The sequence below is a fragment of the Fibrobacter sp. UWEL genome (assembly GCF_900142535.1).
In the GTDB taxonomy this organism is placed as follows: domain Bacteria; phylum Fibrobacterota; class Fibrobacteria; order Fibrobacterales; family Fibrobacteraceae; genus Fibrobacter.
Window position 1 is genome coordinate 1 of record NZ_FRBE01000007.1, and the last position, 57,671, is coordinate 57,671.

The following is a 57,671-nucleotide window of genomic DNA, read 5'->3' on the forward strand; positions in this document are numbered from 1 at the left end:
GATGAATGGATGGAAGATAAAGCTTACTTAACCGAGAAGGAGATGGGAAAATCCGCTTTTTGCGCATGAATTTACAGAAAAGGACTTGCCTAATCTCTTGTATTGCTGAGCTCTGTGCAATTTCTTCAGTCCTACTCCATGAACCAAAGCAATAGACAAAAAGAAAAGGTGTTAGCACAAAGAAAAATTTTATAGCAAAGGCAAGAACCATACTAAGCACATTAAATAAATTTCTATGGCATTTTCGACGCTTCATTTTATTAAAAAGGACATCTGCAATCCGATAGCACCAATAATGAATCTTACGGCAATACAAGTACTTTCTCCACCACTTAGAGATCTTATTCATTTTGGAGATGTACAATACCGCTTCTGCAACCAGGAGGGATGAGGTTACTGTAATAAGCAAATCAACCATATCATCATAGATTGATTTCTTGAAATTAACATAAACGAAAACAACAAGGACGACCTTGACAAAAATTAATGCTGCAGCAAATACCTCATAATAGTCGGGCATGGATGAAATTCCTCTACCCAAACCATACTTATTATTTTTAAAAATAGTGTTATATGCATTTTTGTCACATACTGAACGACGAATTGAATCATTCACAACCTGTTCTCTCCTAAAACCCCAGCCATTTAAAATCAAAATTATCGTCAAGAAGAATAAAACACATTCAACAGCAGACACGGTGTAAATAAGAAACGAAATTGAAAACTTATCAGGCAAAGAAGAATTTTCAGTCATCGCGTAAATAGCAAAAATAAAATCGCCCGAATCACACGTTGTATGAATCAATACATATCCAAAAACAGTAAAGATTGCTAAAAGTGCAACAAATAATTTCAAAAAAAGCTGTTGCCCATTATTTGCATTTTCTGCAAATTGACGATGCAAGTCCGTCAGCAAAACATCTTCCTTTTCCAACATATCATAACCTCCATTTTTGAAGGCCAATAATAGAAAAAGACGACTGCATCAAAGCAATCGTCCCTAGCAATCACGTATTTTCCATTAGAAGCGTTCTTAAAAAACTATAACAAACCTATCTTTCGTTCCAGCTGATGATTTCCTGTTCCAGTTTGACGTTATTATCCTGCATGTACTGTGCAATTTCAACATATTTTCCAGATTTAATCAACCCATTAGCCTTTATCCGGTCGTTTTCGACAAGAGGCTTGCAGTATTTTTCGTATTGTTTTAGCTGGTCAACGCTCATGCAATACGGTTTGAAGTCTATTCCGGTTTTCAGCTTTAGGTTTTCAAGAATCAAAAAGCCATCGGGATCAATGTCACCGAAGTGATAAAATTCCAATGATGCATTTTGTTGTTGTACCAACCGGATAAAATTGCGCTTGGCAGTATTATGATAGCCGCTTAGATAAACAAAGAACGTATCATCGTGCTGAACACGATTGAACGACGTTAAGTTTTCAACCGTCATCAAGACGTTTTCAGAGATTTCAATCTTCGTTATTGTTTTGAGGGCCGTAGAAGGTAAAGCCAACGGTCTTTCTCGTAAAACGTTTACAACGTCACCGTTATCAAAGACAATCTTTGCATTGCCTTTGAAATGCACATACGAGGGATTGGGATAGACGTTCAATTCTTCCAGGATTTTCTTTTCAAATTCTTTGGGATCCAATTCCTGAGAAGCCAATTCATCAAACGTACCACTCTCGCACAAAATCTTGCACACCTGGGATCTATAGGACCTTTCCCAAAGTTTTGAATCGTGAGCGACTTCGATGGACAATTCACGTTCAAGAATTTCCTGTTGATTGTTCAGGATGTAATCAAGGAACTTTACAATGACTTTTGCAGTATCCAGAGGATAGGATTCTTTTTTACCTTGATTGATGCGTTCAATTTGCGCTTTACAAAAGCAGCTTATAACAGCATGCTTCTCCAGGCAAGATGCATAGAAATCCAAGGCTTCCTGCTGAAGGACTTTTTTTTCTTTTACGCCAAGAATGTCGCGGATTTGATTCCAAGCATTTTCTGTATCGACTGCGAGGATTTTTGCAATGCGATTTCCAGAGCAAACGATTTCAACGAAGCCTTCCTGCTGAAGCAATGCGGCTTCTTGCTCAAAATTTTTGACCTCATCTACATCTGCAAAATCATCTTCGTACTGGGCGAAGATCTTTGACGGCTCTACTGCAAAGGATTGGCGAACAGAGTTTTCGCCTTTATAGCTTTTGCTCTTTTCATACTTCTGCAAAAGCTTCGTCAGAATCAGTTTTTGTCGAGCACTTAGATTCATACAACAGACTTCCTGATACCTTCTTCTGCATAGGTGTATTTGCCATCGGAATACAACGCCACCGTATTGTCAATATGGCTACCAATGCTGTCAATTTTCTCAGGCGGAGCTGCATAAAACACCTGAAAATGATTTTCTTCTAGGAATCGGACCATCTGCTCAATTCGTTCCTTAGACAAGGCCGAGAACGCTTCGTCGATGAAAGCGACGCGAGCGCAATTCTTTTCCTTAGGGTAGAACTGCATCAAGCTGGCGGCAAGAATGATGAAGTAAGGCGTTTGTTTTTCGCCACCGCTCGCGGAGCCTTGCTTTTGAGAAAGATCCATTTCTTCGCCATTCTTACGGCGAATACTCATATCGTAAACGAAATAGTTTCTGTAGTCCGAATATTCCATTTCATCGGAGCCCTGCTGCAGAATATCATCCAAGAATTTCTGGACATCCGCATTAAACTTGTCTTGAGAAACCTTCTGAGGATTAAAAAGATCTTGATTGAGAACACTTTCAAGATTATTGCAAATGTCAAAGAAAATCTTTCGGTCAGTCCGTTCTTCCATTTTGAACTGATAGAAATCAATGCCAAACGGAATTTTATTCAGTTCCTTATTGATGACATTAATTTCATCCCTAGCTTTTTCGATATTTTCCTTCAGTTCCGCGATAAAATCATGGAGGAACGCATTGCGCAGTTTTGTAGAAGCATCTTCCAGTTTGTTCTTTGCTTCATCAAGTTTTGCATTGGCAATATCGCGATACTCTTCTCGGTAGAAAGGAATGAATTCAACACCGGTATAAGTCAAGTCACGTTCAGCAATCTTGTTATACTCAACTTGAATTTTGCAAAGAGCATCTTTACTTCGTTCCAGCTCCGAATCGGCCTTGGCAACTGTATTCTTGTCAAGAATGATGCAGTTCTGTTTTTGTTCAACAGCCTTTGCATACGTTTCAAGCATTTCCTGCTCAAGTTCAAGGTTCTCACGCACCAAGCCCTGATAATCTACCATTTTACTTTCAATGTCCCGATTTAATTCCTTAATCTTTTTTTCATTTTCAATTAGGGACGTTTTATTACTACCCACTTGTTCGCTCAAACCGTCGCTTATCTTTTTAAACTCCGCAACCTTCTCTTCAGCCATTTGAATTTCTTGCATGGCACGAAGCATTTCCGGACTCTTCTTAAGAACTTCAATTTCATTTGCAATCTGTCCAAGTTTCCCCTTCAACTGCGGGATTTTCTCTACAGATTCAAAATCATATTCTTCCGGATCCCATTCAATATTACTACACAGGCGCAACAAATCTCTCAATGCGTTAATTTGATCAGCAAGGCTCTGCAGATTTGCAGCGGTCTGTTCCTTTTCACGCTCCTTCATCTTCAGCTGCATCTCAACAACATTCTTGCCCAGGCAAGGAACAACTTCATTGATTTTCATCATAGAAGCTGCATAGCTCTTAGCCAGCAAACCATCCTTCATCAAGCCGCCCTTCGGGTAATCATGAAGTTCTTCGATGGTATGGCAAAGATGAATTCCATTCAGCAAATAATTGGCATACTTACGGGCAGCCTTATTCTTAATTTCAAGAATCTCGGCGGCAGAATCCTTTTCAATGTCGCTATCGGGGATTTTATCAGACAATATCACATTTGCGTTAGTGAGCTTTTTATCCTTAAGGATTCTCAAAGCCACATCGCAATATTCGTCATCGACAATCAGGTAATAACGTTTACGTCCAAGGAAAGTTTCAATAGCCTTACGCCAGCTTTCATCCTTGATTTCTTCCACCAGTTCCGCAAAGAAACGGACTTCTGACTTAATTGAGCGATTTTCAAATTCTTCCTGAATCGCAAGCTTAGCACTTTCCGCGTCACGAGGGTAAATGACTTTTTGAGCCTGCAATGCCTTGATATCTTTATCAATATCAGCAAGTTTTTCCCTACATTCCTTCGCACGGTCCGCCAAACGAACCTTATTTGCCGTATATTCTTCGGTAATAGCCTGAATTTGATTCCCAAATTCAATGAATCTAGTCTGCTTTTCAGACGCGTCAACACCTTCTTCAGCCAGATTCTTAAGAACTTCCTGAGATTCCCTAGAAATCTGGATATCGTTTTCAATTTGCGGGAGCAATTGCGTTATGGCAACCTGGAGATTTTTCAAATCAGCAATAGCCGATTCGCAAGCACTAATATCGTCCTTACATTTCTTCAGATCATTATTCTTATCATCTAGCGAATCACTGAGCGTTCTATTGGAATCCTTAACCTTAACAAGGTTCTCACGAGCAGCCTCTAAATCAAAATCTACAGTTTTCTTCCGTGACTCCAATTTGCACTGTTCAAGCACCAGCGTTTTAGAACGGACCTCGCAAGCACTCAGGTCCTGCTTATCCTTCTGAAGATACTGGTAGCTAAACATCATCTTACGAATTTTCATGTACTTCAGCTGTTTTTCGTAAGCGGTTGTTGCAGTTTCAATTTTCTCCAAAAGCTCCTTGCGCTTTTGGTTATTCTCCAGCATTTGCAGGGCTTCGGTATAATGATTTTTCTGTTCCCTCAAAGACTGCAGGGAATTCACATCATTCTGAACAAGAACGGAGTCCTTCACGAACTTTTCCACATTCTTTTCAGGCTTAAATGCCATCATCTTCAGGATCTTTTCGACATACTTTTTAAAGTCACCATCACTAACGCGAAGGCCCAACGCTCTTGCAATCGCAGACTTTGCCTTTTCGCGGCCAAGCATTTCCGAAGCCTTTACAGGAATTCCCTTTCTAGTAAGGTTCTTCCCGCTGGCAATACTTAGCTTTCCATTTTCTGCAGTTCTGAAATTAAAATCCTCAATCTTTGCATTTGGGAAAATAAACCATTTAGATTCAGCAGAATCTTGAGCAGATCGGGATTCAATGTTCACTCCAACGACAAAATCACCTTCTGTGGGGGAATTGAATTCCATTACAATATAACTGACTACGGCATCCTTTCGAAGGTATCGATCTGCGCCATTTGTCTTTCGGTCGCCATGAATATAAGCGTTTACCGTTCTTTCCTTGTCATCGGCAGCACGGTTAAACTGCGTATTGGCGAACAGCAAATAAGACATGGCGTCAAGAATCGTAGTCTTTCCGGTGCCATTAACGCCAGTAAACAAAGTAGAACTACCCAATTCAATGCAAACGTTCTGGAAGCAGGACCAGTTTATCAGAAGAAGTTTCTTAGCGGTTTTACGGAATTCCATGATTATTCTTCCTCCCCTTCTGCATCAAAGCTATCATCCACAATATCTTCGTTTTGAGGACCTGCATTTAGCATTTTTTCTCGGACACCTGCTACAAATGTGGCAAATTCAGATTCATCCAATGCGAATTGAATAGACGGGTAAAGAACAATCACGCGTTCGTTATCAGGAGCATTCCAATTGACAAAAATCAAATTGTACCTAGCGAAAAGTTGAAGCGCAGTTTTCAAATTACTCTTGATATCAAAAGCGCCCTTGAATTCAAACTTTTCAAGTTCCGCATTCAATTCCGGGAACGAGGTTGTGATTTGTTTGGATAAAGAACCCGATTGAACCTTATCCATATACAACGTCCACAAACAGCAAAGAATGATACTCTGGAACTTGTTGAATTTCTGCTTTGAAACAACGACATCGGTGCTGTTATTCTGGAGCATCACCACCCCATTATCCTTCACCACAATATCAAAGCCCATCAAATCCAAATAATCCGAGAACAAACCTTCGTTGGATTTAACAAAGAAAAACATCTTGCGATTATCATCATCCATATCGCGAACAATGAAGGTTTCTTTCAAAAGACGGCGGCAACATTTCTTGAATACCAACTTTTCGGAAGCTGTAAGATCATCCCACATTTCATTAATTGTTGACATCTTTCTTTGCCCTCCAATGTCGAATCTTGAATTCATCCGATTCAACAAAATCGTCATCAATTTCTACCAAGTAGCCGTTATCGCGAGCGTATGTCACGGCAGCCATAGATGCAAGAACATCCTTTTTGTCGTTCAAGCTTAAATCAGAGCTATCGACCTTACCATTGGCCGATTGACTATCCAGGAATTGCTTCATCAGCTCCTTGGAATACGGATTATAAGATTCATTCTGCAACTGAAGCTTTTGACGTTCCCGTTCTTCGGCACTCATCTCCACCACGTCGGCCTCGATATTCGTTTGAATACTCTGGTTTTTATGAGGATAATGGATCGATGTTCTATCCACAAATTCGTAATCATGGATATGGAAAAGGTACTGGATTTCTTCGTCAATCTTATTCAGTTTGTCATCATCAAGATTCTGCACCAGATAGCGAACCGTTTCTTCCACATTGCCGCGATTATCCCGGCCCTTATTTCGGAGAATACGCTCACGGGCTACCGCAATCTTGATATACGCATTAATCTGATCCTTAATGCGCTTCATAATTTTGTTGTAGTCATCATGGAGAAAGCGTCTAGTACTATCCAGCATCCTGACGACCTTATCTTCTGCAATTGTCCTGGAGCAGCCTTCTTCGTCCATAACACTTTGCGTAAGGGATCCAAAATATCCGATTCCCTTGAATTCCTCTAATCGTCTAGAAATCTTTTCGCGATACAGATGGATATTTTGTTGCTGGACAAGGCGCGAATATTCCTTAATAAAGTCCCCATCGCAATACTTGATGATATTCTCTGTCAAGCTAACCAAGGAACCTTCCCTGAGCATGCCCTCAATGATCTTTTTGATGGACGTGGCCAGTTTCTTTAACGCCGATGAAAGTTTACGAGCCTCATCGTACACAGGCGTCAAAATCAACTTGTACGGGTTCTGTTCACCCTGGGACCAATGCTCCAAGGTGTTATAAATCGTATAGATAGAAACGGAGAATTCCGACCGTTTCGGATTCTTTAGTCCCTCAATAAACTGGGACAAAGCAAGACCGTTATCCGTCATTACGATGGTCTTTTCCAATGTGGAATCATCGGTTTCTTCTTCTAGCCAGCCGGCATCAACAAAACGACGAATGATAAAATTCGCCTTGACATTCCATTCTGATTCTCCAGCAGATACTGCTGAATTATTTTCTTGGATATCAATGTGATTTTCTAATAGGAATGCTGCGATCGAGTCACGGACAACATCACGAGCGATCCTATACGAAATTTCATCTTCGTACAGGCCATAAATCTTCAACAAAAGCTCTGAATACGCAGCCCTATTTGGGTTGCCACTTCCAAGAATTGTGAAGAAATCCGCTGGGATTATGTCAAAAACACTATGCACAAGCTAAAACTCATTTTTCCAAATGTTTCGCCTTGCTTTCGATTTCTCGCAATTCAGCCATATCAGCATCATCGGCCTCAACAGCCTCCTGAGTTCTACGACGTTCGGCAAAGGCATCATATATTTCGGACACATGATCTTCCATCTGTTTATTGGAAATATGCCCCTTATCCCGCAAAACACTCTTATTCTGGAAGTTCAGCAAGGCATCAACGTTATCACGCCAAAAATCAAGAGTCAGGTCCTTACGCTCCTTCACCCGCAATTCAGCAGAATCCAAAAACAGGACTGTCAACCGATTCAACGAATCAATTTCATCACTGGACAAATAATTTTTTGCAATAAAAATATCCTGTTTGCGCACCACGTTTCCTTGCCATGACGTCAACCCCATATTCGGTTTTTCAGCAGCGGCTCGATCGTATATAATCTCTGCAGCAGTTCTATTGGCAACCGCGAAAAGCAGCTTGTTCTGGGTTTCGGCAAAGAACATCTGCGTAGCCTTATCGGATGCATCGTAATCACTGCTTAAAGCAAGTAAATCTCGTACCTTCTGATAAAAACGTTTTTCGGAGGCTCTGATATCACGAATGCGCTCAAGAAGTTCATCAAAGTAGTCAGGACGGCCATCAGGATTCTTGAGTCGATCGTCATCAATATCAAAACCCTTAATCATGAACTGTTTAAGGTGCTGATTCGCCCAAATACGGAACTGAACTCCTCTTTTGCTTCGGACCCTAAAACCGATAGCCAGAATCATATCCAAAGAGTAAAACCGTACGTTGTAATTCTTACCATCATCGGCAGTTATTAAATAATCCTTAATAACTGAATTTTCGTCTAACTCTTTATCCTGCAAGACATTGGCGATGTGTATGTTGATATTCGGCACAGAGGTGGCAAAAAGTTCGGCCATCTGTTTTTGGTTCATCCATACATTACCATCCTTGGCCATTAAGGCGACTTTTGCCTTGCCATCAAGGGTATTGTAGATGATGATACTCCGTTCCGCATTCTCCACGGCATTGCCTTTTTCGTTTTTTTTCGTCATATTACGCCTAATTTTTCCGGAATTTGCCTGAATTCACATTCCCCATAAATATACCTTCATTCAATTGTCAAATTTTGTCAAACCGCGCTATATTTCACTGCTGCGACGAAATTTTCTTCACTGGCAATGGCACCGCAATCTTGTAGAAACCTTCAAAAGCCTTAATTTCGTCGCTTTGGCTGATGATGGAGGCATTTTTGTCGAAGAAATTTGTGCAGGAACATTTATCCTCAGCGATTGCATCGGGCGTTTCGCCATCATCATTTTCTTCTACCTGGATAACTGGGTAAACAATCACGCAATCAGGGAATAGCTTACCCATTTCGCCTTCGACAGAACATTTTCCCCAACCTAAGGCGTCCAGAATTTTTCTATCTCTCGCATATCCGCTAATTTCACGAACATCATCAACAATTCCCCGATTTCCCTTTTCATATCGAGGCTTATACTTAGCATCAAGAATGATTTTTTCGTCAGTCTTAACATAGTCCACTTGCGTTTTGTGGCGACCTTCTACTTGGAACTTGATTTTCCCAGGATAAGCCTCATTCAGTTTATGGAAAACATACATCTCGTAAAGACGGGACATGTCAATGCAATATGGTTGGATGCTATGATCATTTCGGTTGGTCGAGCCGGTTTCGATGTCGTAATCAAAGTAGCGCAGGATCCTCTTCGCAACCTTTATCGCCTCAACATAATGTTTGAAAAGTTTGCTGTCGGATATCGACTTCACCTGCGATACGTTTACTTCGGCGGAAACGTTCTCAAAAGTAGATTCCAAGGTACTGATATTTTGAAAAATCTCGTCAGAGACATTTTTTTTAAGGCTAGGGATGCCAAGCAGAGAATCTTTTGCCAATCCTAACGCTTTTTTCAGGAGACGATTTTCAGGGATATCTACAGTAAATTCTTGATATCGGCAAAAGACACGATCTTCTCGTTTGTTCAAGATATTCTTTTTTAGATGACTCTGAAAAAGAATGCGCCCGCGGACTTTGGATTGAAGATTTTCTTCGCGCATCAAGTACCCCTTGCGCAAACCACTTTTGGTCAGCTGGACGAGCAAAGACAAATAATGCAACAGCAACAATGGCGTAATCAAGTTTTCTTGATTTTGCGGCAACGCAATAGAAGGCGCATCAACATCTATGGAATAGTAATTCGAAAAATACTTCGCTTCGTGTAACGACGATACATTCAACGCAGTAACAAACATGCTAATGAAATCCGTTGAACATGAAGAGCTATCGGAATTGTTCATATCCTTCGGAACCACTTGAAATGGGATAGGCTTTTCACCGTCAATCTTCAACCATCCGGCGCCGATATAGTAGCTCGTCTGTAGATTTCCGTTAACGCCAAGATGAGGCTTGGCGCAGCACTTTTTCTCTTTTTCAGACGCAACAGCAAACGCCCTGCGAATGTCATCTTTACGATTCTCAAGGTCGCCGGTCACTTCAAAAGTACCGTGTTCTTTTGCCGTCAGAAACGATTCCATAATCACCTGGATTCTTCTGCAGGTGTTTTACCGACTACTTTCTTTTGAAAATGATAATTGAAATCATCAAATTCCTTCAGCGAGGCGGAACGTCTCAAAAGACCATCTTTCTTGTATTCCCTTAAAAGAGGAAGAACCTCATATTCCCATTTCATCTTGAGTTCATCTTCTGTTTTCGCCATAAAGTAGCTATGACCGACCATCAAGTCGTCAAAGTCAACATCCGGGGCGACAACATCAGGGCTTTCCAAGAAATTTTTCACATCATTAAATTTTGCTTTTGCAATTTCACCGAGATTCTTATTGCCATTGTAATATGAATCAACAGCATCTTCATTCGCCTTCAACGTTACAAAGGCAAATCTGCGGCGTACAGCATAGTCAATAGAGCCTACGCTACGGTCAGTTGTATTCATTGTACCGATGATATAGAGATTGGAAGGGACAGAGAATTGTTCCTTTGAATAAGGCAATGTCACTTTCAACGGATGCTCTGCACCATCTCGCTTATCGGCTTCAAGCAAGGAAATCAATTCACCAAAGATTTTGGAAACGTTTCCTCGATTGATTTCATCGATAATAAGAACGTAATTCTTATTTTCAGTTTTTTTGGAGGAACTAAGCTTGTATTCTTTTTTAAGATACTTAACTACACCTTGGAAATAGCCTTTCCAACTTTGAAAAACAGTTTCACCAGACAACTCTCGCACCATATTCTCACGGGTAAGAGTTCCTTGATGATGCAAATCATCCTCTTTCGTTCCGGTCCAAAGAGTCAAATTTCCTTTTTTATTCAAAGAAATACCAAATTTACTTTTACTCTTCTCATTGCCAGAATCAAGGATCAAATACTTCTCATAACCTACATAACCGTCCTCTTGCAATTTCTTTACAAGTTCTGCGTATGCAGATTCAAAATTTGATGATTCTTGTGTTTTTGCTTTATGGCAGATAGCCTTAAAAATACCCGATTGAATTTGATAAGAAATCTTCGTTTCTCCGTCAGATTCTTCATCACAGATCGGTTTAATACCTTCAACAAAATCTTCATAGTCCATCGACTGATGGAACGTTACAAAAGCTATTTGTCCATCATTGCTTACATAGCCATCTTCGTCTATTTTCATCAAGCATTTTTCATACTCAGCCATAACTTTTTGATGATTGTCAAAATTTTTAAAAGTCGGACTTACAATAGACAAAGCCAAAGCTGCAGTTGCATAAGTCTTTCCAGTTCCGGGAGCGCCCTGAAGAACAACATTCTGCTTATATTTCAACAAATTAACTTGACTATCAAAAGCTTCATTATCAACAATCAATTCATCAAAATCCAATTCGTCATCTTCAACAGGAGCTTCTTCTTTCGCATTATAGTCAACCATAAATGCATCGTATATTTTTGACGCATTCAACTTGCTGTTATAGGCAAAAGGCTTTTCCTGATTAGTCTTATCAAGAACAAAGGCTATTGTTTGATCTTTCTTTTCTCGGCCTTTACCAGCATAAGAAAGATTATCTTTGAAACCATCAGTGAAGCTGCCATCAGAATTTTTCAATTCTGCAAGTTTGAGATTTCCTTCATCAAAAAACAACTGAACATCATAAGAATTTTGTTCTACAGTTGCTTTACTATTTCTAATAAAAACCCGCCTAAACAATCCAGAATCAGCCTTGTATGTATCACGATTACAAAGCATCTCTTCAGTAAATTCAGGTTCATAATCAATCTTAAAGAAAGCCTGATGAGTCTGGCGATGACTTTTTACAACCAAATCCATCGTCAACTTAAAGTACTTTATATGAGAAAAGAAAAAAGACTGTTTTCCTATACTTTCCAAAACACATTCAAATGTTCGTGCCTTCAAAGCAGAATCATAATTCATTGCCTTCCAAAGATGCACTTTTCCATCACATAGAAGGAATACATAGTCACCTTCATTCAAACCACCAAAGCCATCCCATCCTTCATCAGATTCATAGATTAACTTTGCTACCTGATCTTTTCTTTCTTTTTTTATTTTTCCAAAGAAAATATTCATACATTCTCCAAGAAATTAAAGGCCTTTAACATACTCAGCAATTTTTTCAATATTGGGATAAACAGTTGCTTTATTGATTCCAACAGAATCTAACTCATCCAAAATTTTCTTTTTTGATTCAGCTTCAATAATAAAGCATGTTTTAGCAGTTCTAGCTTTTAGCCGAGATTCAGCTTCATCCAAGGATTTGAAAACTCCACTTATGATAAACGCCCCCTGCTGATTTCTTATTCTATCATTAGAATAATCCGGCTGGACAAATAAGGGATTCATCAAGTCACCAACATTTGATATTCTTTGCAACGAAGGTTTTTCAAGTTTAACTTCCGACATCAACTTATCCAAAGTCCATAACGGATTACACAAACATGCGTTATAACTAGCATAGGAACGAAGTTCCTGCCGAAGATTCTTTTGTTCATTTATTGAAAGATGGGGCAAGCAAGATAAATACAAGGCTTTTTCCGAATCAGCATAAGACATTGATCCCCTAATTGTCGGAAATATATACACACGGCCATCTTCTTGAGAACTATTTTCGCAGGCAAAATATAAAGCAACTAAAGAATTCATAGAAACATCCAACAATCTTGTTGGGCAGCCAAAATGTTGCATTGTAACCAAATTATTCAAAAAAGTTGAATTCTTGAATTCGTTTGAGCAGCGAACCAGCATTTCATGATAATAGAATGACTCTTTACTCCAAGACGTTTCATGCCTTAAAACATTAGGTAGCAGCCTCCAATTTAAAGAGGACTCACCACGATAATAAAATTGAAATGGGTTTATTGGGGAACGACAATCTAAATAAATTTCAATCACGGCCTTCTTAAGGAGTTCATACTCCTTACCAAATCCCCAAATATTCAAGCACAAAGAACAGCAATCATACTCAAGGTCCAAATGACTATTCAATTGTTCATATTTTAAGCACCCATCATTCAGTTCTAATCTGTTTAAAATGATTCTGAAAATATTTTTAGCACGTTCATCATATCTAGAATCATCAAACATAGAAAGCAAAGTATCTCTCAACTTAAGTTTCTTTTCAGAATCAAGAGAAGTTATAAAAGATTTGTTCGATCCTCTTTCCTGAATAAACTCATTAATTCGAATAGCTAGTTCAAGTCTTTTGCCTAAGTCAACTGTTCGAGTCAACACTAGACGAGAAACATTCTCATCTTTTTCATCAAACACGTTTTTATTACTAATAATCTCCTGAAAGCATCTTTTCATTTGATCAAGTTTTTCATAAAAACCAAAAATACTAACATAACCTCGATTTTCTTCCCAATCAAGAATTCTTTCCAATTCACGCAAAATAAACGTTTTTGAATACAAATCATTCTGCTTAATCTGCGAATTAGTTTGAAGGAATGAATCTATCATTTCCCCATACAGGGTACAACCTTTCGTCAGTTCTTTATTTCGTTCAATAAAATCAGTTAAAGAAGTAATCTTCTCCATAACCCTCTATTCTCCTTACTTCTTCTCCACACCAATCACAACTTCATCATCTTGCTTAGAAGCTTTGCGTTGGTCTTTGCGTTTTTCGCCTGTTGAGCGAAGATATTCCTTTAAGTACCGCATCTTGTTGTAGATTGCATCAAGGTCATTACCCGGAATTTTAGCTAGGATTTTAAGGTCATATTTCGGGATAGTACGCCAATTTTGCAAATCATCCTGAATAAAACGTAGGATATCATAAATATCGCTACCAGGAATTGCGATGTTGAGAGCTTCAGTTACAACCTTGTTAGCCTTGGTGTAAACATCGTTTTTAGGCATTCCATGGGAGGAATCGCGTTCAATGCTCTTGGGATCCAGTTCGGAGATTTCCTTATAGACCTTCCAGAAGTCTGCATCAATGGGCAATCCGGCGGTATCAATTTTGCACTTCAGACGAAGGGCGAAATCTACGGCATGAATTAGCTTGCGTTCGCCATTATCATTCTGGAAAACACACCAAAGGAGCGCACCCTTCTTCCTGAGTACGTAATAGCCGACGTCTTCATCTTCCTTGGCAACGGAAGCACTCTTGATTCGGTCCGGAAGATTGTTAACCTTTTCGGCAACCTCCGGATACTTCTTTTGAATCTTTTTCCATTCCATTCGGATTTCTGTGAGCGGAGACATTTCCTCGAATTCATCCGGATCGGCATTCACCTTTTCAAAGAGCTGAGACGGCTGCGGATTGTCATCATCCTCGGTCAAAACTTGGGCATCTTCCCCAAGAATCTTGTAAATCATGGACATCTTGTTAGCAGCGATTTCCTTAGAGTGGATAATATCGCAGCCCTGTTCCGTGGGGAAATAGTTAAAGATGTACAGTCTGTCAAAGACCTTGCTGCCGATACGGTTAATACGACCTATTCGCTGGATTACTCTGGTGGGGTTCCAGGGAATGTCATAGTTAATCACGAGGCCTGCGCGGCTAAGGTTCAAACCTTCGCTGAAGCGGTCAGAAACCACGAGAACCTTATACTTGTCCTCTTGCTTTTTAGAAGAAGCGTCAAAGTTATGCAGGACTGCATCGCCAATTGAATCAGGAATCAACACAACTTTCTTCAAGCTAGAGCTTTCGAAGTATTTCTTAAGATGGCTGATTGTATCCTGATATTCCGTGAATACGATTACCTTGCGATTGGGTGCAGAATCAAGATCTTCGTGAGAGCAGTCAAGAACTTTCTCGATGATATCAACGAGCTGCAGGGCCTTCGGGTCATTCTTCAGCAAATTGAGGTAATCAATTTCCTTCAAGATGCAGTCAAAGGTTCCGATGTCCTTGTCCAAATCAGCCAGGAACTTGGTCTTATCAAAGTTCTTATTATTGATGTCGTAATACTCATCCTTATCGCGGATGGTCTTAGCGGCCTCAATGGAATTCATCCACTGAAAGAATTCTTCGAATTCAGCATTAGAAGCATCGCTTTCGCACAAGTCGCTGAACTTTTCCAGGTACTTACGGCTCTGAAAAACGACACCCTTGGCAACAGCAATTCGCTTTACCAGGCGGTAGTAACCGATTGCATTCTGAACGGTCTTTTCAAATGCACCGAAGGAACTTTCAAAACGACGAACAAGCAAGCGGCGCATGAACTTATACATACCTTCCTGCTGGACGTTATCACTGAAATCGTCATCGGAAGAACCTAAATGGGTGTATGCATAAGGCCTATAAGCGGCTCCTGTAAAGTTTTCGTCGCTAAGGTATTCGTTGACCACCCTGTCGTAGAACTCATTTTGTTCTACGGAGAGTTCATAGAACTGTTCCTTGGGCGGAACCACCTTGGACATTTCCTTAACATCCTTGGCGTATTCAGGGTCATTCTTAATGTCAATACGATTGCGTCTGATAGTTACCGGAGCGATGATTTCACGAACTTCCTTAGAAATCAGTTTCATTTCGGCAACAATCTTACGACGCAGGCGGAAACATTTAGATTGGTCAGAGAAATCATCAACATTTTCGTAGTCTTCTCCAAAGAGAGACTTCCAACGTTTCTTGCATTCATTGGCCTGAGTTTTATCGGTCAAGGGCAAATGAGCCAGCAGATAGTTTGCGGCATCAAAATCAATGGTGAGATTCTGGAACTTTTCCTGGAGATCGCCACCGGCACAAAGATTTGCCGTACCCATGTCCATAAACAATTGCAGCAAGGATCCGAAATCGGCTGGGCTATTATTAAACGGAGTTGCAGTCAGCAAGATTACCTTTCGGCCATTGCAAATTCGCCACAGTTTTGAATAACTGTCTGTATCCTGATTACGGAAGCGATGGGCTTCATCGACGATGATGGTATCAAAGTTTCTTTCGTCAACGAATTCCATGAATTCATCGAACTTATCGGATTCAAGGATACCAGCAGAGCGAGCAACCCAACCACGATCTGCAAGACCGAAACCATTCAGGTACATATTCCAGCCACTCTTGCCATTATCATCCCCCACAAGGCTGGGCGGGCAAAGAACGAGGCCAGAACCAGTCAGCAAATTGCCCAAAAGGCTTGCAATAATGGATTTACCAAGACCGACCACGTCGGCAATAATTACGCCGTTATACTTTTCAACAATGTTAAGAGCAGAAAGAACAGCATCGGTCTGGTACTTGAAATTATTGTAGCCAGCCTTATCAAGAACCTTTGCAATTCGGCTATCAAGAGTCTTTTCCTGGATTTCTTCCTTTTCGGCAATGGTCTTTAAAACCTTTGCGTAGGCTTCAAAAGGCGTTACAGAAGAAATAACGGATTCATTCTCAATGATCTTGATGATTTTTTCCTTGACTTCTTCGTCATCGGTCAAAGGAACTGCGGAATTCCACCACATCTCAAAAAGAGCGCTTGCCTTGTCGTAATCAAAACCAGTCAAATCTACATTGACTTCGTTCTGACCATCCAAGGCACTCCAGGTCAAGTTGCTGGAACCCGTAAGCCAATCCACCTCGTCATTCTTGAGGGTGAACAGGTACATCTTGGCGTGGTTGGGTTCTAGAGTCTTGCGAATTTCAAGGCGACCTTCACGAATCAATTCGATGAACAGCTTATTACGTTCAAAGAAGGAAACATCATCAACATCTCTGCTCTTGAACACGTTACGCAAGGAGTTCAAATAGGCTTCCTGACGTTCTGCAGTTACCAAGCCGTTTTCGGCAGTAGCCATTTCGATGACTCGGCCCATGTGGTCTTCGGCATTCATGCCCACCAGAACCTTGATTTTCAAATCCAGATTGGCCTTGATGGCGTCATAAAGGGTGGTGACACCAGAGAAATAGAAGAAGCCCACAAGGGTTCGCAATTCCTTGGACTTTGAAATCAGGGACTGAAGGCGTTCCTTAAAGGAGATGGTTCCTTCGGCAACTTTTTGTGTGGTAAGCAAGAATTGAGACATAAAACTAACTGCAAATAACGACTGATTAACTTATAGTTGACTTTCTTTTAATTTTTTGTTAAATTATAATCATTGGGTCCTAATAAGGTGAAAGCGGGCTTCATGCCATGCGTTTCGAAAGAAACCTAGCCTTATAAAGGGTCCATTTTTTGTTTCTCCAGCATATTTTTGGGACCATAATAGTTCTTCGGATATTTTTTTAAATCAAGAATGTCGTACACCAGTTTGATCTTATCTTTCAAACAATTGTAGAATCGAAATTCACCCTTTTCATAAGCGCGTTGTATAGACCATAAAACGTAATCAGATGCTTGTAGTAAAGGAATTTCTGCAGCCTGCTGGATCAAGATACGGATCACATTTTTATTTTCGTGATGCCACTTGCTGCTAAAAGCTTCAATCGCAGAATCAATGGCGCTCTGCATGGTATCCTTGCGGACCACGTTACCCAAAGCCGAGAAATAGCAGTCTATTTCAGAATAAAGATGCAGGCGGTTTTCAAGAAGGTTCTTTACGGCATACTTGTAAATTTCAGTATTCTTGAATTCAAAACGATTCCTGAAGAAATCTTCCTTTTTGCGAAGTACTACGCAGTAGTAGGTAAAATCCAAATTTTTTAGCAACCTGAACACCCTATCACGAACTTCGGCACAATCTTTTGCTGCATGGAAGGCCACCTTCGTTTTTTCCATGGAGGGGATTCCCTGCAAAAGTTCATCTTCGCAGATTTCCTTATGCAAAGCGTTCAACGATTTGGTCAGTTCTTTTGGATTCTTGGTTTCCAGATAGCCAACCATAAACACCTTGCTTGCCACCCCACTTTCAATGAGGTTCACCCCATGACGGCCCAGTATATTCGGGTCGCCAGCTTCGTCAAAATAGTAATAGGCTTTTACGTTTTCAGTTTCTTTCATACGTACAAAATATACCCATTCTATTTGTCACAATCAAGACAGTCCAGTGTTGACATACAAATCTTACAAATCCTCGCCTTGGAGCCAGTCTGCGGATATGGAAGTCGTTTGAGACGATGCGGAAGATTTATTGGGCTTTGCAGCGGATGTTGTGGCGGAAGTACCTTCCACAATTGCGATTTCTTCGTCAGTTAATCCATAGAGTTCATAAACAAGTTTATCGATTTCGGCTTCTTGTTTGGAAGTGTCAGCGGTGGGGTCTTTCTTTTTGGCGGCAATAATGAAATCTACCAATGCAATAATAGATTGCTGTTGTATTGGAGAAGTTTTTGGAATCGGGATTTCCTTTAATTGGAAACCCTTGATTTTGGGGAATAAAGCCTTATTATCAGAAAATTTAGACAACCACCAGAACTTAATCAAATTTGAGCAACATAGTCCCAAAATAAACTTTTCAGAATAGCTTTTATTTTCAACAAGAATACTATACATAGTATTCAATGTCGCAACCCCAATTTCATCTAAAGCAAAAATTGGTTCTGGAGCCCCAATCTGCCTCGTCACAATTTTCGAAGCATGATGAATTTTCATGTTCCAAGATCCGCCTGCTTTAACCTTTAATGGTTCATTCAAAAAATAGAGCGAAGGATTTGGCAAATAATAACGTGAAATATCCCGGCCAGTATAACAAGCTTCCCATCCAGCCCCCATAGGAGATTCCTTAACATAAGTTTTTTTATCAGCAGTTTGCAACCCAAAAGTTACACTAGCAATATCACCTAATTTCAATTGAGTCTCTATTGAAAACTCTTTTTGGACATTAAAAACAAAATCTGCATCATTTTCCCATTGACTTTGTTCTAACAGGTCGAAATTCTTAAATTTGAAATTTTCACACTTTTCTATAACAACTCGATGTTGTTTTTCCTTGCCTGATTTTAGGACAATAGTCGCATTATCTACTTGAGCAGATTCAAATACTTTATCGTGCAAAACCAATCTCAATACGTCACAATTTTCAAGAATAAATTGTCGCAAAGGCTTGATATATTTATTCGTTAGATACGTATTCGGAGTAATGAAACTCAAAATACCATTTTTCCTCAATAGATCTACACCACCCTCAAAAAATAGATGGAACAAGTCAACTTTGTAACTAGCAACCTCAAAATGGGTTCTGTAATAGTCCAACAACTTTTCGTCAGTATTGGATGGCTGGCAAAGCAAATACGGCGGATTTCCAATTACAATATCAAAGCCGCACTTGCCCTTTCTGTCAAATACATCACGGAAATAGGTATGCCAGAGGAAGAACTTATCATTGGGCAAAGGCAATGCATCAATGGCCTTGCTCTTTTCCGGGGCGATGTGCTTAATGTAATTCTTCACATTAAGATTAATGTCTTTCTTCAGGTGTTCCTTGACATTATAGTCGTCAGTCTTATAGAAACTGTTCAAATCCCTTTGAATCTGTTCCATGGCCTGCTTTTCGTCAAACACCAAAGACATCTGATCGCTAGCCTTGCCACGGCTACGATCCTTCTTTTCACCAGCAAGAGAACTCAAGTCAATGCCCTCATAGCTTTCTAGCAAGCTATTTCCCTGCATAATCTTGTATTCCAAGTTAGGCAAAGCATCGGGTTCAACTTCGTCCACCACCAACGACAACCAGAAACGGAGCTGGGCAATATCAACGGCACCCTTTTCAATATCCACGCCGTAAATATTCTGCTGGATAATTTCTCGTTTCAAGGTAGCTTCGGGATTCTTGCTATTCTTCTGCACAACACCAAGTTTCAAGCGAGTCTTATAAAGCAAATTCAAGAGACCCATGGGGAAAGCGCCACTACCAATAGCAGGGTCGCAAATCTTGACCTCAGAAAGCTTCTGGTCTAGAGTTTCCTTTTCCTTTTCGGTGAAAGAATCAGCATTCAGGTCAACAACCAAGGAACGAATGCGAGATCCTTCGACTTCGCTAGCGCTCCGCTCAGGATGACACAAGGAAGGGCATTCGCTTTCTAGGTAGGCAATCAAGGATTCGTTGCACATGTAGCCAACTATTTCCTTGGGGGTATAGAACGCGCCCTTGTCCTTGTTATCTTCCAACAAGTTTTCAAAAATCTTGCCCAGCATTTCCGGGTCAACACTGACATCGGCATCGGTAGGGTCATTTTCATCAATGGTAAAGTTGAACCGGTCAAAGAAATCAAAGAGACCGCACACTTCGTCATTGAAATAGGGTTTACGCTTTTTGATCCAACTCTTGATATCGGGAGCCTTGCGTTCCGTATCGTAGAACTTCTTGTTGTGGAAAACCGCACCCGGCAAGGCAAAGTCAAAGTCATCGTCCCGGTCCTTGTCAAACAAGCCGCAGTTCAAAAACGGGAACTTAAACTTCTTAAGAGTCGAGTTCTTTAGTTTACGTTCACTTTCCTTACGGTTGAACGAGTAGAAAAGAACTTCCTCCAAAACCTTATCTACAAAGCTATTCTGCTCTTCGGGAGAAACATGATCAAACAGATGCTGGAGAAAATCCTTATCACCGCCCTTCCAACCATCAGTCCCCATGGGAATGCCAAGCCAACCCTTCTTCTGGAGGAACTGAATAAATACCAGACGACCCATGAGCTTTTTCACATAGTTACGAACGGCCTTTTCAGCGTCATCGCCATAAGCCTTGGTAAACTGATCAAAGATTGCGGAATTCGGAGCACTCATTTCGGTGCGTTCGTACTTGTTCTTCTTGACTTCGATATAGCGAGCACCAGTCACATACTGCACAATATCTTCGTAGAACACCTTGTATTCGCGGAAGAAGTCGTCACTGAGTTTTTCAACGTCGAAAGCACTTTTGAGATCTTCATAAGCTGCAATTTTCTTGCAAATGCGAGTGCGGAAAGTATTGTTGCGGGCGCCTGCCTCCACAAAGAAACTCTGACGACGGTAATTGTTCAACTCCTGCTTGCCATTCACAATCTCGCTGGTCACCAAAGACAAACGGAAATTGCCTTTATCGTCAAAGAAGAAGAACAGGCCCTGGGTAAACGCACCTTCGACAGAGCCATTGCCTACATAGGGCTTAACAAAAACTTCTTTCAGCACAGTCACGGAATCATCAAACTGCTTACGGCGGGAACTACGTTCCGAAAGAACGCCATCCATCTGCTTGGCACAGCAAATAATGGGCTTGGAGCGACCATCCGAAGTTTCCAAGGTCACGGAACCAAGGATATTCAAGCCATCAATGCGAGTCTTCTGCTCAGCACCGCCGAACTTGCCGACAACTTTACCCTTACGAGTCTCCCCCGGGAAAATAGTCTTCAAGAACTTCACAATGCAGTTCTTATCACAATCCTTGATAATGGCATCAAATTCCGGATATGTAGGCATAAAACGCTCCTAATTTATGCTTGAAATATAAGTTAAAAAGGCTGACACAAACGTGTCAGCCTAGGCTTTGAGCCTAATTTAGATACCACCTACAAAAGCGTTGATTATATCGACTTCTTTCCCAATTTACCAAGACAATATGTCTTAGTACTTTTTAGGTTAAGAAAGCCTGGTTTTTCGCCATAGGAAAATCGAGATTTGTCATAGTAAACACTAAGAATGCCATTTACCAGGTGTTGCATTCCCAAGCCACTATCGGGGTGTTCAAATAACAGATATTCACTTTTTTGAGATTTACCCTTATTCGGTTTCTTTTTAAACACAGTCCACTTTTTAAGACATGAGACCATATTAATCGTATCTTCAAATTTCACATCGGAATAATTATCTTCTATCGTTTTCATAAGCAAATCTCGATAATTAAAATCCGCATCTATTCCAACAATCGCAGTCAATGGGTGACGAATTTTAATTCCTTCAAAAAGTGATTTTATTCTTTTCAAGGCATTACACTCGCCACCAATATTATTATTAGTCAAAGTTCGTTTAACAGAAATAAGAGCAATCACACCTTCAGGAGGAACAACAACAAACTCGTTAAAATTCTCATAAATCGGATAATGCGTTTTGTCATAAACAATGATATCAATCTGAGAAGAATGCTCATCTTTTTCACCCGCTCTTAGTTTTTTCTCATTTGCCTTAACCGCAGGTCTAACAACAAAGCCACTATATACACCAAGACCTTCAGGAAGATGCTTTTTTAAGAAATTTCTAATCAACTCCTCAACAAACCGTCCTTCTTCGGCAGCATGATCAGACATTTTCTTCCCATGGCTATTGGGCAATAAATACTCAAGATTTCTATAGACCTCAAAAAAAGCCTTAACTTCACTTGTAAAAAAATCTGATACTGTGGTACCATCCATCATGCAATCCTCCTTTTTTGATTTGCGCTTGGAATATACTTCTTTTTTCATTGGAAAGAGCACTCAATTTAAATAATGTATAAGCACAAAAAAGCAGTCCCCACAGGACTGCTCTTTCTCACTCATTCATTTTAACTATCCTTCTCCCCATTCCGCCTCCCAATCCTCTTCCACGTCGCTCTTGGGGATTTCGAAGTCGCCGATCCACTTCCCTACGGCATCGGCCCCTAGAACGTGATCCAATCCGCTTGAAAGGGAATCCCCAGGTCTATATACTCGTAACTTCGTTCCGGTTTTTCCCATCCATAAAATTCGGAACCATCTGGTTCCTTGTAGTCCGGGTTAGGATACATGGTGGGAGTCATTTCAACGCGATTGTCGTGCCACTTGATTTTTGTGCCGCTTTTCATACAGCCTCGTGACCAAATTGACCAGTGGTAAAAGGTGATTTCGGCGATTTTGGCCTCTTCGTCTATAGTGATTGAAGGCGAAAAGTCAAAATTTAGGCTGTCAAGGTCTCCCTTGCAGCTGCTGCGGAAGCTCTGGCCGACAAATTTTCTATCCAGATCCATTTTATCGGTGAGCAACAGCATGCAGTCGTAATTGGCATGCCAGCGTCTAGGCAAGAAAATGCCACGGCTATCCCAAAGCAGAAACGCTTCCCATAGAGCCTCGGGCGTAAAAGGCACCTGGACAAACGGCATAATGTCCATATCAGTGAATTTCCATATACGGATGTCGCCATTGTCGTCTTTCAGACGTTCAACAATGTTTTCACCCTTCTTTAGTACAAGCAAGTGGGTGGCATCATTACGACCGCAAGTACATGCGTAAAGATGATAATCAGGATCAAGACTAATGTGTTTGAACAGGTCCATGATCTTCTCATCCTGAGGGACCAGCGATTCAACCCCCTCCTCATCAAGCTGCGGAACATCGTCCTTTTCGAACCTGGAGATCAGTTTCCGCATCAAAGCGGACTGCGATTCGCCATATTTTATTGTTTTAATCATCATCTTCCTCCCCCAAGTCCACTTCCTCCTCCCAATCCTCTTCCACGTCGCTCTTGGGGATTTCGAAGTCGCCGATCCACTTGCCTACCGTTTCGGCCTTGAAGCGGTCGATTTCGTCCCAGTCGCTGCGGACCACATAAACCAGGTATCGGAATTCCTGGTAGAGTTCGTAGTCCGATTCCTCGAAGAATTCCTCGTAGCCACATCCCAAGCCATCCACAAAGCCGTGTTCGTTCAGTTTATCGAAGAAATCCATGTCGATGGGATCCTCGAAGTGCTTATCGTACACGCTGGTTTCCGTCTTGTAGAAGTTCGGAATGCCGTCGCACTCCGCAAGGGAAAGGAACACAGTCTCCCCCGCATCGGATTTCAGTTCCACTTCAGCCACCACCACGCCGGTGCCCGGGCCACAGGGACCCACGCCACCATCAACCACGCCACACTTCACATCCATAATCTGGTACTTTGCCATGATAGGCCTCCATTTATTTGTTAATACCTATCCATTTTATCGGTGCACAAAAGAATTCTGTCAAAAAATTCTTGACATATTATTCTAAACGGGCGATATTAAGGAAAAAGGGAGAATTCGCATATGCCCATATACACTTACGATCCTCAGTTTAAAAAAAGACCGTTCTACACAAAACATCCCTACATGCAACCTTTTGTGGGCGAGAACTACGATTCACCCAATCACAAAAAACTATTGCTTGTGGGCGAAAGCCACTATATGCCAGAACATTCAACGGTCCACCACCATGTCAACGAGTGGTACCATGGGGCACCGGTTTTGTCTATCGAAGAACAAAGGTATTGCGATACAGCAGGAACACGCGCATACAAAAGCGGAAGGTTCGGGGAGGTCGTTGAAAAGCACCTTCAATCCGTACTTCCTGTAGATGGAAATGCATGGGAGGAAACTGCATCCATAAACTATTACATGCGACCTGCAGACTATCTCGAAAACATCCAAAAACTGTGGAAAAAATCATCCGAAGGCGACAAGCAAACAGATAAGGAATTCGCCATAGAAAACCTTCTCTTTGTTATGGATGTTTTGAAACCCGATTTAATGATTTTCTTATCCAAGCAGTCCTGTGTAGATGCAGAAACCACGTACAAGAAATTATTCGGGACAGAGCTTTGGGACTGGACCAGTTCTCGCGGGATCGAGTACATCTACACCTATCATCCTTCTTGCCCATGCTGGCATTCCAAAATGAAGTACTGGAAGGCAAAGGACGCCAACGAGAACAGCCTCGTTGCGAAAGATTTTTTCGACTCCTGGCTAAGGGACAACTGGATTTAAAAAAAGCCACCCCGAGGAGCCCTCGAGATGGCATAAAAAGCTGACATAGATTCTTCGACTTCGCACCTTCGGTGCTTCGCTCAGAATGACGTAGGGCTATGGGTTACTTGGCGGCGAGAGCTGCTTCAAGTTCCTTGATGCGAGCAGCCTGGGAAGCATTCTCTGCAGCCAGGGAAGCATTTTCTGCGTCCTTAGCAGCATTTTCAGCATCCTTGTCGGCGAGCTGCTTCTCAAGACGTTCAGCCTTCTCACGAGCCTTTTCCGCATCGATTTCCAGGCTGGCAATGATGCAGTCACGTTCCTTCTTGGTCATCACGGGCTTATCCTCGTCCTTTTCGCTGGACTTGAGGCGCTCAAGGGCTTCCGTCACAGCATCATTCTTGATATCAAATTCAGCCGCACTTGCAAAGGCATGCTTCAGAACGTAAATCCACTGGTCTTCATCGGTAGACAATTCATCTGCGCCCTTGTTAAAGTTAGGCAACTGCAAGAAAATATACTTAATGCGATCGCTAATCGGCAAGAGGCTACCCTTCTTAAGTTCATTTCCGCTATAAAGCATCCAGTCATCCCAGGTCTCGGTAGAAGTTTCGGGAACGGGGAAGTTACAGACCCATACGCAAACAGTTTCCGGCAGTTCATATGCACGGCTGCGGATATCGCGCTTTTCATCAACGGTCAACACAGGAGGTTCACGGCTGGCAAGCTTCTTCTTCGTTTCTTCCTCGCGAGTCTTGTCAAGTTCCGCCTTCGCCTTGAGCATCAGCGCAGATCCATAAGTCAACACGCGATCGCTGAAAAAATGATGGCAGCGGTTCTGAACTTCAATATCCACGGCGCGGCCGTCACGGGTCTGGGCACGGATATCAAAGCACCAGGTTTCCTTCTCCCCTCCCTCGGCATCTTCGGACTGGTAGGTAATGCGCTTGGTCTTGAACTTGAGAGATGCAATTTCACGTTCCTTGTCCAGATGCATGACACTATTCAAGAAGTTCGTCAGCGACTTAGCGCTGGCAAGCAACTTCTTGAAGCCGGCATCACTCAGAGGGTTATCATAAACACCACCAGATACGGGTTCCTGGGGCAAGGTGGATTCATTCTTTTCATTTTCAACGGTATGCTTTTCAGTCATACAGGATTTTCCATTTTTCACAAGACAAAATCGCCCTGCGGAATAGGCCTATTCCCTATTCTTTACTATACACGTTGTAATGAACCCATTTGTACAAAATTTCTTTGTAAAAAAATTAAGACTATGGTCACTTCGGCAAGTTCAGCGACCTTCGGCTATCGCGTGAAGCCTTTTTTCGGGGATTATACCTACTAAACGCCATATTTTCATCATTTAGTATGTATCAAAAATTGATTTTTCCTATTTCGCACAGCCATGAGCCCCGTTCAACGAGTCAGTTTGCATACTAAACTCGAAATTTAACCCATTTGGTATGCATCCATCGAAGCATTCACCACAAACAAACTAACAACCGTACCTACTAAACACAGTGTTATAAACATTTAGTAGGTACCGCCAGTATTTTTGGGCATTTCAAGCGACAAAAAAGCCACCCCAAGATTCCTTGAGATGACTAAAAAAGCTGACCTAGATTCTTCGACTTCGCACCTTCGGTGCTTCGCTCAGAATGACGTAGGGCTATGGGTTACTTGGCGGCGAGAGCTGCAAGCTGAGCCTTAAGAGCAGCAATTTCTGCAGCCAAGGAAGCATTTTCTGCATCCTTCCTTGCAATTTCAGCATCCTTCCTTTTGATTTTTGCCCTGAGGCTACGAGCTTCCTTTTCCTCTGCACGACGCACATCGCCTGCGCTGACGAAGCCAAGCCTTTGACCAATACTCTGGAATGCCATCTTCAACCTCTTAAGTGATGTGGTAGTAATATACTCTCCTAAATATAGTTCAATTTTGCTGATTAGGGTAGCGCTATCACTCATGCTGATGGTCTTCAGCCTTTCCTCAATCTTCGGGAGCATCCTGCGATACTTCCCTGCCTTGAACGCGTACTTCATGGTAATAATGCCAACGGCTGCCTCAACATTTTCATCCGCAAGGCAGATTTCATCGTCAATTTCCGCAAGGTTCACGAAGGCGAATTCAAAATTCGGTACACGATCCTTGTACTTCGCGCGAATGCTGCGATACTTTTCAAGAGGATCCCACTTGTCGGTACCATTGTAGATAACGATTGCCTTCGTGGGAAGGCTGGCCAGCTCAGGATTACTCTTGTTCACCATGACCCTCAGCGTATAGCGGCCTATCTGCGCAAAAATATCGTCACTAGGCGAAGACTTATGCTCCAGCAATATGCCAAAGATAATATCCTCCCCAGCCTTACTCTTTACACGGAACGCAAGATCAGCTTCACCCCGCTCTCCAACATCATTGTAAGCCCCAGAAATTTCCTCCAGCGTATCCAAATCCACTTCGGAAAGAATCTCGCGAAGGACCTTATTTTTCTTAGCCGCTATACGGAACAGGGCTCTTGTATTCTGCGGGCGGGAATAGATGTACTTCAGGAAGCCGTCATGATTACGACGGTTCCTCAGTTTCCTTTTTGATTTTTCCTTGTTCATGTACAGTATTTTTGTTCACTGGGCTAAATTGCCCTGCGGAATAGGCAAAGTCCCCTATTCTTTACTATACACGTTGTAATGAGGCCATTTGTACGATTTTTCTTTGTAAAAAGTTTTATTCCTTGAGCTTGGCGAGGATGGGGTGATTGGGTACGAAGTTCTTTTCTACGAACCTGATCTTGTCTTCCAGGGGGATATTGGTGTTGGCAAGCAAGTAGTCGCCGAAGCGCTCTATGAAGCTATAAGGATCCCACTTGCCCATGTGCGAGATGACGTAATCCAAGAACACGTCCACATCGCCATCGGCATGTCTGCAAGCGATGCTCTCGGATATCCAGGCGAATCCAGCCGCCCTATCGTAACTGGGTGACTGAGGGTTATTAGGATTTTCCTCCTCCCCCTTGTAATAGATGCAGAATTTCAAGCTATCCAAGTTTTTTGTATTGCGCGGGTCGTTCATACCAGCCTCCTTTTGAATACAAAAATAACCCTTTGATAGCTCCATGAGGTCGCTTCAGAAGCGACAAAAAAAGCCACCCCGAGAATCCTCGAGATGACTAAAAAAGCTGACCTAGATTCTTCGACTTCGCACCTTCGGTGCTTCGCTCAGAATGACGGGCGCGAGTGACGAGTGTTTACTTGGCGGCGAGAGCTGCTTCAAGTTCCTTGATGCGAGCAGCCTGAGAAGCATTCTCTGCAGCCAAGGATGCGTTTTCTGCGTCCTTGTCAGCAATTTCTGCATCCTTTTCAGCAAGTTTCTTCTCGAGGGCTTCTTGCCTTTTGCGCTGTGCGTCAGCAATTGTCTCATACGGCGGTCTAACAAAATCCATTTTGAGTTCCTCCTCGAAGGTTTTGGAAAGCCAGCCATTCAAATATACATCAATGGAGGCGACCAAGTCAAGGGTTCCATCTACCTTCTTAGGGGTTCCAATCCGGTCCAGAACCTTCTTGAAGACATCCTTGTGGGCTTCCGGATCGCGGGAGTATTTCAGAGCGACAATAAACGCACCCAAGCGAGGGCTAAACTTTTCAATGCAGGTCTCATCAGGAACATCATCCACATCCACAAAGACGCCCTTGAAGGGAAGCACAATATCCCGCAATACATCGGGGTAATCGTCCAACTTTTCCAGCGGATTCCAATCATCCTTGCCATTATAGAGGATAATCGCAACGGAAGGAATACCCTTGACCGCATTTTCCTTCAGCTTTTCAACCATCAGGTGGTAGTGGTACTTGCGGAGCTGCTCCAGGACTTCGTCGTCCATATAGGACTTGTGCTCCACCAGGAAACCAACGCACACCTGTACGGGACCACCCCGCAAGTATTCCTTCTTAACCTTTGCACGGAACGCGAGATCTGCATACCCCGTGTTTGCAGTATCACTGAAGTCCGCAGGAATCCGCTCCAGGGTACTCAGGTCCAAAAGGTTGATGATTGCCAGCAAATCCGCATTCTGGGAAGCCAGGTATTCCACAAATTCCAGGAACGTACTCACATCGGCAAGCCCATCCCTGCAAAAAGAATCATGACGCAAAGATTTATTCATGTACAGCATTTTTGTTCACAGGGCTAAATTGCCCTGCGTAATAGGCCTATCCCCTATTCTTTACTATACACGTTGTAATGAACCCGTTTGTACGAAATTTCTTTGTAAAATTTTTCAATACCGAACAAACAGCAATACGCTCACAATCATGGTTACAAAAGCGATCGTTCCAAAATACTGATTCAGTCCAGTAAATAAACATTCTATCATACTCCCCATTCCTTTGGTGTGGCTAAGTGCTTTAGAAATCAATTTGTTTCGCAAAGCATATCAGCCCAAGGCGGGGAATTGTAAAAAAGCGCATAAAAAAAGCTGACCCAGAAAGTCCTCAGGGTGACTTACTTAACAAGCCAACGGCCGGTCTTATCGGAGCCACTTCGTTCCACTAAATCGCATTCTCGCAACTTAGCCAAATCACGTTCAACTGTTTTTGCGGACACCTTTAATTTTTTTGCGAGGGCATCTATTGTCACAGAATTATCTCGTAGCAAGGCAAGAATCTTATTTTGGCGATCGGTCAAATCCATCTTAAATTCAGATTCAGAACCGTCAAATGGGACATCCTTGTACTTTTTCAGAGTTTCAAGAATATTCTGCAGCATAAATTCAATAAAGGGACTCGACTCTCCAGCCTTTGTAGCAGCCGCAATCGCATCATAATACTTTTGCTGATTAGCAAAAACCATGTTTTCCACAGGCAAGAATTCAAAAACAGGGTTCATTTTTCCTAGAATCAGCGATTGCCATAGGCGCCCAGTTCGGCCATTTCCATCACTAAATGGATGAATGAACTCAAATTCATAATGAAATACGCAGGATCGAATGAGCATATGGTCCTTGCTCACTTTCAACCAATCAAAAAGATTTTTCATCAACTCAGGGACCATATTGGGTGGCGGAGCCAAATGAACACACTTTTTTCCCTTAAAGACGCCCTCGTTACAGTTTCGGAATTTGCCGGCATCGGGAGTTATTCCTTGCATCATCACGCCATGAGCCTTCAGCAAATCCTTTACAGAGAACGGATTAAGTTTAGAATACAATTCGTATGTGGCAAGGGCATTTTTTACCTCGAGAATTTCTCGAGCAGGAGCCAAAACCCGTTTACCGTTAATAATGTCACTCACTGCGTTTTCGCTTAAGGAGTTACCTTCTATGGCTAGGGAACTATGAATGCTTTTGATTCTATTTGCCCTACGCAATTTCAGACTATCAGTCTTTTCTAAGCGAATAACAAAACGTTCCACCAGCGCCGAGATTTCAGCCGCTAAAGTCAGTATTTGGGAATTCAACTGGAATGGAGGAGGGTTCATATTTACACCGACATTTACAAAGACAAATACATAGACATTTACTACGACATTTACACCGTCATAAATATATATTATGCAGCATCGTTAGTCAAGTAGATCGTTTCACAGGGCGTTGCTACGACACCAGTGCTCTTGCTAGGTTGGCGACGAGTTCGTCTTCGTCATCCACATAGCTCAGAGGATCCAGCTTGATGCGGTTAATGGTCTCTTCCGTCTTGAGAAAGGCCTTCTTGTCGTTGCAATCCGTATACCGATTCTTTAACATGCGGAACACCCGCTCTTCTTCGACGGCGGGGGCCTTGGTGGGATCGATGTAGGCGGCACCATACATCACATCCTTAAAGAAGCGTATACTTCCGGGTTCCTCAAAATGGAGGGCGCAACAGGCGAACAGATCCCGTATTTCCTGAGGGTTGTAAATGGCATTTTTCAGTTCGTCCAACCGGGTAGGGAGCGGGCGCGCCGGACGCACCACAATGCTATAGCCGATTTCCGCGCGAAGTTCCGACCCCGACATATAAAAGCCCTTGACTTCCAAAGAGTGGAGGGCGACCTCATAACGGCGAGAATAAAACGAACTATCCAAAACGGTGTCGGCAACGGGCTGTTGATTGTTGGTTTCCTCACAGGCCCAGAAGAATTTTTCCCGAATCAGAAGCTCACAGGCGAAATCGTCTGCGGGGACGGCCCTGGGCACGAAATGGACCCGACGAGATTCACACCGCAGGATGTATTGTTCTGTAATGAACTTGTACAGCCCGGGATAATCCCGCTTGGGTGTATCGCAGGAGAGAAACTCCCGAAAGCTTCCCGGAATTTCGTCCCAACCTAAGCCATCCCGGAAAGGTTCAATCACATTAATGGTCAAGGGGCGTCTGTCGGCAAAATTCCAACAGTGCAACCCCGGCATAATATCAACTTCAAAATCCTGTGCCATACACAGGGTATATCAGCACAGGATTTAAGATTGTCAAATAATTTTTTCGAGTTTAATTCCGTTCTATCTTGGATAGGATTTTCTGGCAGCGGCTTTCGAACCAGTCACCGAGAGGGGTGTTGCTGAAGGTGTTACCTGCAAAGAGTTTCCCGTCCATGAAAAAGAACTTTGTGGTTCCTCCGTTTTTGGGAATCCAGCGGATTGCCTGGGGAGCAATCATGCTCAAGCGGGATCTCAGGAACTTGATGTAGGAGCGGATTTCCTCTACCTTGCCGGGATAGAAGCCCAGGCAAGTGCGGTGACACCCTTCAACGTTCACATCGCTACCGCTAATGCTATAGAGGGAGCCGTCTGCGCAGAAGGCGTATCCTGCGGGAATGGCGCGGGACGGATTGACGATACTGTCCCTTACAGAAATCCAGGCGAAGACGGGTTCACTGGGTACCATTTTTTCGAAGGAGTTCGCAAGGCTCAACTCTTTCTGGCGGGAATAATCCATAGCGCGGTCGCGAATGACTAGAGAGACGCCCCAGACGATCAGGAGCACGGCAATAAAGTAGCATACCCAAATCATCTTACTTCTCCATCCAGCAATCGGTTTCGACCATGGCACGATAGTCGTCAGCAGTCAGGTTCTGGAATTCGGTGACAATTTCTACGGCGGTGTCGGTGCAGTTAATTTTTTCTTCGCTCACGGCGTTCTTCTTCACGGCGGCGCAAGCGGCTTCTGCACCGTCCATGAAGTCGTGATGATAGGTGCGGGTCAAAGTGCTGGTGCCGTTAACGGCATCGAAGTCGAAGTCAATGACAGCGTTGGTATCGGCGGCAGCTCTGCAGCTTGTAAACATGTGTTCTTCGGAGTAGCTGACAGCGGTATCATTTTCAAAAGAAGGAGCCACGCTGTTTTTCGCATCGCTGCAAGCAGTGAATGCAGCGCAAAGAGCGATGGTAGCGAGAACGAGTAACTTTTTCATTTTAAACCTCTTTTGTTGTTTAGGTCGTTTTCTTTTGAACGGCCATAAGGTAGCTACTCTCTCTCCCACTTTCAAATACATTATTCTTGCCAAAACAATAACGCAAAGTTATTATTTGCATTAAAATCCATAATTTTGGAGGATAAATAAGGTTTTTATAAAGAAAAAAAGCCACCCCGAAAGTACTCGAGATAGCTAAAAAATGTCCTAGATTCTTCGACTTCGCACCTTCGGTGCTTCGCTCAGAATGACATAGGACTTCGCACCTTCGGTGCTTCGTTCAGAATGACATGGTTCAGGATGACGTAGGGTTACTTGCGCTTACGCTTTTTGGACTTTTTCTTGGAGTCGTCCTGCTTGGGTTCGTCCTTAGAGTCCTTTTTGAGGTCATCCAGATCGACAGGTTCTGCATCCAGCTCGGAGACTGCGGTCTTGACGCCAGCGATTTCGGTCTTGAGGTCTGCCATAGCGGGGAGCATGTTGTTTTCCAGAACGCCCTGGATCTTTTCCAGCGGCTGGACGATGGCTGCGGAATTGTCCTGCACTTCAGCAGTCTTACCACCGAGAATACCCATGGAGGAAAGTACCACACCTGCAACGGAAATCAGCACGGCGAGGAAAGCGAGAAGAATTGCCTTGCCGGTCTTCTTGGTCTGTGCGGTGGCCTGAGCCAGCATGTCGTCTTCGAAGCCCTTGAATTCGTTGGCCTGAAGTTCCTTGAGGGGCTCGGTGACGTAGATGGAGTTGTTGACGAAACGGACCAGCTGTTCGGAAATAAGACCTGCTTCAATGTACACGCGGGATTCCACCATGCCGGCGGAAACATAGGAGACGTCGTCACCGAAGGTGACAGCGGAATCCTTTCCGGAATCCAGTTCCAATACTAGACCCTGATTCTTGAGGTAATCCAAAAGGGTGATGGCCTCCAGGACCTTGTTGATGAACACCTTGGACTTTTCCTTGACGGTGTCTTCCTTGCCTTCGTTGATGTAGAAGTTGAAGTATGCCACTTCGTCGTTGTGGAAGGTGACCTTGTTATCCTGGAAGAGGGATTCCAGGGCCTTAATGGGGAAATTTGCAGTAGCGTCTGCAGAGTTTGCGATCAGCTTGCCAATCAGAGCCTGTTCGCCGAAATTAAACTTTCTCATGGTAATCTCCAGAAGGGAGGTGAATGGGTGAAATATAGTTTCTCGGCTGATTTTTTTGCAGATAAAAGAGTGTTAAAAGATTTTTGTCAAAAGGGGAAATAAAAGGTATTTTAGGGATGAGGTGTATAAAATGAATCGTTTGGATATTCCCCTTAAGAATTTTGCAAAAATCGCACTGATTTTTGGTTGTGCAGCCCTAGAAGTCCATGCGGCAGCAGACCAATGCAAGCCTATTGGCTGGGCAACGCGCTCGGGCCGCTCTAGCACCGCTTTCGAGGTGACTGGTGGCGGAAATGTGGTGGCCGATACAGCCCGTGATTTTAGCACGCTCCAGAGCTTGGTAAAGGGAACCACGCCCAAGGTGATTTACATCGACGGCACTCTGGGCGATGGCTGGCAGGATCGTTCCGGTAGCCGCCTGGTCATCGACGGAAGCAACAAGACGATTATCGGGTTAAAGGCGGGCACAAAGCTGAATGCCTGCATCCGTATTGCAGGGGCTGCGAAGAATATCATCCTCCGCAACATCGTGGTGGAAGGCCCCGGTTCCAACTCCACTCAGGCCTGGGACAACTTGACTATCGAAGGTAGCTCCGGCAAGTATCCCAGCAACATCTGGATTGACCATTGCGAATTCTGGGACGGCCAGGATGGTAACGCCGACGTGGTGAAGGGCGCGGACAACGTGACTTTTACCTGGTGTAAGTTCGGCTACAAGAAAAAGAGCGAACACAATCTTTCTAACCTGATTGGCAGTAGCGATTCCGAGCCGGAAAGCGAAGGCAAGCTGAATGTGACCTACATGTTCAACTGGTGGGTGGCCGCAAACCAGCGCAAGCCCCGCTGCCGCTACGGGAATATTCATGTGGTGAACAACCTGATCACCGGCAACTCCAGCATTACCGCCGGCGTGGATGTGCTGGGCATGGCTCCTGGCTACCAGTGCACCATCCGTTCCGAACGCAACCACTTTATCGACGAACGAGAGCCCATTTATCTGGGACTTTCCGGAACCATCGGCGTTGCAGAAACCATCGACAACAAGTACACCAACTGCACGGGCAATACCAAGGGAAACGGCACTTCCTTTACGCCGCCCTATGACTACACCGGATTCATGCTGAACGTAAATGACGTGGAAGCCGCGGTGAAGGCGGGAGCCGGCGCTACCCTTACGAGCCCCACTGTTTGCGACGCGGGTTATGTGGAGCCCACTCCTCCTGAACCGGTGGCGGAAAAGGCCTACCAGGCAGAAAGCGGCATAATTACCGGCGGAGTTGTGGAAAGTTCCAACACAGGTTTTGCGGGTACCGGCTATGTGAATTTTGACAAGGGCGGCAGCCTGCTCGTAAAGGTCAGTGTTGAAAAGTACGGTATGTACCAGCTGGACATAGACTACACTAATGGCTCCAAGGAAGACCGTAAGCTGGATATTTCTAGCAGTGGAAAGCTACCCGACGGAACGGCGGTGGCGGACGCCGTTAACGAAACATTTGGCAAGACCAGCAGCTGGACCGAATGGAAAACTCTGACCACAAAGCTGAAGCTAGCCCCCGGGGAAAACAGCCTGACGTTCACTACCGTCGATGGCAATGACGGTCCCAATCTGGACCAGTTCGACTTAACTCTCCTGGAGGAAAAGGAACTGCCCAGCGACTCGGGTGACTCCCTGCAGACTCCGGATGCCATCGCAGCAAACCCGCAGAGGAACTCGCTGGGGAACGTTCTAGGAAACTCTGCGGGGAACGTCGCCGCCAAGAACGTGAAGGTATTCGACCTGAACGGAAATCTAGTCCGCAATGTACCTTATGCAGAAAAGTCTGGCACATCCGCCTCTCCGGAACAGTACACCAGGGGCCTCCCCCGCGGCCGCTACATCATTTTGCAGAAGTGATGTAGGATAAAATAACGCAGATTAAAGCAAAAAAAAGCCTCGCTACCCATCCCAGGAGCGAGGCTTAATATTTAGAGAGAGAGAAGTACTAATAATATACTCTCATTTTTCCTAAAAAGATAGCCTTTTTAGGAAACAAGTATTCCAAATTAGTTTACTACTTCACCTCGGCCTTGCTCGGCGGACTTGGAGCCTGCGACCTTGGGGCGAACGGTAAAGCAGTTGCTCAGGCCCAGTTCTGCAAGGAAGTGGAGCAGAATCTTGTATTCATCACCGGGGACGAAGGATTCAAAATTACGCTGGAAGATGTTGAACATGTGGGCGGCATCGTCCACATACTTCTGGGAAACTTCGAAGAAATTCACCATGTTCACTGCATACAGTTTCTTGAACAGCAGGGCGGGCAGCACAAACATAACGCGGAACCAATCCGTCACTGTTTCGGATTTCTGGGGCTTGGAATTCTGCTGCTTCACAATATTAGCGCAGGTGCGAACTTCCTTGCCCAGGGCATTCAGCTGGAGGGCGCGGAATTCAGGCATCTGGTAAATCTTGGCATCGGCCACCATGTCCAGAGTTTCGCTGACGAAAAAGTTGGTAAAGTCAGAGTAAAGAGCCTGGGACATGGAGGCGAGAACTTCCGGCTGACCGTTGGGAACGATCTTTTCCAAGTCGGCCTGGAACTTGCCCAGAGCATTCTTGTAGTTCACATCGGTACAGCAGAGTTCATAATCCACATTGTTGAGGATTGCCTCGCGGGACATTTCAAAGCGAACTACGTCGCGGAGCTTTCTGTACAGGTCGTTTTCGTCGGAGGGTTCCATCTTGGCGCCGTACTTTTTCTCGGCGGCTTCGACCTTCTGGTTGATGAGGGCGGCGAAATCCGTTTCGTTCACTACCTTCACGGAAGCGGTCACCATCTGCTTGAACAAGTCGTTGTACTGTGCGGCGGACTTTTCATCCGTCACCTTGAAGTTCAGCAGTTTTTCCAGAGCTTTTTCGAATTCTTTCTGCATAGTATATCCGCGGGTTATTGAGTGCAATAATATAGCATTTAGCGAGCTTCTAGATGGGAAAAGGGCCGCGATTTTACTCGCGACCCCTATTTGGGATGTGTGTTAAAGCTTAATGGCTAAAGACCTTGATGTACTTGGCGCCATTGCGGAGGCGGCCAAGGCGTTTGCCATCTGCGGTGAAGGAGCCAGCACCTCGGCTTCGCTCGGTGACCTTATTGCGTTCAGCGCCTCGACTAGGCTCGGCGACCTTACGGCCGATGGCATCCGGTGCGTCTTTATTTTCAAATTCGATGTAGTCAATGTCCATCCAGTCACCGGTAACGGTAAAGCGCAGGATGTGTTCGCCCTCGGTCAGGTTCACCTTGGCGGAGACCATCTGATAGTCATCATAGTTTGCACTCTCATCATCCAGAGATGCGCCCTTGGGGACTGCAATTTCTTCCGTAATATCCTTGCCGTCCATAGACAGCTTAAAGCCGGAGGTTTCGTTAGCGGAGGCTACAGAAGCGTTCATGGTGTATTCGCCCGTTGCAGCAACGTTCACGGTGTATTCCAGCCATTCGCCTGTCTGATTATAGCCCACCACAATGCGACCATCACTCTTCTTGTAAAGATCAACTGCGGGAGCGTCGTCCTTGCGGTAATCGCTGTCACCCTGATTTTTAGAATCCTTATCGCTGTAAGATTCGTTACCCTTGCCTACGCCGGGAACGTCAAAGTCTTCCGCTTCAATCTTGCCAGGAATTGCATTCGCCACGCCCTTGAACGGACTCTGGGGAACAGGTTCCACAGCAACGGTATCCGTCCAGGAATATTGCATGCGGTCCACGCCGGACTGGTTCACGATTTCAAGGGTGGTATTTGCACCTTCACCAGAACGTGTGACCATGCTGTACCAGTCACCATCACGAAGGCCTACCCAGTAGAAGCTACCCATCTGCCATTCGCGCAGCTGTTCGGACATACCGCGAATGTATGCCATGAAGTAGTTGGTGGGATTAGGATCGTTATAATCCATCTTCTCGTAATGAACGCCAGCCTTGTCGCCGGGGCCCATGGCGCCGCCCCATTCCGTACAGACGGTGCGGTCAGCGTACTTGCCCACCTTTCCCTTGAAGCTATTCTTCCAGCCTTCTTCGGTGGTAATGCTCATATTCCAGAAGGTGTATTCGTGGACTGCGAAAAGGCACCCATCAAAGCGGGGATCGTCGGCAATCTCAGGCACATTCCAAGCCAAGCCAGTACCGTCCAGCAGAATATGATCGCGAGGCACATCGGGGAAACGTTCCAGCCAGGTTGCATACAAATTACGTAACTCGTCCTTGGTATACATGTGGGGTTCGTTGAAAATTTCAAAATAGGCGTCGGAATTATCGCCGTACTGTTTGACCACAGTGTCCCACATTTTCCACCAGTCATCCATGTTCTTGGGGCCGCTAGGCTGTGCGGGGCCCCAATAGCCAATGACCACGCGGCCGTGAGCTAAGATACCATCGATAATTCCCTGGTAATAGCCCCATGCCGTAGAAGCGGTAGGTTCATTGATTGGAATACGCAGGCTGTTAATGCCCAGTTTTTCTACGAACTGCCCCATAACGCGATCAGAGAGTGCGTAGGCGGATTCGTAGGTCATGTTCAAGGACATGCCCGAAAGTACCAGCACGTCGGACACAAAGTTGTCTCGCTTATCGGCCCAGTTGGTACCGCGAAACTGATTTGTAATTGCAAAAGAATTGACTGTCAAAAGTGCCGCAAGGGCTGCAGTTCTAAACATTCCCATATTTTCCTCTCATGCGGTAACCAGCCGCAAAAAAACAACACAGAGCAACCACCACAATTATCTCTGCAATGATAAAGATACCTACAAAAAAGCCCCGCAGAATCTATCTGCGAGGAAGTTTTGTGGACGTTTTATCCAAGAAGCGTTTCGGCACCTCGGCGATGCTCGGTGACCTTTGGGGTGCTTAGCGGGTAAAGACCTTGATGTGCTTAGCTCCGCTGTGGAGGCTGTTCAGGCGCTTGCCATTTACAGTGAACTTGCTCTGGGCACCTCGGCTTTGCACAGCGCCTCGGCTAGGCTCGGCGACCTTACTGCCAATGGCGTCCTTACATTCGACGCCTCCGCAAGTTTCTGCACAATGAGATCCATCCTCTTCACAATTAGACGTTACGAAGGTGATGTAGTCAATGTCCATCCAGTCGCCAGTGACGGTGAAGCGCAAGATGTGTTCACCCTTTGTCAGATTCACAGCTGCTTGAACCTTTTGGAAATCATCGTAATTGTCTTCGCCTTCGCCCTTGGGGACTGCGATTTCTTCCGTAATATCCTTGCCATCCATAGACAGCTTGAAGCTGGAAGTTTCATTGGCGGAAGCAACTGCGGCAAACATAGTGTATTCGCCGGTTTCAGCAACGTTCACGGAGTATTCCAGCCATTCGCCAGCCTGATTGTAGCCCACCACGATCTTGCCGCCATCCTTTTCGTACAGGTCAACGCCGGTGCCCTTGCGGTAATCGGAATTGCCATGGTTTTCGGAATCCTTTTCGTTGTAGGTGGTATTGCCTGCGCCGACACCGTTAATATCGAAGTCCTCCGCTTCAATCTTGCCCGGAATAGCCCAGGCCTTACCGCCAAAGGGTTCGCGGGGAACCGGCTTGAGAATCAAGCGCAACAGCACGGAACCGTGTGCAGGAACTTCAGCAGATACGCTGGACTTTGCACCAAGATCCTTCTTCTGCCAGGCATCGCGAACTTCCACTTCGCCAGTAACGCCAATATCAGCAAAGTTGCATTCGATGGTCTGGGGAGAAGTATTGTCGTTGAGGAGAGCCACAGCGATGTCGCCATTCTTCAAAGGCTTAGTCCAAATCTGCTTTCCATCCTTATTGGAAATGCGATGGCCCTGAACGCCTAGGGAATCCTGGTTGATGGCAATCATATCCTTATTCAGGTAAAGGTCCTTGACCTGAGTAGACATCTTACGAACATCGGAACTGATCATGATAGGTGCGGCCATGATGGACCACATAGTCATCTGGGATTTCTGTTCTTCGTAGGTCAGCTTGCTATTGTCCACTTCGAGCATGTCCGGGTCGTTCCATTTGCCGGGCTTTGCAATTTCCCAATACTTGTTGTTGGCATCGATAATCTCGTAAATGCCGCGATACCAGGAGGTGGATCTCCATTCGGGACCAATATCAAAAGTGGTACGCCACAGGTGAGCGATTTTCGGCATCCAGTCCTTATATTCCCAGGCGCAAATGCTGAACACGATGTCGCGTCCGGAATTGCGGAGCGCCTTGGACATACGGGTGTAATCTTCTTCCTGGTTGGAATTAGGTGCGGGGTCACAGTTATCGTACTTCAGGTAGTCTACGCCCCATTCGGCGAACTTCTTGGCGTCCTGTTCTTCGTGCATGTAGGAGCCGTTTTCGCTGTCCCACTTGGAGTTGTAATGATGGCAGGTACGTTTACCGCGGTCGCCATAAACGCCAAACTTCAATCCCTTGGCGTGAATGTAATCGGCCAGAGCCTTCATGCCGCTGGGGAATGTAGTCGGGTGATTCTGGAGGTCACCATTGGCGTCACGCTTGGTATGCATCCAGTTGTCATCCAGATTCAGGTAGATGTAGCCCGCGTCGCGGAGACCCGAGGTCACCATTGCGTCGGCAACTTCCTTGATCTGATTTTCGTTGATGTTTTCATGGAATACGTTCCAGCTGTTCCAACCCAACGGGGGCGTAAGCACCAAACTGTCGGGATGGGCATTTGCAGTTGCTGCAAATCCGAGGGTTGCAAGTGCGGCAGCGGCGAAAACGCGGCTGGAAACGCGAGATTTCTTTGACATCTTTATACTCCTGATTTCTTTCCTCTAAAACTACCTTTTGCATTTAAAAGGTTCCAGCCCATCTTACAACCTTTCATTGACATATTTACAACGGCTTATTTTCCAACATGAACCTTCTTGAAGGTACTGCCAGAGCGGACCATGTATACGCCGGACTTCTTGACGAGAGCCTTCGCCTTATCCTGAAGTTCCATGGAATTGCTGGCGCGGAACTTGCCCAGGAATTCGCCCGACAGAGAATAAATGCTGTACTGACGGGATGCCAGGGCGGCACCATTTAACGAACTTCCAATCACTTGCGCTTGTTCCGGTGCGGAAATCTTTTTAATGCTTACATTGTCCAGCGTCATGTTCACTGCATCGGAGCCAGCATTGAAGCTGAGGCGGCTGTTAGTATCCGTAGCGGCGGTCATCTGGAACTGGAATGTGTAAGTCTTGGCGCTGGTGCCAATATCGAAATTCTGCTTTTCCGCCAGGTAGCTAGCCCAAGGATCCTCGTGCTGTTCCACGTTCACTTCCAGCTTGCGGGCGGCAGCGGCGCTTGCGTCAAAGCTGATTTCGTACCACTGGTCTTTTTCCAGATGGAGGTTATGCTGGATCAGCTGCACGGTGTAGGGCTGAGCGCCCACTGCAGAAATATTGAAGTTGTAGGCGCCATCTTTGACCGCGCCGGTAGCGGAAGCATCACCATGGGTCTGCAAGGTCCAGGCATTTGCCGTAGAGTCAAAGCCGCCATTATAAATTTCATCGCGGTTGGTGGGTTCAACAAAAGGCGGCTCGATGGACGGATCCGCAGTAGCGCCATCCAGAGAGAAGCGCTTTACGAAATTCCAGATTTCGTCGGAGGTGTTGACGCTGGCCAAGTCCATAGAGTACCAGTGGCCCTTACCTGCAATAGTCATCAGGCGGACTTCGCTATTATCCTTACAGCCGGTCCACACTTCCAGAGAAGCCTGAGATGAGGTGCGCCCCACCGGGTACTGGGAAATCTTTTCGGACGCGCCGCAGCCTTCGTAATTTGCCCATTTTTTCACATAGTCGGCGCCACCGCTATAGCCCACCACATCATCGGTTGTTCCATGAGTGTGGATAATGGGCATCATGCGCTTGCTTGAGGCGCCGGCACCAAAAGGATATCCCGAGCAAGGGGCGATTGCCGCGATCATGTCGCCCATCTTGTTGGCAGCGTGATAACTCATCATGCCGCCCATGGAAAATCCGGAAACGTACACGCGCTTCTTGTCGATACCGTACTTGGTATTCATCTCGCTGATGATGGCCTTCAGGAAGTTCACGTCCTTATCGCCGGAAATATCCCAGGACTTATTCTCACCATTGGGAAAAACCACCACAAAACGGGCGGTATCTGCAATTTCTTCCCACTTGGCGGCATCGTGCTGGTACTTTGCATCCTGATTCATGCCATGCATCTGGATAATCAGGGGACGATCCTTCTCGATATTAGTAGGCGCATAAACCATCATATTTCGATTGGAACCGTTAACATTCAGATTCTGAGTCTGAACAGAGGCGCAAAAGCCGCTAGTTGCGACAGCAGAAAAGACAGCAGCAGCTGTCAAAAGTTTTCTACAAAACATCCCATTCTCCTTAATAATGGAACCAGACACCACTCCAGTTCCTGCTATCCTAAAACTATACCCCGCAGGAGAAAATAAGCAAGTAATAAAGAAAAACCTATGGACGAAATGTCCATAGGATTCCCGAATTTGCCACTAGATCCGTCCAGATTTCTTTGAGTAGGAAGCTCCGCTTCCACTCAAACAAAAAAAGGCATGCTAAACAGGCAAAAGCCTGTGAAAGCATAGCCTTTTTTTCGGGGTTCCAAGGGGCAGAGCCCCTTGCGTCTTATTAACCCCCTTGCGTTATCTTACGTTCACCTTGTGCAGGAGACCGCCGGAGACGGGCTTCACGATGTACACGCCGTTGCTCTTGACGAACTGGCGGGTAGCATTCACGATGTCCATACCGTTGGAACGGATCATGCCCAGCATATGGCCCTTCAGGTCAAACACGCGGTAGTTCTGCACGCCACGTTCTTCAGCGAACTTGACCAGACCAATACCATCAGGATTCTGAGGATCTTCCGTCTTGATGGGAGCGGGGTCAGTAGCGTCCTTGCCTTCGGCGAAGTTGAAGTAGTCAATGTCGAACCAGTCTGCAGTTGCAGTGAATCGCAGGATGTGTTCGCCAGCGGGCAGGGTCACGTTAGCCTTTACCTTGCTGTAGTCATCAAAATTCTGGGCGGAATCGCCAGCAGCCTTATTAGCCTTAGGAACGGTAATTTCGTCGGTCAGGTCCTTGCCATCCAGAGACAGCTTGAAGCTAGAGCCGCCATCGGATGCAACTGCGGCAAACATAGTGTAATCGCCAGCCTTAGCCACGTTGATGGTGTATTCCAGCCATTCGTCCTTCTGGATATAGCCCACCACAATGCGGTCGCCGGACTTCACGTACAGATCCACCGGGGTATCCTTACGGTAGTCGCTGTCGCCCTTATTGTCGGAATCGCCATCGCTGTAAGAGGGGCCGCCCTTGCCCTTACCCGGATCGTCGAAGTCTTCTGCTTCGATCTGGCCAGGAATTGCCCACGGAGTCTGGGTTGCGTTATGAGCAGTTTGAGGAACCGGTTCTGCAGCAGCGTTATCCAGGTAAATTTCGTCGTTTTCGTTGTCGCCCACCTTGAACCAGTCAAAGGCAGCGGTACCGCCAGCAGTCTTCTTCGCGAAGTTGAACAGGCCGAAACGGTAACCCACGAACATGCCCAAGGTGTAGGGCAACTTCAGTTCGTTACCGATCTGGGTCCAGCTGGAGCCATTAAGGCTATAGTAGAACTTTGCTCTGTCCTTGGTAAAATCAAAGTCAATGCGGAAGTAGGCTTCGTCACCGTTAATGGCAACACTCTTGAGCTTGTATTCACGTTCGTAGTAAACCACTTCAAAGCTATTGCCGGACTTTTCGAGAGCCACAAAGCCCAGGGAGTCAGCCAAGGCAACCAAGCCAGCTACGTCACCATCCTTCATGTCCTTGCCGCTCACCAGAGTACGGCCAGAGCACTTGGGACCATAGGTACGCTGGGTCAGGGTATTCTTTGCAGTGTAGAGCTTGCTATCGGTACGGCCAGTAGTAATTCTTAACTTGCCATCCTTCAGGGCCCAATTCTTGTTATCGGGATTGTGGTTCCACTGCCATTCCAGGGGAAGTTCATCGCCATCGAAATCGTCGGAAGTCACCATGCCGTAGCCGGGATCCACTTCGTTTTCAAGGTTAAGAGTAGCAGGAGCGGCGCCGCCCACAACAGTAGGCCAGCCATCCTTCCATTCCACTTCCATCAGGTAGGGAATACGGCCAATGCCACCGCTGTCGCGGAACAGGTAAGCATACCACTTGCCGGCATCAGTCTGGAAGATACTGCCCTGAGCCACACCATTCTTCTGCAGGAATACCTTGCCAGAATAGCCGCCCATCAGCTTGTCGGAACGGAACACCAGTTCAGTACGGCAAGGGCCATACCAGCTAATGCCAAACAGATAGTACTTGCCGTCCACCTTTTCCATGTGGGCGCCTTCGAGAGCAACAATGTAGCTGCTTGTACCAGAAGTTTGGTTACGCAAAGATTCGCTCACCAATACGGTAGAGCCACCATCCGGACCAGAAAGGTCTGCTTTCAGCTTTACGATGTTCAGCTGACCACCACCATAAATCACGTAAGCGCTGCCATCATCGTCCATAAAGAAGCTGGGGTCATGATAGAACGGCAGCTGCTTTTCTACAAAGGGGCCGTTTTCAATATCGTCGGTAATATAAAGATGAGTCTTGTTGGTGGTATAAGATGGAGTCAGAATGTACCACTTGCCCTTGTGATAACGAATGGCAGAAGCCCAGGAACCCTTACCATAGGCATTTTCGCCGCCTTCAAGGTTCATCTTGTTGTTATTGACCAAGGTCTGGTAGGCGTAATTGACGGTACGCCAGTTGGAAAGATCCGTAGACTTCATGATAGGTACGCCAGGTGCATAATGCATGGTGGTACTGACCATGTAGTAGTTGTCGCCCTCACCCTTTGCGATGCAAAGGTCCGGCACGTCGGAATAAATCCACGGATTTGAAACGGTTGCTGCGGAAGCGGCGCCAACGAATGCGGCACCCAGAACAGCGCTCTTCACAAAATTTCTAAACAATCCCATAAGGACTCCTTTTACAGGGTACACCACACCCCGTTTCCTTTTTCATAAAGATACCCACAAATAAGAATGACATTCTACCAATAAAAACATGTTTCATTGATAAAATGTCAATGGGGTGTTTGAATAAGATTTGTGTTTTGTTACTTGGAAACGCTCATTTTAAGCGTTTTTCCGCCTTTTTGGGACCTAAGGAGGTAAATACCGGAGCGATTTACCAGATTTGCGGTCTTGACATTCAGTTCCTGCAGGCCCTGGCCAGAAACGTGGCCCAGCAGGTTACCTTGAAGGTCGAAGACGCCGTAAGAAGTTGGACCCGTCACCTGAAGGCGAGCCAGGAAGAAATCAGGAGTAGTATCCTTAGGTTCTTCAGGGACGGTGTCCTTGGAATTTTCAACTGCAGGGAGAGCGAACTTGATCCAGTCCAGATTGATGTAGCTCTTGGTAATCTGCACTTTAAGAACGTGTTCTCCCTTGGTCAGCGGGAGTGACCCCAGCTTGAGTTCCTTATAAACATCGAAGGATTCGTCAATCTGAGCCACGTTAATGGAGTCCAGAACCTGCTTTTCGTCTACGTACAGGATAAAGCCTGCGGTTTCCATGGCGGTAGATACGTTTGCCGTCACGTCGTACTCGCCATCGGCTTCCACATTGAAGGTGTATTCCATCCATTCACCTGCAGTAGTATAGCCCAGAGCCAAGCCTCCGTCGGCAGCCTTCACGATGTCCACGCCATCGTCGCGGTATTCTCCGCCCTTGTTCTCGTAATCGTCGTCGTGATAAGCCTTGCCTTCACCGCCTACGTCATAATTTTCAAATTCGATCTTTCCCGGGATGGAAACGGCCTTGTCGCCATAGGGAGCCTGAGGAATAACCGGAGTGATGTAAATGCGATAGGCATTATAAACGTTCTTGATATCGATGGGAACCGTGATGGAACCGTTATTGACCGTATATTCCTTGCTGGATTCAGGCGTAGTAGAGGGGACAGCCTTGTCCTTATCTTCCCAGGTCACGTATTCCACGGATACGTCCACCTTACTGCCCAAAAATTCCGGAATCTTGTCGATCTTGACGTCCACATTGCCCAGGGTGTTACCGCCCACCACAATGCTTGCAACCTTTTTCTTGGAATCTACGGCGGCGAAACCGTCCACGCCATCGCTCTTGTCGTTAGGGGGTGTGACCTTGGCCATGTAACCACTCATGTCACCATACCACTTATAGAGATGCCAGCCACCGCCACGTTCGTTGTTCTTGGTCAAGAGGCTTCCCAGACGACCGGGCAGCGGTACGAACCACCAGGAAATCATTGCACTTTCGACGCCATGACGTTCAAACTTGGCAATGAAGGGCACAGAAACGCCAGGGTTACCTTCCAGTTCGTGCTTGCTGTGGGAATATTCGTTAATGCTCACCTTGCGGGGAGAAATATTGTACTTCTTTTCCAGAGCGCGGTAGTTTTCCAGAGCGCCCACGAAGCCCTCGGAACCCCACTGGTGCCAGCTAATCACATCGGGAACCACATTGTTCTCGACACAATACTTCAGGAAGCTTTCCATGCGGGAGGAATTGTAATAGGAGTAAGAAGGTCCAATGATCTTTGCATCGGGATCCAGCTGACGGAGCAGCTGATAAGTAGGCTTCCACAGGTCAGCTTCGAAGTTGTTGGAGCCCTTCCAAGTATCGTTCGGTTCGTTCCAGATTTCGTAACCGTCGAAGTTCTGGACGGCTGCGGACTTCTTGTCGTTCACCACGGAGGTGACTTCGGATTTCCAGTGATCCCAGTTCTTGTACTGGTAGGGCCAGCCGGGCAAAATATCTGCCAGACGGATCTGAACCTTACCGGTAGTGTTCTTGAGGCGGGGAGAAATGAGGAAGGCGCCACCAATACCCTGCTGGCGACCGGAACCGCTACGAGCGGGGGCCAGGAACACATTAGGGTTCAGTGGAGCCACATCGGCATCCACATTGCTGGGGAGGGTTTCGGTGAAACCGTAAAGAGAACCGGAAGCTACATGAGTTACCGGGCGAATGCTATCCCCAAGGCTTACGCTTACAGTAGTTGCCGCCATAGCGCTGTAAGGTAAGGCCATCATAAACGCCGCAGTCATCACCTGCTTCATGCGAAAAAGTTTTTCAAACATCCCATCATCCTTTTTTCCGGACACAACATCGCGCCTGATTTCTAAAACAAAAATTACCTCCTTTTGGGAGGTAATCTTAGGGATGATTTGCAAGTAGTTTTGCAATAATTGCAAACGCCGCAATTACTTTTCGTTACGGATGACGAATGCCTTCTGGCCAGGAATGCGAACCAGGTAGATACCCTGCTTCTGAGCAGTTGCCTTGGTGACGCGATTGCCGTTCATATCGAAGTACTGGGCGTTTTCCATGTTGGTCTTGACCATCAGCTTGTTGCCAATGGAAAGTGCGGCATCGACCTTCTTGAATTCAATGTAGTCGATGTTCACCCAGTCTGTTTCGATGGAAATCTTCAGGTCGTAATCGCCAGCCTTCAGGGTGACCTTGCCGCCGCTAACATCGCTATAGGTGTCATAGTCAGGACCCTTTTCGGAAACCATGGTCTCACCGATCTTGGCATCGCCCAGGTAAACGGAAATGGAGCCTGTGCCATTGGTACCTGCCAGACGGCCAATCATTTCGTATTCGCCGTCTTCTTCCACATGGACAGAATACTTCAGCCATTCGCCAGCCTGAGTATAGCCCACAGCCATACCCATACCAGCCTTGTAGATGTCTACAGCGTCACCGCGGTATTCGCCACCCTGGTTGGCAGCATCCAGGTCGGAGTAAGCCTTGCCAGAACCGCCCTTGTTATAGTCTTCTGCCTGGACCTTGCCCGGAATCTTGAAGACATCGCCATAGGGGCCATATTCTTCGGGCTTTTCGCTACCTGCGGAACCGCCACCATAGAGGGGAACTTCCACAGCACCAGCACTTGCGTCCACTGTCTTGTCAATGAGTTTCAGCATTTCAGCGGCATAACGCTTACCCATTTCTACATAGCCATCATGGTCGAAATGCAGACGGTCGGACTGGTTGCCCGTACCCTGGGACTTGGCAACGCCAAACTTTGCAAAGTACTTGGAAAGTCCGTTCACGCGGGTACTCATGCCGTGGCAGGCGCCATTATACACCATTTCGCCAGCGACAAAGGGCAATTCCTCGGAAATACCCAGGTCCTTGCGCATGTCGTCGTAAGTCTTCTTGACGATGGTTTCCCAGTTGGACATGCCGCCATCGGTTTCGCCCTGATGGAAGATGAAGCCCTTGATGACGCCCACTTCCTGAGCCTTCTTTGCCAGGGTGATAATGGCGGAATAGTCGTTACCCTGGGCGTCGTAATCCTTAGCCCAGTTGGAAAGCCAGCTTTCGGCGGAATTTACATAGGGCTGCCACTGGTCCTTGTCAAACAGCTTGATGGAGGCGCCACCCACAGCCACCGGGATAATACCGATGGTCACATTGGGCATTTCCTGGGCCATGGTTCTACCGAAGTAGTCCGCCACGGAAAGGCCTTCCTGGCAATGGAACATGGGGGGCACTGCCTTGGACCACTGGCCCTTGGCAACCTTAATGCTGGGATTATTCTTTCGAGCAGAACAGTCAATACCGGACAACATGACAAAATTGTCAAGAGGCTCCTGGTCACTATTCTGGATAGGACCTGCGCCAGCCATATTGGACTGACCGTAAGCAATGTAAATGTGGAAATTCGGATTGGGAGCCGCTTCAGCCTGAGGAGCAAGCATGGAGAGACCGAACGTGCAGCAAGCAACTGCAGCCACTTTATGGATAAGATTCATAACACACACCCTTTTATGCTTATCCCAAAACACCAGGAGTAAATCTACCCTTTTATTTGGGAAAAACAACTTTTTTCTAAAAAAATGGGCCCAGCCCCCCGGCCGGGTCCCTCGAACTCTTTGAAATCTCCTGATACTAACCGTAAATCAGTCCCAAGGCGATAGCGATGACTGCAAAAAATGCAATCTGCTTCACGATGGATATATCTTGGCGATTCATTGAGAATTCTCCTTATTACTTTTCGTTACGAATAACAAAGGTCTTCTGGCCCGGAATGCGAACCACATAGGCGCCCTGCTTCTGGGCAACAGACTTGGAAACGCGATTGCCATTCATATCGAAATACTGAGCCTTGTCCATGTTAGTCTTGACCATCAGCGTTTTGCCAATAGCGTCACCCGGTTCCGGAGTATCGGCAGCCTTCTTGGTGAACTTAACCCAGTCGATATCAATCCAGGAGTTGGTCACTTCCAGCTTCAATTCATGATCACCAGCGGTAAGCGTAGCGGTGCCAGCCTTCACGGTGTCAAACTTATCGAAACCAGCGCCAGTATTCACAATTTCAGTACCAATCTGCTTGTCGTCCATATAGATGGCGATGCTACCAGTACCGTTGTCGCCAGCTACCAGAGCGGTAATGTCGTATTCGCCAGCTTCCTTGACGTTGACGGAATACTTCATCCAGTCGCCCTTTTCGCAATAGCCGACCACCATACCCATGTTGGGCTGGTAAATGTCCACGTCATCCTTACGGAGCTTGCCGCCTTCGTTACCCTTGTTATTGTCATGGTAGGCAACTTCGGCACCACCCTTGTTGTATTCTTCGGCTTCAACGGTACCCGGAATTGCGATCACGTCGGTATAGGGGCCGTATTCTTCGGGAGGTGCGTCAGGCACGGTAGAGCTGGTAGGATCCGTCAGGTTCACTGCAGGAGCATCCGGATCAATAGTCTTGTCGATCAGCTTCAGCATTTCGGAGCAGTAACGACGACCCAGTTCAATAACGCCTTCGCGGCCAAAGTGGTAGGGGTCAGCGCCGTTACCCTTCAAGCCCTGAGAGGATGCCAGGCCAAACTTCTTGAAGTTATTCTTCAGCTGGGCGATACCGCTATTCTTGCTGGAGCAGCAGCTTCCCTGGCCGGAGTTACCCGAGGGGTCGTTCATCATTTCGCCAGCAACGAAAGCCACTTCGTTTTCGTCCAATTCAAGAGCGTCCACAATGTCCTTGTAGGTCTTGTAAACGGTCTTGCGCCAGTTATCATCAGTACCATCGGATTCGCCCTGATGGAAGATGAAGCCCTTGATCACACCCACTTCCTTGGCCTTCTTGCCCAAGTCCACCATTCTCTGGTAGGGATTGGAACCGTAGTCCTTTGCCCAGGTCTGGATGTAGCTTGCAGCAGAGCTGAAGTAAGCCTGGTACTGGTCCTTGTCGAAAGCCTTGATGCTTACGGCACCAATTGCCACAGGAATAATACCCACGGTCACACCCGGCAGGGAGTCCACCATGGCGCGGCCAAAGTAGTCTGCAGGGGAAAGCTTTTCAAAGGAATGGAACATGGGGGGAATAGCGGGATACCACTTACCCATTTCGATAGACTGGGTGGTCTGACCGCTACGGCTGCTGGCGTTTGCATTGTGGGATGCCAGCATGATAAAATTCTTGGGATCCTTAGCCTGGTCCACAGAAGGGACGATTTCGCCGTTACCAGCCATATTGGACTGGCCGTAGGCAAAATAAATGTGGAAATTCGGGTTAGGAGCAGCGTTTGCCTGGGAAGCAAACAGAGTAAGCCCAAACGCGCAACATGCAGCTGCGGTTACCTTATGGAAAAGATTCATACACACCTCTTTTTAATTTTCCCAGTTTTTACCATTATAAATCTATCCCATACAAGGCTAAAAATACCCAAAAAAAGCCCATGATTCATGGATAAAATGTCAATAAACGAGAATTTACAAAGGAGCGACACCCCGTTTTTTAGTAAAAAATCAGTATTTTTTCTTCAATCGGTCCTAAATTACGCAATTTTCGCGTTATTATGTAAGTTTTTCAATAAGCGAGCATTCCAATTGGAAAACAAAAAAAGGATTTCTACTTTTCCGCCATGCAGATGACGAAATTCTACAAGGTGGCCGGCCACGTTTTCCAGGTGAATATTCCGGAGGAAATTGCCCCCGCCCTATTCGCCCTCATGGGTAACTACCAGCCCTTTGAAGTAACTCCCGCGGAAAACGCCCCCGTTTTTTGCCTGGATGTGGATAGCAATACTTCCCCCGTGGAGTTTGCGGAAGAAACCCGCCAGGAAGACGAAGGCCAGGAAATCATCTGCGGAAAATCTCCCGACGGCAAGGACGTCTTTGTATTCTATCTGGGCAAAAAAAACACAGGCGCACTCATTTGCGGCGCAGGTTTCAAGAACGCCCTCATCAGATTCCCAGCCCAGGAAGCGGATCATTACAGAAAATTCGCCCTGAACAATGGTCTCATGATTTTGTACGCCCTGGCAACCGCCGGGGAAATGACCGCCCTTTTCCACTCCGCCGTCATCGACTACGAAGGCAAGGGGTATATGTTCCTGGGCAAGAGCGGCACGGGCAAGAGCACCCACGCCCGCATGTGGCTTTCCCGTTTCAAGGAGGCGGACCTCCTGAACGACGACAATCCCGTTGTCCGTTTCGAGGATTCCGGCGCCTGGGTCTACGGATCCCCCTGGAGCGGCAAGACGCCCTGCTATAAGAACCGCAGGATCCCCTTGCAAGGGATTATTGACTTAAGCCAGGCCCCCGCCAACGTAATCCGCCCCATGAAGGGGATTGAAGCCTACATGGCCGTGAAGGTCAGTATTTCCGGAATGCGCTGGAATCGTGCCATCGCCGACGGATTGCACAACACGGAAAATCGCCTAGCCCAAGAAGTAAAGATGTTCCATCTGGATTGTCTGCCCGACGAGAACGCCGCAGAAGTCTGCTACCAGGCCGCACGATGAACCTCACAGACGATCAGATTCTCTTGGAAGCGATCCGTATGGTGGAAAGCGGAGTAACCGTCACCTTCCCGGTGAACGGCAGAAGTATGCTGCCCTTCATTATTGGCGGTAGGGAAAGTCTAGTCCTGACCAAGCCCGAAAATTTCAAGGTCGGGGACATTGTCCTTGCCTATGTGGATGGGAACCGTTTCGTAATCCATCGGGTGGAGCGCATCCAGGGCGAGAACGTGACTTTGATTGGGGATGGCAACTTGTGTCTGAGGGAACACTGCAAGATTAGTGATGTAAAGGCCCTCGCCACTCACGCCGTTAACGCAAAGGGAATCCTTAGGGACCTGTACACCAGACGCCGCAGGTTTGCCGCCAAGCTGTGGAAGTGGGCAATTCCCGTCCGAAAATATTTACTTTTTATCTATCGTAAAACTCACCCAGGAATTTTCTAGCTATGAAAATCAAGAACGGTTTTGTACTTCGCGACGTGTGTGGCGAAAAAGTGATTATGGGCGAAGGCGTAGGCGCCCTGGATTTTGGCCGCCTGCTGTGCCTGAATTCCACCGCAGCCTTCCTGTGGGACGTTGCCGCACAGGGCGATTTCACGGTGACGAGTCTGGCTGAAAAGCTTTGCGAAGAATACGACGTGACCTTGGACCAGGCGGTCCAGGACGTATCCGCCATTGTGGACCAGTGGAAAGAAGTTAACGTCATCGAATGAAATACCTAACCTGGCTATGGCGTAACTCCCGGGGTGAACGCATCAATATGAGCGTTCGCGTTATGGTGGGCGTCCTCCAGGTTGCCGCTGGGCTGTTGACGATCTGGCTCAGCAAGAAATTTATTGACGAAACCATCCGGACGGGAACGGACCAGGAAATTGTCCAGATGGTCGCCCTCCTGGTGGGAACTGTAGTTGCCAGCGTTTTCATGCGGCAGCTGAATTATTACCTGAACATCAAGAGCGTGACCCGAGGGGCAAACCGCCTGAGGGCCGATGTATTCCGGAAAATTTTCCTGCGGAAACTATTCTGCAAGGAAGCCCTACACTCCGGCGACGTATCCTCCCGAGTAATGAAGGATGTGGAAACCGCCTGCGATGTGACCTTCGAGAAATTACCCCAGATAGTTGTTACCACCGTGCAGCTGGTAGGTGCCTTCCTGATGATGCGCTGGTTTGACCCGCGGCTGGCCTGGGCGCTGTTGCTGACGACGCCCGTGGTACTAGCCCTAGGGAAGCTGATTGCCAAGCGCCTGCGGAAAATGACCGCGGAAATCCGCGAAAGCGAAAGCCGCATCCAGATGCACGTTCAGGAATGTGCGGAACACGACGTACTGATCCGCGCCATGGGCAGTGAAAATTTTGTAGGCGACCTGCTAAGCGAAAAACAGAATTACCTGATGGGCCGCGTGGTCAAGCGAAGCCGCTTTACGGTCATCGTAAGAATTTTAATGGGACTTGCATTTAGTTTGGGATATATCGTCGCCTTCGTGTGGGGCGGCATCGGGCTTCGTCACGGCGCCATTACCTTCGGCGTCATGACCTCTTTCCTGCAGCTGGTAGGGCAAATCCAGCATCCCATCTTTAGCCTGCTAAATGCGGCGCCTCAGATGATTCACGCCACCGCAAGCATTGACCGAATCCAGGAAATATCTTCTAGTGATTGCGAGTTGATCGCAGGTGATCGCGGGTCTGCAGCAAGTGGTCTCGGGTCTGCCGCAGGTAAGGACGGCGTCGCCGTCCGCTTCGAAAACGTCACCTTCGGGTACGATGAAAACAGGACCATTCTGGATAATATCAATCTGGAATTCAAGTCCGGCAGTAAGGTGGCCCTCATGGGTGAAACCGGCGCCGGCAAGACAACCCTGTTCAGGTTGATGTTGGGATTTGTAAAGCCCCTCTCGGGATCTGTTCAAGTCTACCACACCGCCGGCAGTGCAGCAACTTCAAGAGAATCCGTCGCGGGGGTCGCGACTCGCAGCCACTTCGTCTTTGTCCCTCAGGGGAATTCCCTCATGAGCGGATCCATCCGGCTGAATCTCCAGATGGCAAATCCCCAAGCGTCCCTACAGGAGATGGAAACGGCGCTTCATAATGCATGCGCCGACTTCGTGAAGGATCTTCCCGCAGGTTTAGATACTGAAATTGGCGAAAGAGGTTACGGCCTCAGTGAAGGTCAGGCCCAGCGAATTGCTGTGGCCCGCGGCCTCCTGCAAGAGGGAAGTATTATGCTGCTGGACGAAATCAGCGCCTCTCTGGATGCCGAAACCGAACAGGAAATGTACAGCAGAATCTTCAAGGCCTATCCCAACAAGACCATGATCTTCATTACCCATCGGGATGCCGTCTGCAAACTCTGCGACGAAACCGTCAAGCTGTAACCCCCTCAGACAAAAAAAGGCAAGCTAAACTGGCTAAAGCCAGTGAAGGCGCAGCTCTTTTTTGGGGGGTCCAGGGGGGCAGAGCCCCCTTGCATCTAAAAAAAGAACATCCCGATTACTCGGGATGTTCTTTTGGTATTTGGTGTTTTGGTTTATGGAAATTCTTGATTACTTCACGTTCACGCGAGCAGTCATACCTTCGGACTTCACCAGGTAGGAGCCAGCATTCTTAACAAGAGCGGAAGTCTTCTTCTGGATGTCTGCAGTGCCCATGGCCTGGAATTCACCCATCAAGTTACCGTTCAGGTCAAACACGCTGTAGTTACGAACGCCAGACACGTTGAAGTTCACATTTGCAATGCTCAGGCCCGGATCCGGGTTGTTCGGCTGTTCCGTTACTTCACCCGGTTCAGGATCGGTAGCGTCCTTACCTTCGACGAAGGTAAAGTAATCCACGTCCATCCAGTCGCCAGTGACCTGGAAGCGCATAATGTGCTTGCCGGCGGTGAGGGAAACATTTCTCTGGACCTTGCCGAATTCATCGAAATCGCCTTCGGTTGCAGTTACCGTCTTGGGAACCACGATAGTATCCGTAATGGCCTTGTTATCCATAAGCATCTGGAAGCTTGCTGTACCATTGCTGGAAGCCACGTAGGCAAACATGGTATAGTCACCAGTCTTCTTGACGTCCACGGTGTATTCCAGCCATTCGCCAGCGCGGTTGTAACCAATCACGGTGCCAAACTTCTTGTCATAAACATCGACGGGAGTATCCTTGCGGTATTCGCTCTTACCCTGGTTATCAGAATCAGTATCGTAGTAAGAAGCATTGCTGTTGCCGTTTTCGTCCTTGCCGGAGCCCGGAATGTCGAAGTCTTCGGCCTGGATCTTACCAGGAATTGCCCACGGAGTCTTAGTGTCGTTAAAGGGTTCCTGAGGAACAACCACCTGGGGGCCAACGCCAACCAAGGTCACGATACAGTCCTTATTGGTAGCACCAGATTCCATGGTGATGGTCACGGTACCATTCTTTGCTTCCACTTCGCCTTCGTACTTGGCGTTCTTAGCTTCGGAAGTGGTATACACATGGAAGCTTTCGATGGTGGAACCAGGAACGTTAATCGTGACACTCTTGGAGTTCTTGTAATCGCGGTTTACGAGAACCACGATAGTGCTATCGCCATCGGCACTCTTGTAAGCAGAAGCGAACAGGTTTGCCTCGGGATTAGCAGTTGCGCCTACACGCACTGCCCCCGGGCGAACAAAGCGGGCGTACTGAGAGAGAACGTAGCCACGCTTAGAAACCTTGCCGATTTCGTTCGTAGGAATGGAAAGTTTGTTGCCGAAATCCTTTTCCATGATCAGGCCGTAGCAACGACGGATATACCACCAGGTGTACTGGCTGAAATTGCCCACAACAAGGCCGCGGTGAATTTCGTAAGCCACGTCCATGGCGCGGACAGTATCCTTCTTTGCGGCGGTAGCCTGGTCACCGGTCACCATCACAGTACGCCAGTAGTTACCACTGCCCTGGCTTTCGGTATAGTGTTCGGTCATCCAGCGTTCCACCTTCTTCTGGTCAGCGAGAGAATACTGGAAGAAGTTATCGCCAGTAGATGCCACCATGGCGTAGAAGTGAGCACCAAGAATATCCCAGTTCTTCAATGCGCTTGCATCATTCAGAACCTTGTCGTACATATTCTTTGCGTATGCAAAAGACTCGGTAGAAATCACCTTGGTGCCGTTCTTACGCATCTGATCGGCATAGTTCTTGGTGAAGTTGTAAATTTCGTCTGCAGACCAGCAAGCCCATTCAGAACACCAGTCCGGTTCGTTACTGATAGAAATTGCATACAGGGGAACGCCCTGGTTCTTCATGTATGCGGAGAATTCATTCAGATGGTCCACATACTTCTGATAGTTGCTGGCGGCGATATGCTGGTTGCCACCTGCGAATTCAGACGTCCAGGGAGTTGCATAAAGAATAAAGTCATCGCCGGCTACAGCCTTAGCAGCCTTAGCTGCGGCAACTTCCTTGTTAAAGTCATTGGAACTTGCATACACCGGAATACGAAGGGTATTCAAGCCGATCTGGCCATCGCCGGTACCAAAGGCAAGCTTCGCATCGGCTTCGGAAAGACCGCCGCCACCCTGCCACTGGTTATGAACCATGCCACCAAAGCCACGGATGACCTGGTGTTCTTCGCTCAAATCTACATTAACAGTTGCTGCGTTGGAGAGGCCAAAGAGGCCAGCAATCAGGCTTGCGCCCAAAACAAAGCGGCTTACGCCGTTCTTATAATCTTTCATAATCACATCCCATAATGGTCACCACAACCACTACTCTAAAGATATCCTCATCCAAACAAAACCGAATACTCCAACGTGGAATCGCCATGGACAATTTATCCACAGGTGCAGCCCGCCCGTATTAAACACAGAAAGCCTCCCGAGTTCTCGGGAAGCTTTCCATTTGGGATGTGTTATGGAGTTTTTTTGGCCTTTTCAGCCTAAATTCGCCATTTTTAACGTACGGAACGTACCTTGGAAACCAAGCCCGTTGCCACATTGCGGATCAGGTTCACGCCCTGGACCTTTTCTGCAGCAGGAGACTTCTGCCACATTGCAGCAGCATCCGCCATGGAGGAAGCAAACAGATCAGCAACCTTATTGCCATGAATATCGAATACCTGGAAATGGGTCTTACCCTGGGCATTCAGCATCATGTTCTGGCCAATAACGGTCGTGTTGGTATCCGGATCTGCAACAGGATCGGTACCTCCAATGGGAGCGTCGTCCTTGGCATCCTTACCCTTTACGAAGTTGAAGTAGTCCACATCGAACCAGTCTGCAGTTGCAGTAAAGCGCAAGATGTGTTCACCCTTGGTAAGGCTTACATTGGCGCTGACCTTATTGTAATCGTCAAAGTTCTGAGCGTCGTCTTCACCCTTCTTGTTTGCAGGTACGGTAACATCAGAGGTAATGTCCTTGCCGTCCATGGAGAGCTTGAAGCTAGAGCCGCCATCAGAAGCCACTGCAGCAAACATAGTGTAGTCACCATCTTCTGCAACGTTCACGGTGTATTCCAACCATTCGTCCTTCTTGATGTAGCCCACTACCAGCTTGTCGCCAGACTTCTTGTAGATATCTACGCCCGTACCGTCACGATACTTGGAGCATTCAGCTTCCTTGCCTGTATCGGTGCAGGAGTGGTTATCGGAATCATCGTCATAATAAGACTTCAGGTCAGAACCCTTGCCGGTACCCGGAACGTCGAAGTTTTCTGCTTCAATCTTACCAGGAATAGCCCAGGCCTTGCCATCGTTACCGAAAGTGGACTGGGGAGTAGGCGGAGTAGTACCGCTACCTTCGAAGCCCCAGTTCAGGATAGCCATGGTAGAGTCCTGAGAGCCCTTGAACACAAGGAACAGCTGGTCCACAATGCCAGAGAGGCCGTCCACATCGCACTTGGTTTCTGCGTAGGTGGTCTTGGAGCTGGTCTTAGCAAGAGTACAAGTGCCAGCCAGGGTACCAGTTGCAGAGCCCTTATGGATTTCAATCTTGTTGTTATCGGCAGTACTTGCGGCTTCTACAGTAAAGCCAGTTGCACCGGTACCGAAGTCAACGCCAGACACGCGGATCCAGGATTCCTTGGTAGAGAGCGGCAGCAGGACACTTGCGGAAACCTTACCCGGAGACCACAGAGAACGGCTACGGACACCCTTCTGCTTGGAGCTGGTCAAAGCCGGATACCAATCATAAGGATCGAAGTTTTCAATCTGTTCAGGACCTTCGTTGGTGCAAACCACCTGCTTGATGGTACCGTCGGCATTGTAGAACATTTCGTCGACGGAAACGCTACGGTGGTAGCCTTCATTCGGCTTCGGCTGACCATCGTCTGCCGGGATGATTTCCAGGCCGTCGTGGCCCTTAGCAATACGGCGGTCATGGTAAACCACATAGGAATGGCCCTTAAATTCTGCAATACCATGATGGTTGTTGTTACCGTTAATGCTCCTGCCATTCATGCTGGGGTCGCCCAGAATGGTGCCCTTCCAAGTAAAGGGTCCCATGGGGCTATCGCCAATACCGTAGTCAATAGTAGGAGCACCCTGCTGCCAACCAGTACTGTAGGAGAAGTAATACTTCTTGTTGTGCTTATGGATGTAGGAAGCTTCCAGCATCTTACGGGTAGAAAGGCCATTCACCTTCACATGGGAGCCATTGCCCACAGGAGCGTCCTTGGCATCGTTCAGTTTCACAACGTCAAAGTTATCGGTGTTCGGACGGCTAGTGCTTTCGCCACCACCCCATGTAACGTAGGTAGTTCCATCGTCATCGATGAAAATACCCGGGTCAAAACACCAGGAAACGCCATCACAGCCAATGATGCCGCTACCGCCAATCAGCTTGGACTTG

40 protein-coding genes (1 of these 40 running past the window's edge) are annotated in these 57,671 nt (G+C 46.3%); 6 read left to right on the plus strand and 34 right to left on the minus strand.

All coding sequences use genetic code 11. The annotated features are described in order from the left end of the window. The 15 genes from BUB59_RS05970 to BUB59_RS06040 all read right to left on the minus strand — a co-directional run. Positions 1 to 937, minus strand: a 937-nt coding sequence (locus tag BUB59_RS05970; RefSeq protein ID WP_143160257.1) for a hypothetical protein, incomplete at its 3' end; no start/stop codon positions are given. Positions 938 to 1,052: 115 nt separating this feature from the next. Beyond that, a complete protein-coding gene (locus tag BUB59_RS05975; RefSeq protein WP_159433331.1) occupies positions 1,053 to 2,231 on the minus strand; it encodes a Wadjet anti-phage system protein JetD domain-containing protein in 1,179 nt (392 codons plus the stop codon). 38 nt (positions 2,232 to 2,269) lie between these two features. Then, entirely contained in the window at positions 2,270 to 5,509 is a 3,240-nt protein-coding gene (locus BUB59_RS05980) for an SbcC/MukB-like Walker B domain-containing protein (RefSeq protein ID WP_073227017.1), read from the minus strand. 2 nt (positions 5,510 to 5,511) lie between these two features. After that, positions 5,512 to 6,165, minus strand: coding sequence for a DUF4194 domain-containing protein (locus tag BUB59_RS05985; protein ID WP_159433332.1), 654 nt, complete (start codon positions 6,163 to 6,165; stop codon positions 5,512 to 5,514). Beyond that, positions 6,152 to 7,468, minus strand: coding sequence for a Wadjet anti-phage system protein JetA family protein (locus BUB59_RS05990; RefSeq protein ID WP_143160258.1), 1,317 nt, complete (start codon positions 7,466 to 7,468; stop codon positions 6,152 to 6,154). Before BUB59_RS05990 ends, BUB59_RS05985 begins: the two co-directional genes overlap by 14 nt. Positions 7,469 to 7,565: 97 nt before the next feature. Beyond that, the gene (locus BUB59_RS05995; RefSeq protein ID WP_073227025.1) at positions 7,566 to 8,606 is read right to left on the minus strand and encodes a virulence RhuM family protein; all 1,041 of its coding nucleotides are present in this window, start codon (positions 8,604 to 8,606) and stop codon (positions 7,566 to 7,568) included. Between the two features lie 94 nt (positions 8,607 to 8,700). Continuing rightward, entirely contained in the window at positions 8,701 to 10,107 is a 1,407-nt protein-coding gene (locus BUB59_RS06000) for a 5-methylcytosine restriction system specificity protein McrC (protein ID WP_073227029.1), read from the minus strand. Positions 10,108 to 10,109: 2 nt separating this feature from the next. Beyond that, entirely contained in the window at positions 10,110 to 12,146 is a 2,037-nt protein-coding gene (locus BUB59_RS06005; RefSeq protein WP_073227033.1) for an McrB family protein, read from the minus strand. A gap of 15 nt (positions 12,147 to 12,161) precedes the next feature. Further along, positions 12,162 to 13,613: an FRG domain-containing protein gene (locus BUB59_RS06010; RefSeq protein ID WP_073227036.1), complete on the minus strand. Its 1,452-nt coding sequence runs from the start codon at positions 13,611 to 13,613 to the stop codon at positions 12,162 to 12,164. A 15-nt stretch (positions 13,614 to 13,628) separates the two neighbouring features. Continuing rightward, the gene (locus tag BUB59_RS06015) at positions 13,629 to 17,033 is read right to left on the minus strand and encodes a helicase-related protein (protein WP_073227040.1); all 3,405 of its coding nucleotides are present in this window, start codon (positions 17,031 to 17,033) and stop codon (positions 13,629 to 13,631) included. A gap of 131 nt (positions 17,034 to 17,164) precedes the next feature. Beyond that, a complete protein-coding gene (locus tag BUB59_RS06020) occupies positions 17,165 to 17,947 on the minus strand; it encodes a DUF3800 domain-containing protein (RefSeq protein WP_073227043.1) in 783 nt (260 codons plus the stop codon). 63 nt (positions 17,948 to 18,010) lie between these two features. Beyond that, the gene (locus BUB59_RS06025; protein WP_073227046.1) at positions 18,011 to 21,337 is read right to left on the minus strand and encodes an Eco57I restriction-modification methylase domain-containing protein; all 3,327 of its coding nucleotides are present in this window, start codon (positions 21,335 to 21,337) and stop codon (positions 18,011 to 18,013) included. 104 nt (positions 21,338 to 21,441) lie between these two features. Next, positions 21,442 to 22,317 (minus strand): DUF6602 domain-containing protein, encoded by an 876-nt coding sequence (locus BUB59_RS06030; RefSeq protein WP_159433333.1) that lies wholly within the window; start codon positions 22,315 to 22,317, stop codon positions 21,442 to 21,444. 176 nt (positions 22,318 to 22,493) lie between these two features. Further along, on the minus strand, positions 22,494 to 23,282 hold the full coding sequence (locus BUB59_RS06035) for a hypothetical protein (protein WP_073227054.1): 789 nt from the start codon (positions 23,280 to 23,282) through the stop codon (positions 22,494 to 22,496). Then, on the minus strand, positions 23,272 to 23,751 hold the full coding sequence (locus BUB59_RS06040) for a hypothetical protein (protein ID WP_073227057.1): 480 nt from the start codon (positions 23,749 to 23,751) through the stop codon (positions 23,272 to 23,274). The genes BUB59_RS06035 and BUB59_RS06040 overlap by 11 nt, the downstream gene beginning before the upstream one ends. A 123-nt stretch (positions 23,752 to 23,874) precedes the next feature. Here BUB59_RS06040 and BUB59_RS06045 point away from each other — a divergent pair, with 123 nt between their 5' ends. Continuing rightward, positions 23,875 to 24,591 carry a uracil-DNA glycosylase family protein gene (locus BUB59_RS06045; RefSeq protein WP_073227060.1) on the plus strand — a complete coding sequence of 239 codons (717 nt, stop codon included), beginning with the start codon at positions 23,875 to 23,877 and terminating at the stop codon, positions 24,589 to 24,591. 103 nt (positions 24,592 to 24,694) lie between these two features. On the opposite strand, the gene BUB59_RS06050 is transcribed toward BUB59_RS06045, so the two are convergent. The 9 genes from BUB59_RS06050 to BUB59_RS06095 form a co-directional block, all read right to left on the minus strand. Continuing rightward, positions 24,695 to 25,723 (minus strand): PD-(D/E)XK nuclease family transposase, encoded by a 1,029-nt coding sequence (locus BUB59_RS06050; RefSeq protein WP_073227065.1) that lies wholly within the window; start codon positions 25,721 to 25,723, stop codon positions 24,695 to 24,697. A 526-nt stretch (positions 25,724 to 26,249) separates the two neighbouring features. After that, positions 26,250 to 27,176, minus strand: a complete 927-nt coding sequence (locus tag BUB59_RS06055; protein ID WP_073227068.1) for an Rpn family recombination-promoting nuclease/putative transposase — start codon at positions 27,174 to 27,176, stop codon at positions 26,250 to 26,252. Between the two features lie 115 nt (positions 27,177 to 27,291). Next, entirely contained in the window at positions 27,292 to 27,636 is a 345-nt protein-coding gene (locus BUB59_RS06060) for a hypothetical protein (protein WP_143160259.1), read from the minus strand. 175 nt (positions 27,637 to 27,811) lie between these two features. Further along, positions 27,812 to 28,726: an Rpn family recombination-promoting nuclease/putative transposase gene (locus BUB59_RS06065; RefSeq protein WP_159433334.1), complete on the minus strand. Its 915-nt coding sequence runs from the start codon at positions 28,724 to 28,726 to the stop codon at positions 27,812 to 27,814. 338 nt (positions 28,727 to 29,064) lie between these two features. Then, entirely contained in the window at positions 29,065 to 29,973 is a 909-nt protein-coding gene (locus tag BUB59_RS06070) for a Fic family protein (protein WP_200778802.1), read from the minus strand. A 181-nt stretch (positions 29,974 to 30,154) separates the two neighbouring features. Then, entirely contained in the window at positions 30,155 to 30,949 is a 795-nt protein-coding gene (locus BUB59_RS15160) for a hypothetical protein (protein WP_143160260.1), read from the minus strand. A gap of 79 nt (positions 30,950 to 31,028) precedes the next feature. Continuing rightward, positions 31,029 to 31,550 (minus strand): hypothetical protein, encoded by a 522-nt coding sequence (locus BUB59_RS06085; RefSeq protein ID WP_073227090.1) that lies wholly within the window; start codon positions 31,548 to 31,550, stop codon positions 31,029 to 31,031. Between the two features lies 1 nt (position 31,551). Next, the gene (locus BUB59_RS06090; protein WP_073227093.1) at positions 31,552 to 31,950 is read right to left on the minus strand and encodes a hypothetical protein; all 399 of its coding nucleotides are present in this window, start codon (positions 31,948 to 31,950) and stop codon (positions 31,552 to 31,554) included. Between the two features lie 311 nt (positions 31,951 to 32,261). Continuing rightward, positions 32,262 to 33,098 carry a hypothetical protein gene (locus BUB59_RS06095; RefSeq protein WP_073227095.1) on the minus strand — a complete coding sequence of 279 codons (837 nt, stop codon included), beginning with the start codon at positions 33,096 to 33,098 and terminating at the stop codon, positions 32,262 to 32,264. Between the two features lie 130 nt (positions 33,099 to 33,228). On the opposite strand from BUB59_RS06095, the gene BUB59_RS06100 reads away from it, so the two are divergent. Continuing rightward, on the plus strand, positions 33,229 to 34,992 hold the full coding sequence (locus BUB59_RS06100) for a pectate lyase family protein (RefSeq protein WP_073227098.1): 1,764 nt from the start codon (positions 33,229 to 33,231) through the stop codon (positions 34,990 to 34,992). Between the two features lie 149 nt (positions 34,993 to 35,141). Here BUB59_RS06100 and BUB59_RS06105 read toward each other — a convergent pair whose 3' ends face one another. From BUB59_RS06105 to BUB59_RS06140, 8 genes are all read right to left on the minus strand, one after another. Beyond that, positions 35,142 to 36,008, minus strand: coding sequence for a hypothetical protein (locus BUB59_RS06105; RefSeq protein ID WP_073227101.1), 867 nt, complete (start codon positions 36,006 to 36,008; stop codon positions 35,142 to 35,144). A 109-nt stretch (positions 36,009 to 36,117) separates the two neighbouring features. Next, a complete protein-coding gene (locus tag BUB59_RS06110) occupies positions 36,118 to 37,788 on the minus strand; it encodes a carbohydrate-binding protein (protein WP_200778803.1) in 1,671 nt (556 codons plus the stop codon). A 184-nt stretch (positions 37,789 to 37,972) separates the two neighbouring features. Continuing rightward, positions 37,973 to 39,856, minus strand: a complete 1,884-nt coding sequence (locus tag BUB59_RS15165; RefSeq protein ID WP_083540196.1) for a carbohydrate-binding protein — start codon at positions 39,854 to 39,856, stop codon at positions 37,973 to 37,975. A 95-nt stretch (positions 39,857 to 39,951) separates the two neighbouring features. Then, entirely contained in the window at positions 39,952 to 41,454 is a 1,503-nt protein-coding gene (locus tag BUB59_RS06120; RefSeq protein ID WP_083540206.1) for an extracellular catalytic domain type 1 short-chain-length polyhydroxyalkanoate depolymerase, read from the minus strand. A gap of 285 nt (positions 41,455 to 41,739) precedes the next feature. After that, positions 41,740 to 44,061, minus strand: coding sequence for a beta-xylosidase family glycoside hydrolase (locus BUB59_RS06125; protein ID WP_073227112.1), 2,322 nt, complete (start codon positions 44,059 to 44,061; stop codon positions 41,740 to 41,742). A gap of 140 nt (positions 44,062 to 44,201) precedes the next feature. Then, positions 44,202 to 46,205, minus strand: coding sequence for a carbohydrate-binding protein (locus tag BUB59_RS06130; RefSeq protein WP_234979972.1), 2,004 nt, complete (start codon positions 46,203 to 46,205; stop codon positions 44,202 to 44,204). Positions 46,206 to 46,328: 123 nt separating this feature from the next. Then, positions 46,329 to 47,888: a sialate O-acetylesterase gene (locus BUB59_RS06135; protein WP_073227115.1), complete on the minus strand. Its 1,560-nt coding sequence runs from the start codon at positions 47,886 to 47,888 to the stop codon at positions 46,329 to 46,331. Between the two features lie 235 nt (positions 47,889 to 48,123). After that, positions 48,124 to 49,731, minus strand: coding sequence for a sialate O-acetylesterase (locus BUB59_RS06140; RefSeq protein WP_073227118.1), 1,608 nt, complete (start codon positions 49,729 to 49,731; stop codon positions 48,124 to 48,126). A 266-nt stretch (positions 49,732 to 49,997) separates the two neighbouring features. Here BUB59_RS06140 and BUB59_RS06145 point away from each other — a divergent pair, with 266 nt between their 5' ends. The 4 genes from BUB59_RS06145 to BUB59_RS06160 are packed head-to-tail and all read left to right on the plus strand — an operon-like array spanning position 49,998 to position 53,252. Then, positions 49,998 to 50,879: a hypothetical protein gene (locus BUB59_RS06145; RefSeq protein ID WP_073227121.1), complete on the plus strand. Its 882-nt coding sequence runs from the start codon at positions 49,998 to 50,000 to the stop codon at positions 50,877 to 50,879. Continuing rightward, the gene (locus BUB59_RS06150) at positions 50,876 to 51,322 is read left to right on the plus strand and encodes a S24/S26 family peptidase (RefSeq protein WP_073227124.1); all 447 of its coding nucleotides are present in this window, start codon (positions 50,876 to 50,878) and stop codon (positions 51,320 to 51,322) included. The genes BUB59_RS06145 and BUB59_RS06150 overlap by 4 nt, the downstream gene beginning before the upstream one ends. 2 nt (positions 51,323 to 51,324) lie before the next feature. After that, the gene (locus BUB59_RS06155) at positions 51,325 to 51,591 is read left to right on the plus strand and encodes a PqqD family protein (protein ID WP_073227127.1); all 267 of its coding nucleotides are present in this window, start codon (positions 51,325 to 51,327) and stop codon (positions 51,589 to 51,591) included. Next, positions 51,588 to 53,252, plus strand: a complete 1,665-nt coding sequence (locus BUB59_RS06160) for an ABC transporter ATP-binding protein (RefSeq protein WP_073227130.1) — start codon at positions 51,588 to 51,590, stop codon at positions 53,250 to 53,252. The genes BUB59_RS06155 and BUB59_RS06160 overlap by 4 nt, the downstream gene beginning before the upstream one ends. 168 nt (positions 53,253 to 53,420) lie before the next feature. Here the strand turns inward: BUB59_RS06160 and BUB59_RS06165 are convergent, their stop codons facing one another. Further along, entirely contained in the window at positions 53,421 to 55,562 is a 2,142-nt protein-coding gene (locus BUB59_RS06165) for a carbohydrate-binding protein (RefSeq protein WP_083540197.1), read from the minus strand. Positions 55,563 to 55,777: 215 nt separating this feature from the next. Beyond that, positions 55,778 to 57,671 carry the 3' portion of a carbohydrate-binding protein gene (locus BUB59_RS06170; RefSeq protein ID WP_073227133.1) on the minus strand. 419 nt of this gene lie beyond the right edge of the window, so 1,894 of the gene's 2,313 nt are visible here — the last part of the coding sequence; the start codon falls outside the window, past its right edge; the stop codon is at positions 55,778 to 55,780.

Bases quoted from the DNA above. Each gene is read 5' to 3' on its own strand.
- BUB59_RS06130 (WP_234979972.1), bottom strand. From the start codon at position 46,205: ATGTTTGAAAAACTTTTTCGCATGAAGCAGGTGATGACTGCGGCGTTT.
- BUB59_RS05995 (WP_073227025.1), bottom strand. From the start codon at position 8,606: ATGACGAAAAAAAACGAAAAAGGCAATGCCGTGGAGAATGCGGAACGG.
- BUB59_RS15165 (WP_083540196.1), bottom strand. From the start codon at position 39,856: ATGTCAAAGAAATCTCGCGTTTCCAGCCGCGTTTTCGCCGCTGCCGCA.
- BUB59_RS06150 (WP_073227124.1), top strand. From the start codon at position 50,876: ATGAACCTCACAGACGATCAGATTCTCTTGGAAGCGATCCGTATGGTG.
- BUB59_RS06125 (WP_073227112.1), bottom strand. From the start codon at position 44,061: ATGGGATTGTTTAGAAATTTTGTGAAGAGCGCTGTTCTGGGTGCCGCA.
- BUB59_RS06135 (WP_073227115.1), bottom strand. From the start codon at position 47,888: ATGAATCTTATCCATAAAGTGGCTGCAGTTGCTTGCTGCACGTTCGGT.
- BUB59_RS06005 (WP_073227033.1), bottom strand. From the start codon at position 12,146: ATGAATATTTTCTTTGGAAAAATAAAAAAAGAAAGAAAAGATCAGGTA.
- BUB59_RS06165 (WP_083540197.1), bottom strand. From the start codon at position 55,562: ATGAAAGATTATAAGAACGGCGTAAGCCGCTTTGTTTTGGGCGCAAGC.
- BUB59_RS06090 (WP_073227093.1), bottom strand. From the start codon at position 31,950: ATGAAAAAGTTACTCGTTCTCGCTACCATCGCTCTTTGCGCTGCATTC.
- BUB59_RS06110 (WP_200778803.1), bottom strand. From the start codon at position 37,788: ATGGGAATGTTTAGAACTGCAGCCCTTGCGGCACTTTTGACAGTCAAT.
- BUB59_RS06055 (WP_073227068.1), bottom strand. From the start codon at position 27,176: ATGAACAAGGAAAAATCAAAAAGGAAACTGAGGAACCGTCGTAATCAT.
- BUB59_RS06065 (WP_159433334.1), bottom strand. From the start codon at position 28,726: ATGAATAAATCTTTGCGTCATGATTCTTTTTGCAGGGATGGGCTTGCC.
- BUB59_RS06020 (WP_073227043.1), bottom strand. From the start codon at position 17,947: ATGAAAGAAACTGAAAACGTAAAAGCCTATTACTATTTTGACGAAGCT.
- BUB59_RS06085 (WP_073227090.1), bottom strand. From the start codon at position 31,550: ATGATTTGGGTATGCTACTTTATTGCCGTGCTCCTGATCGTCTGGGGC.
- BUB59_RS06160 (WP_073227130.1), top strand. From the start codon at position 51,588: ATGAAATACCTAACCTGGCTATGGCGTAACTCCCGGGGTGAACGCATC.
- BUB59_RS06015 (WP_073227040.1), bottom strand. From the start codon at position 17,033: ATGTCTCAATTCTTGCTTACCACACAAAAAGTTGCCGAAGGAACCATC.
- BUB59_RS06105 (WP_073227101.1), bottom strand. From the start codon at position 36,008: ATGCAGAAAGAATTCGAAAAAGCTCTGGAAAAACTGCTGAACTTCAAG.
- BUB59_RS06060 (WP_143160259.1), bottom strand. From the start codon at position 27,636: ATGAACGACCCGCGCAATACAAAAAACTTGGATAGCTTGAAATTCTGC.
- BUB59_RS06010 (WP_073227036.1), bottom strand. From the start codon at position 13,613: ATGGAGAAGATTACTTCTTTAACTGATTTTATTGAACGAAATAAAGAA.
- BUB59_RS06040 (WP_073227057.1), bottom strand. From the start codon at position 23,751: ATGGCAAAGTACCAGATTATGGATGTGAAGTGTGGCGTGGTTGATGGT.
- BUB59_RS06025 (WP_073227046.1), bottom strand. From the start codon at position 21,337: ATGCCTACATATCCGGAATTTGATGCCATTATCAAGGATTGTGATAAG.
- BUB59_RS06030 (WP_159433333.1), bottom strand. From the start codon at position 22,317: ATGAAAAAAGAAGTATATTCCAAGCGCAAATCAAAAAAGGAGGATTGC.
- BUB59_RS06140 (WP_073227118.1), bottom strand. From the start codon at position 49,731: ATGAATCTTTTCCATAAGGTAACCGCAGCTGCATGTTGCGCGTTTGGG.
- BUB59_RS05980 (WP_073227017.1), bottom strand. From the start codon at position 5,509: ATGGAATTCCGTAAAACCGCTAAGAAACTTCTTCTGATAAACTGGTCC.
- BUB59_RS06120 (WP_083540206.1), bottom strand. From the start codon at position 41,454: ATGTTTTGTAGAAAACTTTTGACAGCTGCTGCTGTCTTTTCTGCTGTC.
- BUB59_RS05985 (WP_159433332.1), bottom strand. From the start codon at position 6,165: ATGTCAACAATTAATGAAATGTGGGATGATCTTACAGCTTCCGAAAAG.
- BUB59_RS15160 (WP_143160260.1), bottom strand. From the start codon at position 30,949: ATGCCGGGGTTGCACTGTTGGAATTTTGCCGACAGACGCCCCTTGACC.
- BUB59_RS06100 (WP_073227098.1), top strand. From the start codon at position 33,229: ATGAATCGTTTGGATATTCCCCTTAAGAATTTTGCAAAAATCGCACTG.
- BUB59_RS06035 (WP_073227054.1), bottom strand. From the start codon at position 23,282: ATGATGATTAAAACAATAAAATATGGCGAATCGCAGTCCGCTTTGATG.
- BUB59_RS06000 (WP_073227029.1), bottom strand. From the start codon at position 10,107: ATGGAATCGTTTCTGACGGCAAAAGAACACGGTACTTTTGAAGTGACC.
- BUB59_RS06050 (WP_073227065.1), bottom strand. From the start codon at position 25,723: ATGACTGAAAAGCATACCGTTGAAAATGAAAAGAATGAATCCACCTTG.
- BUB59_RS06045 (WP_073227060.1), top strand. From the start codon at position 23,875: ATGCCCATATACACTTACGATCCTCAGTTTAAAAAAAGACCGTTCTAC.
- BUB59_RS06095 (WP_073227095.1), bottom strand. From the start codon at position 33,098: ATGAGAAAGTTTAATTTCGGCGAACAGGCTCTGATTGGCAAGCTGATC.
- BUB59_RS06145 (WP_073227121.1), top strand. From the start codon at position 49,998: ATGCAGATGACGAAATTCTACAAGGTGGCCGGCCACGTTTTCCAGGTG.
- BUB59_RS06155 (WP_073227127.1), top strand. From the start codon at position 51,325: ATGAAAATCAAGAACGGTTTTGTACTTCGCGACGTGTGTGGCGAAAAA.